59 protein-coding genes and 2 pseudogenes (2 of these 61 only partly in view) are annotated in these 56,953 nt (G+C 40.0%); 27 read left to right on the top strand and 34 right to left on the bottom strand.

Going from position 1 to position 56,953, the window contains the following annotated elements; all coding sequences use genetic code 11:
* The 3 genes from I7H67_RS09630 to I7H67_RS09620 all read right to left on the bottom strand — a co-directional run.
* Window positions 1-1,176, bottom strand: the 5' portion of a protein-coding gene (locus I7H67_RS09630; protein WP_192833513.1) for an LLM class flavin-dependent oxidoreductase. The gene continues 216 nt to the left of window position 1, outside the view; 1,176 of the gene's 1,392 nt are visible here — the first part of the coding sequence; the start codon lies at window positions 1,174-1,176; the stop codon falls past the left edge of the window.
* A gap of 177 nt (window positions 1,177-1,353) precedes the next feature.
* Entirely contained in the window at window positions 1,354-2,649 is a 1,296-nt protein-coding gene (locus I7H67_RS09625) for an acyl-CoA dehydrogenase family protein (protein ID WP_198307705.1), read from the bottom strand.
* Window positions 2,650-2,783: 134 nt separating this feature from the next.
* Window positions 2,784-3,602, bottom strand: a complete 819-nt coding sequence (locus I7H67_RS09620; protein ID WP_198307704.1) for a hypothetical protein — start codon at window positions 3,600-3,602, stop codon at window positions 2,784-2,786.
* A gap of 643 nt (window positions 3,603-4,245) precedes the next feature.
* Here I7H67_RS09620 and I7H67_RS09615 point away from each other — a divergent pair.
* The 5 genes from I7H67_RS09615 to I7H67_RS09595 all read left to right on the top strand — a co-directional run bounded on the left by I7H67_RS09615 (window position 4,246) and on the right by I7H67_RS09595 (window position 9,385).
* The gene (locus I7H67_RS09615; RefSeq protein ID WP_013198175.1) at window positions 4,246-5,691 is read left to right on the top strand and encodes a cytochrome ubiquinol oxidase subunit I; all 1,446 of its coding nucleotides are present in this window, start codon (window positions 4,246-4,248) and stop codon (window positions 5,689-5,691) included.
* On the top strand, window positions 5,684-6,691 hold the full coding sequence (gene cydB / locus I7H67_RS09610; RefSeq protein ID WP_198307703.1) for a cytochrome d ubiquinol oxidase subunit II: 1,008 nt from the start codon (window positions 5,684-5,686) through the stop codon (window positions 6,689-6,691). Before I7H67_RS09615 ends, cydB begins: the two co-directional genes overlap by 8 nt.
* Before the next feature lie 14 nt (window positions 6,692-6,705).
* A complete protein-coding gene (locus I7H67_RS09605; protein ID WP_198307702.1) occupies window positions 6,706-6,840 on the top strand; it encodes a DUF2474 domain-containing protein in 135 nt (44 codons plus the stop codon).
* A gap of 93 nt (window positions 6,841-6,933) precedes the next feature.
* Window positions 6,934-8,352 (top strand): PLP-dependent aminotransferase family protein, encoded by a 1,419-nt coding sequence (locus tag I7H67_RS09600; RefSeq protein ID WP_005304388.1) that lies wholly within the window; start codon window positions 6,934-6,936, stop codon window positions 8,350-8,352.
* Between the two features lie 100 nt (window positions 8,353-8,452).
* Window positions 8,453-9,385, top strand: a complete 933-nt coding sequence (locus tag I7H67_RS09595) for a LysR family transcriptional regulator (RefSeq protein ID WP_005132240.1) — start codon at window positions 8,453-8,455, stop codon at window positions 9,383-9,385.
* A 36-nt stretch (window positions 9,386-9,421) separates the two neighbouring features.
* Here I7H67_RS09595 and madM read toward each other — a convergent pair whose 3' ends face one another.
* From madM to mdcA, 9 genes are read right to left on the bottom strand one after another with little or no spacing between them, the layout of a single operon-like run.
* Window positions 9,422-10,186, bottom strand: coding sequence for a malonate transporter subunit MadM (gene madM, locus I7H67_RS09590; RefSeq protein WP_005132241.1), 765 nt, complete (start codon window positions 10,184-10,186; stop codon window positions 9,422-9,424).
* On the bottom strand, window positions 10,179-10,595 hold the full coding sequence (gene madL, locus I7H67_RS09585; protein ID WP_151821774.1) for a malonate transporter subunit MadL: 417 nt from the start codon (window positions 10,593-10,595) through the stop codon (window positions 10,179-10,181). Before madL ends, madM begins: the two co-directional genes overlap by 8 nt.
* Before the next feature lie 48 nt (window positions 10,596-10,643).
* On the bottom strand, window positions 10,644-11,582 hold the full coding sequence (gene mdcH, locus I7H67_RS09580) for a malonate decarboxylase subunit epsilon (RefSeq protein WP_198307701.1): 939 nt from the start codon (window positions 11,580-11,582) through the stop codon (window positions 10,644-10,646).
* A gap of 12 nt (window positions 11,583-11,594) precedes the next feature.
* Window positions 11,595-12,203, bottom strand: a complete 609-nt coding sequence (locus I7H67_RS09575) for a malonate decarboxylase holo-ACP synthase (RefSeq protein ID WP_198307700.1) — start codon at window positions 12,201-12,203, stop codon at window positions 11,595-11,597.
* On the bottom strand, window positions 12,194-13,021 hold the full coding sequence (gene mdcE, locus I7H67_RS09570; RefSeq protein WP_198307699.1) for a biotin-independent malonate decarboxylase subunit gamma: 828 nt from the start codon (window positions 13,019-13,021) through the stop codon (window positions 12,194-12,196). Before mdcE ends, I7H67_RS09575 begins: the two co-directional genes overlap by 10 nt.
* Complete coding sequence (locus tag I7H67_RS09565) at window positions 13,018-13,869, bottom strand: biotin-independent malonate decarboxylase subunit beta (protein WP_198307698.1); 852 nt, start codon at window positions 13,867-13,869, stop codon at window positions 13,018-13,020. Before I7H67_RS09565 ends, mdcE begins: the two co-directional genes overlap by 4 nt.
* Entirely contained in the window at window positions 13,862-14,161 is a 300-nt protein-coding gene (locus I7H67_RS09560) for a malonate decarboxylase subunit delta (protein ID WP_198307697.1), read from the bottom strand. Before I7H67_RS09560 ends, I7H67_RS09565 begins: the two co-directional genes overlap by 8 nt.
* A gap of 2 nt (window positions 14,162-14,163) precedes the next feature.
* Window positions 14,164-15,048 carry a triphosphoribosyl-dephospho-CoA synthase gene (locus I7H67_RS09555; RefSeq protein WP_198307696.1) on the bottom strand — a complete coding sequence of 295 codons (885 nt, stop codon included), beginning with the start codon at window positions 15,046-15,048 and terminating at the stop codon, window positions 14,164-14,166.
* Complete coding sequence (gene mdcA / locus I7H67_RS09550; RefSeq protein ID WP_198307695.1) at window positions 15,048-16,727, bottom strand: malonate decarboxylase subunit alpha; 1,680 nt, start codon at window positions 16,725-16,727, stop codon at window positions 15,048-15,050. Before mdcA ends, I7H67_RS09555 begins: the two co-directional genes overlap by 1 nt.
* 408 nt (window positions 16,728-17,135) lie before the next feature.
* Here mdcA and I7H67_RS09545 point away from each other — a divergent pair, with 408 nt between their 5' ends.
* Window positions 17,136-18,323, top strand: a complete 1,188-nt coding sequence (locus I7H67_RS09545; protein ID WP_151987843.1) for an MFS transporter — start codon at window positions 17,136-17,138, stop codon at window positions 18,321-18,323.
* A 7-nt stretch (window positions 18,324-18,330) separates the two neighbouring features.
* Here the strand turns inward: I7H67_RS09545 and I7H67_RS09540 are convergent, their stop codons facing one another.
* Window positions 18,331-18,924, bottom strand: coding sequence for a GNAT family N-acetyltransferase (locus I7H67_RS09540; RefSeq protein WP_005304360.1), 594 nt, complete (start codon window positions 18,922-18,924; stop codon window positions 18,331-18,333).
* A 42-nt stretch (window positions 18,925-18,966) separates the two neighbouring features.
* On the bottom strand, window positions 18,967-19,602 hold the full coding sequence (locus I7H67_RS09535) for an FMN-binding negative transcriptional regulator (RefSeq protein WP_198307694.1): 636 nt from the start codon (window positions 19,600-19,602) through the stop codon (window positions 18,967-18,969).
* Window positions 19,603-19,716: 114 nt separating this feature from the next.
* Here I7H67_RS09535 and I7H67_RS09530 point away from each other — a divergent pair, with 114 nt between their 5' ends.
* Entirely contained in the window at window positions 19,717-21,207 is a 1,491-nt protein-coding gene (locus I7H67_RS09530; protein WP_198307693.1) for a PLP-dependent aminotransferase family protein, read from the top strand.
* Between the two features lie 7 nt (window positions 21,208-21,214).
* Here I7H67_RS09530 and I7H67_RS09525 read toward each other — a convergent pair whose 3' ends face one another.
* Window positions 21,215-21,904, bottom strand: a complete 690-nt coding sequence (locus I7H67_RS09525) for an LrgB family protein (protein WP_198307692.1) — start codon at window positions 21,902-21,904, stop codon at window positions 21,215-21,217.
* Window positions 21,905-21,916: 12 nt separating this feature from the next.
* Window positions 21,917-22,348, bottom strand: coding sequence for a CidA/LrgA family protein (locus tag I7H67_RS09520; RefSeq protein ID WP_062849780.1), 432 nt, complete (start codon window positions 22,346-22,348; stop codon window positions 21,917-21,919).
* Window positions 22,349-22,458: 110 nt separating this feature from the next.
* Between I7H67_RS09520 and I7H67_RS09515 the strand changes: the two genes are divergently transcribed.
* The 3 genes from I7H67_RS09515 to yghU all read left to right on the top strand — a co-directional run bounded on the left by I7H67_RS09515 (window position 22,459) and on the right by yghU (window position 24,986).
* Complete coding sequence (locus I7H67_RS09515; protein WP_086266158.1) at window positions 22,459-23,364, top strand: LysR family transcriptional regulator; 906 nt, start codon at window positions 22,459-22,461, stop codon at window positions 23,362-23,364.
* A gap of 113 nt (window positions 23,365-23,477) precedes the next feature.
* Window positions 23,478-24,104, top strand: a complete 627-nt coding sequence (gene yfcF / locus I7H67_RS09510; protein WP_198307691.1) for a glutathione transferase — start codon at window positions 23,478-23,480, stop codon at window positions 24,102-24,104.
* Between the two features lie 33 nt (window positions 24,105-24,137).
* Entirely contained in the window at window positions 24,138-24,986 is an 849-nt protein-coding gene (yghU, locus tag I7H67_RS09505) for a glutathione-dependent disulfide-bond oxidoreductase (RefSeq protein WP_198307690.1), read from the top strand.
* Window positions 24,987-25,052: 66 nt separating this feature from the next.
* On the opposite strand, the gene I7H67_RS09500 is transcribed toward yghU, so the two are convergent.
* Window positions 25,053-25,460 carry a DUF2000 domain-containing protein gene (locus tag I7H67_RS09500; RefSeq protein ID WP_198307689.1) on the bottom strand — a complete coding sequence of 136 codons (408 nt, stop codon included), beginning with the start codon at window positions 25,458-25,460 and terminating at the stop codon, window positions 25,053-25,055.
* A gap of 154 nt (window positions 25,461-25,614) precedes the next feature.
* Between I7H67_RS09500 and I7H67_RS09495 the strand changes: the two genes are divergently transcribed.
* Entirely contained in the window at window positions 25,615-26,217 is a 603-nt protein-coding gene (locus I7H67_RS09495) for a LysE family translocator (RefSeq protein ID WP_198307688.1), read from the top strand.
* Window positions 26,218-26,264: 47 nt separating this feature from the next.
* On the opposite strand, the gene I7H67_RS09490 is transcribed toward I7H67_RS09495, so the two are convergent.
* Together I7H67_RS09490 and I7H67_RS09485 are read right to left on the bottom strand one after the other, a co-directional pair.
* Complete coding sequence (locus tag I7H67_RS09490) at window positions 26,265-27,083, bottom strand: AraC family transcriptional regulator (protein WP_198307687.1); 819 nt, start codon at window positions 27,081-27,083, stop codon at window positions 26,265-26,267.
* A 60-nt stretch (window positions 27,084-27,143) separates the two neighbouring features.
* On the bottom strand, window positions 27,144-28,046 hold the full coding sequence (locus I7H67_RS09485; RefSeq protein WP_111853683.1) for a LysR family transcriptional regulator: 903 nt from the start codon (window positions 28,044-28,046) through the stop codon (window positions 27,144-27,146).
* Between the two features lie 125 nt (window positions 28,047-28,171).
* On the opposite strand from I7H67_RS09485, the gene I7H67_RS09480 reads away from it, so the two are divergent.
* The 5 genes from I7H67_RS09480 (at window position 28,172) to I7H67_RS09460 (ending at window position 33,741) form a co-directional block, all read left to right on the top strand.
* Window positions 28,172-28,909, top strand: coding sequence for an SDR family oxidoreductase (locus I7H67_RS09480; RefSeq protein WP_005304329.1), 738 nt, complete (start codon window positions 28,172-28,174; stop codon window positions 28,907-28,909).
* A gap of 236 nt (window positions 28,910-29,145) precedes the next feature.
* A complete protein-coding gene (locus tag I7H67_RS09475) occupies window positions 29,146-29,655 on the top strand; it encodes a rhodanese-like domain-containing protein (protein ID WP_005304325.1) in 510 nt (169 codons plus the stop codon).
* A gap of 18 nt (window positions 29,656-29,673) precedes the next feature.
* Entirely contained in the window at window positions 29,674-30,615 is a 942-nt protein-coding gene (gene epsC, locus I7H67_RS09470; protein WP_075382795.1) for a serine O-acetyltransferase EpsC, read from the top strand.
* Between the two features lie 257 nt (window positions 30,616-30,872).
* Entirely contained in the window at window positions 30,873-31,805 is a 933-nt protein-coding gene (locus tag I7H67_RS09465) for a family 2A encapsulin nanocompartment shell protein (protein WP_001107602.1), read from the top strand.
* The gene (locus I7H67_RS09460; RefSeq protein WP_198307686.1) at window positions 31,780-33,741 is read left to right on the top strand and encodes a family 2A encapsulin nanocompartment cargo protein cysteine desulfurase; all 1,962 of its coding nucleotides are present in this window, start codon (window positions 31,780-31,782) and stop codon (window positions 33,739-33,741) included. Before I7H67_RS09465 ends, I7H67_RS09460 begins: the two co-directional genes overlap by 26 nt.
* A gap of 444 nt (window positions 33,742-34,185) precedes the next feature.
* On the opposite strand, the gene I7H67_RS09455 is transcribed toward I7H67_RS09460, so the two are convergent.
* Entirely contained in the window at window positions 34,186-34,824 is a 639-nt protein-coding gene (locus I7H67_RS09455; protein ID WP_198307685.1) for a LysE family translocator, read from the bottom strand.
* Complete coding sequence (locus I7H67_RS09450; protein WP_198307684.1) at window positions 34,825-35,466, bottom strand: alanyl-tRNA editing protein; 642 nt, start codon at window positions 35,464-35,466, stop codon at window positions 34,825-34,827.
* A 90-nt stretch (window positions 35,467-35,556) separates the two neighbouring features.
* On the opposite strand from I7H67_RS09450, the gene I7H67_RS09445 reads away from it, so the two are divergent.
* Both I7H67_RS09445 and I7H67_RS19675 read left to right on the top strand, forming a co-directional pair.
* Window positions 35,557-36,492 carry a LysR family transcriptional regulator gene (locus tag I7H67_RS09445; RefSeq protein WP_198307683.1) on the top strand — a complete coding sequence of 312 codons (936 nt, stop codon included), beginning with the start codon at window positions 35,557-35,559 and terminating at the stop codon, window positions 36,490-36,492.
* A gap of 76 nt (window positions 36,493-36,568) precedes the next feature.
* Window positions 36,569-36,689: pseudogene (locus I7H67_RS19675) on the top strand (hypothetical protein).
* Window positions 36,690-36,739: 50 nt separating this feature from the next.
* Here I7H67_RS19675 and I7H67_RS09440 read toward each other — a convergent pair.
* The 5 genes from I7H67_RS09440 to I7H67_RS09420 all read right to left on the bottom strand — a co-directional run bounded on the left by I7H67_RS09440 (window position 36,740) and on the right by I7H67_RS09420 (window position 40,628).
* Complete coding sequence (locus tag I7H67_RS09440) at window positions 36,740-37,606, bottom strand: cysteine ABC transporter substrate-binding protein (protein ID WP_000209985.1); 867 nt, start codon at window positions 37,604-37,606, stop codon at window positions 36,740-36,742.
* Window positions 37,607-37,688: 82 nt separating this feature from the next.
* Entirely contained in the window at window positions 37,689-38,549 is an 861-nt protein-coding gene (locus I7H67_RS09435) for a transporter substrate-binding domain-containing protein (protein WP_005304306.1), read from the bottom strand.
* Window positions 38,550-38,579: 30 nt separating this feature from the next.
* The gene (locus I7H67_RS09430; protein ID WP_001130360.1) at window positions 38,580-39,311 is read right to left on the bottom strand and encodes an amino acid ABC transporter ATP-binding protein; all 732 of its coding nucleotides are present in this window, start codon (window positions 39,309-39,311) and stop codon (window positions 38,580-38,582) included.
* Window positions 39,312-39,313: 2 nt separating this feature from the next.
* Window positions 39,314-39,979, bottom strand: a complete 666-nt coding sequence (locus I7H67_RS09425; protein WP_000418066.1) for an amino acid ABC transporter permease — start codon at window positions 39,977-39,979, stop codon at window positions 39,314-39,316.
* Entirely contained in the window at window positions 39,969-40,628 is a 660-nt protein-coding gene (locus tag I7H67_RS09420) for an amino acid ABC transporter permease (RefSeq protein ID WP_002114214.1), read from the bottom strand. Before I7H67_RS09420 ends, I7H67_RS09425 begins: the two co-directional genes overlap by 11 nt.
* A 63-nt stretch (window positions 40,629-40,691) precedes the next feature.
* Between I7H67_RS09420 and I7H67_RS09415 the strand changes: the two genes are divergently transcribed.
* Window positions 40,692-40,805 carry a hypothetical protein gene (locus I7H67_RS09415; RefSeq protein WP_078220651.1) on the top strand — a complete coding sequence of 38 codons (114 nt, stop codon included), beginning with the start codon at window positions 40,692-40,694 and terminating at the stop codon, window positions 40,803-40,805.
* Between the two features lie 109 nt (window positions 40,806-40,914).
* Here I7H67_RS09415 and I7H67_RS09410 read toward each other — a convergent pair whose 3' ends face one another.
* Complete coding sequence (locus I7H67_RS09410) at window positions 40,915-41,199, bottom strand: GNAT family N-acetyltransferase (RefSeq protein WP_198307682.1); 285 nt, start codon at window positions 41,197-41,199, stop codon at window positions 40,915-40,917.
* Window positions 41,200-41,462: 263 nt separating this feature from the next.
* Between I7H67_RS09410 and I7H67_RS09405 the strand changes: the two genes are divergently transcribed.
* Complete coding sequence (locus I7H67_RS09405; protein WP_198307681.1) at window positions 41,463-42,668, top strand: MFS transporter; 1,206 nt, start codon at window positions 41,463-41,465, stop codon at window positions 42,666-42,668.
* On the opposite strand, the gene I7H67_RS09400 is transcribed toward I7H67_RS09405, so the two are convergent.
* Window positions 42,646-43,536, bottom strand: a complete 891-nt coding sequence (locus I7H67_RS09400) for a LysR family transcriptional regulator (protein ID WP_005304296.1) — start codon at window positions 43,534-43,536, stop codon at window positions 42,646-42,648. The genes I7H67_RS09405 and I7H67_RS09400 overlap by 23 nt on opposite strands.
* Window positions 43,537-43,821: 285 nt before the next feature.
* Here I7H67_RS09400 and I7H67_RS09395 point away from each other — a divergent pair, with 285 nt between their 5' ends.
* Window positions 43,822-44,298, top strand: coding sequence for a cyclophilin-like fold protein (locus tag I7H67_RS09395; protein ID WP_005304294.1), 477 nt, complete (start codon window positions 43,822-43,824; stop codon window positions 44,296-44,298).
* A 45-nt stretch (window positions 44,299-44,343) separates the two neighbouring features.
* Window positions 44,344-45,414, top strand: a complete 1,071-nt coding sequence (locus tag I7H67_RS09390) for an alpha/beta hydrolase (RefSeq protein ID WP_198307680.1) — start codon at window positions 44,344-44,346, stop codon at window positions 45,412-45,414.
* Window positions 45,415-45,461: 47 nt separating this feature from the next.
* On the opposite strand, the gene I7H67_RS09385 is transcribed toward I7H67_RS09390, so the two are convergent.
* Complete coding sequence (locus I7H67_RS09385; protein ID WP_191106555.1) at window positions 45,462-46,421, bottom strand: response regulator transcription factor; 960 nt, start codon at window positions 46,419-46,421, stop codon at window positions 45,462-45,464.
* Entirely contained in the window at window positions 46,418-49,882 is a 3,465-nt protein-coding gene (locus tag I7H67_RS09380) for an ATP-binding protein (protein WP_198307679.1), read from the bottom strand. The genes I7H67_RS09385 and I7H67_RS09380 overlap by 4 nt, the downstream gene beginning before the upstream one ends.
* A 195-nt stretch (window positions 49,883-50,077) precedes the next feature.
* Here I7H67_RS09380 and I7H67_RS09375 point away from each other — a divergent pair, with 195 nt between their 5' ends.
* Window positions 50,078-51,694 carry a purine-cytosine permease family protein gene (locus I7H67_RS09375; protein ID WP_013198207.1) on the top strand — a complete coding sequence of 539 codons (1,617 nt, stop codon included), beginning with the start codon at window positions 50,078-50,080 and terminating at the stop codon, window positions 51,692-51,694.
* 58 nt (window positions 51,695-51,752) lie between these two features.
* Here I7H67_RS09375 and I7H67_RS09370 read toward each other — a convergent pair whose 3' ends face one another.
* Entirely contained in the window at window positions 51,753-52,208 is a 456-nt protein-coding gene (locus I7H67_RS09370; RefSeq protein ID WP_000376211.1) for an Lrp/AsnC family transcriptional regulator, read from the bottom strand.
* A gap of 156 nt (window positions 52,209-52,364) precedes the next feature.
* Here I7H67_RS09370 and I7H67_RS09365 point away from each other — a divergent pair, with 156 nt between their 5' ends.
* Window positions 52,365-52,976: a LysE family translocator gene (locus I7H67_RS09365; protein ID WP_198307678.1), complete on the top strand. Its 612-nt coding sequence runs from the start codon at window positions 52,365-52,367 to the stop codon at window positions 52,974-52,976.
* 70 nt (window positions 52,977-53,046) lie between these two features.
* Here I7H67_RS09365 and I7H67_RS09360 read toward each other — a convergent pair whose 3' ends face one another.
* Window positions 53,047-53,658, bottom strand: coding sequence for a LexA family protein (locus I7H67_RS09360; RefSeq protein WP_198307677.1), 612 nt, complete (start codon window positions 53,656-53,658; stop codon window positions 53,047-53,049).
* Between the two features lie 288 nt (window positions 53,659-53,946).
* On the opposite strand from I7H67_RS09360, the gene I7H67_RS09355 reads away from it, so the two are divergent.
* Window positions 53,947-54,180 carry a hypothetical protein gene (locus tag I7H67_RS09355; RefSeq protein WP_004793031.1) on the top strand — a complete coding sequence of 78 codons (234 nt, stop codon included), beginning with the start codon at window positions 53,947-53,949 and terminating at the stop codon, window positions 54,178-54,180.
* Window positions 54,181-54,263: 83 nt separating this feature from the next.
* Here the strand turns inward: I7H67_RS09355 and I7H67_RS09350 are convergent.
* Window positions 54,264-54,917 (bottom strand): annotated as a pseudogene (locus I7H67_RS09350) (KGG domain-containing protein); the annotation flags it as partial.
* A gap of 474 nt (window positions 54,918-55,391) precedes the next feature.
* Here I7H67_RS09350 and I7H67_RS09345 point away from each other — a divergent pair.
* A complete protein-coding gene (locus I7H67_RS09345; protein ID WP_198307675.1) occupies window positions 55,392-55,793 on the top strand; it encodes a DUF6367 family protein in 402 nt (133 codons plus the stop codon).
* Window positions 55,794-55,932: 139 nt separating this feature from the next.
* Complete coding sequence (locus tag I7H67_RS09340) at window positions 55,933-56,811, top strand: SDR family oxidoreductase (RefSeq protein ID WP_198307674.1); 879 nt, start codon at window positions 55,933-55,935, stop codon at window positions 56,809-56,811.
* 55 nt (window positions 56,812-56,866) lie between these two features.
* Here I7H67_RS09340 and katE read toward each other — a convergent pair whose 3' ends face one another.
* On the bottom strand, window positions 56,867-56,953 hold the final stretch of the coding sequence (gene katE, locus I7H67_RS09335) for a catalase HPII (RefSeq protein WP_198307673.1). The gene runs 2,058 nt beyond the window's last position; the window shows 87 of its 2,145 coding nt (coding positions 2,059-2,145); the start codon falls outside the window, past its right edge; it ends in the stop codon at window positions 56,867-56,869.

Genomic DNA, 56,953 nt, shown 5'->3' with positions numbered 1-56,953 from the left:
ATCGACATCGGTATCTTCAACCCATTGCTGTAGAGCATCTGAAACTGTTTCTGCCGAACCCACTAACACAGGTCCATTACCGCCTAAGCTATTCCAGTTTGCAATTTCTTCAATGGTCCAAACACGTTCTGGGTCTGCATTTACATAAGAATCTAATAAAGATTGAATCGCGTTGGTTTGAATATATTCAACTTTGTCAGTTGGTTGATATTGTGAAAAATCGACACCAGACCAGCCAGACAGTAATGTTAACGCCCCATCGTAGCTTCCATAGCTTTGATATTCTTTAAACTTAGCTTGTGCTTTTGCATCGGTTTCATCAGTGACAATCGACAAAAGTGCATAAATTTTGACAGAGTACGGGTCGCGACCTTCTTGAGCCAATTTTTGACGAATGCCCTGCACCACTTTTTTAGTGGCAATTTTAGACGGCGCTGCTATGAATACGCACTCGGCATTTTGACTTGCAAACTTCTGCCCGCGTGAAGATGCACCTGCTTGGTAAAGTACTGGTGTTCGCTGTGGTGATGGTTCACAAATATGGATGCCCGGTACAGTAAAGTATTTACCCTCGTGCTGAATTGGATGCACTTTTTTATGGTCAGCAAAGATACCGCTTTCACGATCACGAAGTACTGAACCTTCTTCCCAAGAACCTTCCCAAAGTTTGTAAAGGACCTCTAAGTACTCATCAGCAATATCATAACGATTGTCATGATTAACCTGAGTTTTTAGACCTAAGTTTTTAGAACCACTTTCCAAATAAGACGTCACGATATTCCAACCAACTCGACCTTTGGTTAAATGATCTAGCGTGCTAATACGTCTAGCAAAAGGATAAGGATGTTCAAAGGAAATAGAAGTCGTGACACCAAAGCCCAAGTGCTTTGTGACTGCTGCCATCGCTGGCACAATCTGTAGTGGATCATTGACAGGGACTTGTACCGCACCTGTTAAGGCATGTTCAGCACTTTGATGATAAACGTCATAAATACCAAGCACATCTGCAATAAAAATACCGTCAAAAAAACCACGCTCAAGAATTTGTGCTAAATCTGTCCAATATTCTAAATCTTTATATTCAACAGATCGATCTTGAGGATGTCGCCATAATCCAGGAGATTGGTGGGCAATACAATTCATTTCAAAAGCATTAAAACTAATTTTCTTAGTCATAAAATATTCGCCAGCATTTTATTTATTTTTATACTAAAGCAATTTTTAGGTTTTCTTTATAATATAAACCCCAAACAAAATATGATTTTATTCTAATAGGTTTATATAATTTATTTCTAAAAAACATAAATAATACTAAGCCGCTAAAAATAGCAGCTTAATATCTAAAACTATAATTTATTGTTTATCAACATTCCCTATTCGCCATTGATACGGTGGTAATGTGCCGTTTACACTAAAATCACCGATAATTCGATTTTTAAATACTCTCGGATTATGTGAAGATAAAGTTCGTACATTACGCCAGTATCGATCTAGGCCTAAATCTTTGTCTGTTGCAGAAGCACCTAAAGCATCAAATAAAATCGTAGAAGCATTTAAAATTAGATCGGTAATGACCGTTTGAGACTGCGCACTTTCAAGTTCGGCAAGCGCATTTTGCTCCTCTTCAAGTTGCTCATTATTTTGAAATGCAGCCAAGTAAGCACGTTGTAAGCTTTGTGCAACTTTTTCAACAATCGCTCCTGCACTGTAAGCTGCACCACGAATTTGTCCCACGACTTGTAAAATTTGCGGATCCTGTTTTACAAATTGGGCATTCGCATGCGTGTAGTTTCGGGTACGTTTAGCAACAGCTTGAGAAACATCATAGGTTGCAGCACGTCCTAGACCTGTAATGATTGCCAGTTGAACCAGTTGATAGTAAGCCGCTGAATATTTAAAACGGTCATCATCAGGTAAAATTTCAGTTTCATCGACCAATACATCATGGAAATATGCTGTACCGCTTGCGGTGAGTTGCTGACCAAAGCCATTCCAGTCATCAACAATTTCGACGCCTTCATCTTCACGGCGAACAACGACCGAGCCAGATTCACCCTTTAAATCTGTTACCCCAACATCCACCCAGTCTGCATACAGACTGCCTGTTGTGTAATATTTTTTACCTTTAACGCGAATTTTTCCTTCACTGTCTCGATACAAATGTGTTTCGAACTGATCAATTGACTCTTTCCCGCCTTCAGACCAGGCACTGCCTACTGTTTCCCCATTTGCAATTCGGCTAAGCCAACGCTGTTGAAACGCTTTGTCTTTACTTACCAACACATCTTCAGTGAAACCAAAGTGCACACGCAAAGCTTGCGGTAAGTTTGAGTCCGCTTCTGCAAGTTCAATGAGCAATGCAAATAATTCAGGAATGGTTGCATCAAAGCCACCATGAGCTTTGGGAAGTCTTAAGCGCGTAAAACCAACATCTTTGAGCCACTGAAGTTGTTCATAGGGCAAAATATGCTGCTGCTCACGGATTAAAGCCCCTTCTTTAATACGGGCAAAAGTTGGTCTGAAATTTTTTGCCAATTCATCATAACGTTCTGAAGGCCCTTCACCCCACACGCGAGAAATGATTGAAGCCTGACTGAGTGCTGCATGCGTTAGTGAACCGAGATGATGCTCAAAATTTAAATTTGTCATGTAAGTAAAACCAATATTGCTTTGCTTTTACCATAAAATATTTATTTCACATGAAAACGATTATTTTTTTATAACTGTATTCATTCTTTATATAAGAACCCAAACACAAACATAAAAAGCTCATCTCCCAAGCCCTAAGATAGTTCTTTTTGTCTAATGCTCTGCTGGCTTTGTAGAAGTGTTTGTATATATTCTGAATAGACAGATAACTTTTCAAAAATATGTTCTGAATAAAACATATCATCAATTAAATGTGTCATTTGCCCAGCAGTAAAGGTGTCGCATAAACCCACCAGCGCTGCGTTCATTTGAGCAAACTTTGCGCATAATTTGACGTAAGTTTCATCTTTATTTTTGAATAATAATTTCCGCATTTCTAAGCCATTGAGGTTTTTTAAGTCAGCATCTTTTGTGGTTTTAATCCAATAAATTTTGACCTTTAAAAATTGCTCCAGTGCCTTTAAATGCTCGACATCTACGTCTAAACTCGTAATTAAAAAAACTGTAGAGATATCACTTCGGCACAGTGCTTTGATTAAGCTTAGATAAATAAATTCGACTTCATTAAGCTCTGCAAGTTCCAAATCTATATAAATTTTTAGACTTTCTAAAACATCATCTACTTTGAATAAGGCTTTTTTTTCAGCTTGGTAATATTTATTAAGAATTGAAAGCACAGGTACAGTTGCAGGCGTTGTATAAATAGCGGCCTTATTTAAGTTAGCAAAAATAAATGGTGAAAATAGATAAGCCACACTACTTTGATGTGCCTCAATATGAGATTGAATTAAATATACTGTTTCAGATTTAGAAAAGTCTCTGAGTACTTTCGCTCTTAATAAAGTAGCTTCAAAATTAACGTAGGTTTGCTCTAATTGAGCCAATATAGATACAGGAATAGGCTGATTTTTAATAATTTTATGCAGGACATTGAGTTGAGAAGTAATAAACATTTTTTAACATCCAAGCTATTTTAGAAGAGCTACACTTAAATCAGGTCTTTAATAACCTACGTAACAACCAGACCTCACGCAAAACAACAAAGGAATAAAAGAGAAGAAACTATTCTGCGCTTATTACCCAAAGTCACATTTACTCTGTTTTGGAAAGTGATTTTGGCCATTCGTAAATCTTGTTCATTTATTTTGGACTTTTGAAGAATGGATACATAGCTACAGATATTTGAAAAAAAACTATAGCACACCTCATGAATGCTTCAGACTGTTATAGTTTTATAAAAAATTTCTGTATCTACATATACAAAAATAGTAAGTGCATGATTAAGGAAACTTCTTAAGGTAGGTAGTTTTCATGAGACGATCTATTGCATATCGCCAGATATTTCATCAATGTTTCAATGCAACATGCATTTTTACAAATGCAACATCAAGCATAAACTTTGTTAACAGACTGAGAACAATCAATCAGTCTATTCTCTTGAAATATCAAGCAATTATATTGCTTAACCCTGTTGGCATTTTACTTGCTAAGAACATTTATCACAGAAGCAAGTTTAATCGTCAAAATACTTTGTTGCCTGAAAATAAGTATTTAACTCATTTAACCATCATCAGCTAGTTCACAGGGGGAAAGTTTATGAGCCTCGGTCTAACCGCTCTAGAATTAGCGCGAATACAATTTGCTTTTACAGTATCCTTCCATATTATTTTTCCGGCCACTTCCATCGGTCTTGCCTGCTTTTTAGCAGTGCTAGAGTGGAAATGGTTAAGAACCCAAAACCCGATTTATAAAGATCTATTTAAATACTGGATTAAGATCTTTGCCGTTGCCTTTGGTATGGGTGTGGTCTCGGGCGTGGTCATGAGTTACCAGTTCGGTACTAACTGGAGTGAATTTTCACGCGTCGCCGGAAGTATTACTGGCCCTTTACTTACCTATGAAGTCTTGAGTGCCTTCTTCTTAGAAGCAGGTTTCTTAGGCATTATGTTATTTGGTTGGGGACGTGTTGGTCCTCGAGCCCATTTCTTCGCAACTCTTATGGTTGCCATCGGAACATGTATTTCCATGTTCTGGATTTTATCTTCTAATAGCTGGATGCAGACCCCTCAAGGCTTTGCCATCGAAAATGGCATTATTGTGCCAAAAGACTGGTTTGCAATTGTCTTTAACCCATCCTTCCCTTACCGCTTTGCCCACATGGGTGCTGCCGCCTTCTTAGTTTCATCATTATTGGTCGTCGGAACGTCTGCATGGCATTTAGTAAAAGGCCGTCGTGATGAATTGGTGAAAAAATCGTTCTCGATGGGTCTTTGGATGGTGCTTGTGACTTCATGTTTACAAGTAGTCATTGGTGATAACCATGGTTTAAACACCCGTGAACATCAACCAGCCAAACTTGCCGCAATGGAAGGTCACTGGGAAACCAATCACAATGAGCCGATGCCATTACTGCTATTTGCAATTCCAGATATGAAAGAAGAACGTAACCACTTCGAAGTGGGTGTTCCTTATTTGGGTAGCTTAATTTTAACGCATAGCTTAGATGGCCAAGTGACAGGCTTAAAAGATTTCGCACCTGAAGATCGTCCAAATTCAACGATTGTTTTCTGGAGCTTCCGTGTGATGGTAGGCCTTGGTGTACTCATGGTCACTTTGTCACTCATTGCACTTTGGTTACGTAAGCGTGGAAAACTCTATGAAACTTCGTGGTTCCATAAATTTGCATTGGTGATGGGACCATCGGGTTATGTCGCTATGCTTGCAGGCTGGGTAACCACTGAGGTTGGCCGTCAGCCATGGGTGGTGTACGGCATTATGCGAACTAAAGATGGACTTTCACATACGGTTTCCGCAGATCAGGTCGGACTGAGCCTGTTTATTTTTGTGGTGGTCTATACCATCGTTTTTGGTAGCGGTATTTACTACACCTTAAAACTAATTAACAAAGGCCCTTCATTCATTGATTCACCAAATGTTGAAACTGGTGGCGTAGGACACTTTAAAACACCAATGCGTCCACTTAGTGCAGTCGATGAAAATATTGACAGCAAACAAAACTCTGGGGAGAACCGTCATGATTGATCTTTCTTTAATATGGGTCGGTATTATCGGTTTAGGTGTCATGATTTATGTGGTCATGGATGGCTTCGACTTAGGAATCGGAATTATGTTCCCCTTCATTAAGAACAGCCAAGAACGTGACGTGATGATGAATACCGTGGCCCCTGTCTGGGATGGTAATGAAACGTGGATGGTGCTCGGCGGCGCTGGTCTATATGCTGCATTCCCACTGGTCTATTCAACAGTTTTATCAGCACTATATTTACCGATCATTTTCATGGTGATTGCCCTGATTTTCCGTGGCGTGGCGTTTGAATTCCGCTTTAAAGCTCATCGCACCAAACACCTTTGGGACTTGGCTTTTATTTGGGGTTCAGTTTTAACTAGCTTCCTGCAAGGGATTATTTTAGGTGCCTATATCCAAGGGATTAAAACCGAAAATGGTATTTATGCTGGTGGTCCATTTGACTGGTTATCTCCATTTACGATCTTTACAGGTATTGGCGTAGTTGCGATGTATGCAACTTTGGGTTGTGGTTGGCTTATCTTAAAAACTGAAAAAGGCTTACAGCAACGTATGTATGAGCTTATGCCAAAGCTGATTATTGCGTTGCTCATTATTTTTGGTGGTGTGAGTTTATATACGCCTCTGACTCATCCTGAAATTGCAGATCGCTGGTTCTCTTTACCAAACCTGTTCTATTTTAGCCCTGTACCTATTTTGGTCTTGTTATTTGTTGGTCTGATTTTATCAGCGTGTAAAAAGCAAGATCAAGACCTCAAACCATTTGCATATACATTGGCCCTTGTTTTCCTTGCATTTACTGGATTCGTGATTAGTTTATGGCCTTATATTATTCCGCCATCAGTCACAATTTGGCAGGCCGCAGCACCACATTCAAGCCAAATGTTTGCTTTGGTCGGTGCACTTATTTTGATTCCAATCATTATTGCTTACACCATTGTGTCTTACTGGGTATTTAGAGACAAAGTCCGTGTAGGTGATGAAGGCTATCATTAAGTATGGAGGGTTTTATGAAAAAGTTATCAGTTAAACTCAATCAAACCCAATGGTTTATTCTGCTATGGCTCGGTGGTTTCTTTGCCTTAGCTGTGATTGCAGGATTGTTTAAAGTTATCTTGATTTATGCAGCCCCTTACTTAAAGTAATTCCAATTTTCTAAACAAATGCCGTTTGTAGATTCTGCAAACGGCATTTATTATTGATTCAGTGCATCTTTTTTTATTTCGTGCAGCTCATACATGTATAAATCAGAACAACTCGCTCATAGCATTCGCCAACTCATTGAAAGTGGCACTTTAAGTGCGCATGAAAAATTACCGTCATTGAGAGATCAGGTACAACGCTCTGGCTTTAGTTTAATGACCGTAATGAATGCTTATCAGGAGCTTGAATCACAAGGTCTGATCTATTCAAAAGAAAAATCTGGGTACTTTGTTGCCGAGCAAATTGCACTAAAGCCACTTGAGCAATACTCGGTTGTTTCATTAAATTCTAAAATTGAAATTAACTCCTTAGTTTTTAAATATCTTAAATCGATTCAACATGAGTCCGTCGTTCCTTTTGGTTCAGCTTTTCCGGACAGTCAGCTTTTAACAGCACCCAAACTCATTCAAATTATGGGACAGCTTGCGCGGCAAAGACAAAGTTATGACCAGACCACAAGCCTACCGCCAGGTAATTTAGCCTTAAGAAAACTGATTGCTCAGCGCTACTGTATGCAAGGCATACAAACTGACCCAGATGACATTGTCATTACATCGGGAGGTTTAGATGCATTAAACCTTTCGCTGCAAGCTGTTGCTCAACCCGGTGATTATATTTTATTACAGCAAACCGTGTTTTATGGCGCTTGGCAAGCTGCAGAGCGTTTAGGACTTAAAGTGATTACCATTCCTGAACATCCTCAGCATGGTTTTGACCTAGAAGCTTTTGAACAAGTCATTCAAACCTATCCTATCAAGGTGTGTTGGCTCATGCTGAATGCCCATAACCCGATTGGTTTTACCGTCAGTGATGACATTAAATATAAAATTGCCAAGTTGCTTCACGAACACCAAATTTATTTGATCGAAGATGATGTCTATGAAGAGCTTTTTTATGGCGGCCAAAAACCACTTTCAATGAAGTATTTTGACCAACAAAATCTGGTGCTTCACTGCTCGTCTTTTTCTAAAACATTAGGTGCTGGTTTTCGGGTCGGTTGGGTTTATGCGGGTAAATTTTCAGATCATATTCAACACTTGCAACTCATGAGTACCATTTCAGTGAATGCACTCATTCAAAATGCATTGGTTGAGTTTTTATCTCATCATCATTATGAAAAGCACTTGCGTACACTTAGACTTTCACTTGAGCGTTATAAAAAGCAGTTTTATCACTATTTAAAGCAGCATTTACCGAGCTCTTGCGAAGTGTATTACTACCCAAGTGGCTATTTTCTATGGGTCAAACTTCCTAGTACGCTAGATAGTATGCAAGTTTATGAAGAGTTGATTCAGCAAGATATTGGCGTTGCACCAAGCCCTCTGTTTAGTGTTTTACCCGCACAGCAACATTATTTGAGAATTAACTGTTCTTTTGAATGGAACACTAAAATTCAAAGCGCATTAGATCAAGTCATCAAAACCATTCAACAAAGAGTTGAAGCAAGTCTCTAAAGAAATGCTTCGACCTAAGCACAATTTTATAGACTTTATTTTGTGGTAACTTTATAGCTCAAATCTATTGGTTTTAGGGAAGCAGGTTCAAAGGATTAATATGGAAATTGATGAAGAACTCACCCTTAAAAAAATACAGATTTTTTTGGCTTTCATGCGCTGCGGAAATTTGTCTAAAACAGCCACAGAAATGCAGTTGAGCAATGTCAGTGTTCATAAAGCCTTACACTCTTTAGAAAGCGCTTTACGTTGCCCTCTTTTTAAAAATGAAGGCCGTAACCTCATTCCTTTAAAAAGTGCTTATGTCTTTGAAGAACGGGCACAGAAAATCGTACAAGACATTTTTATCACCGTAAATAAAACCAGAGAAGCAGCAGGTTTTGCAGCCAAGGTTTTACATTTAGGGTCTCTTTATTCTTTGACGGTAAATACGATTCCAAATGTGATTAGCGGTCTTAAACTCAGACGTAGTGAGCTTGATATTCAACTGTTGCTGAGTTCAAATCAGGATTTGGTGAAAAAGCTGAAAGCAACTGAGCTTGATGCCATTATCGTGGCTTTAAATGAAACCACTCAAGATGATGACTTTGAAATTTTGCCGATGTTTTCAGATGACATTTTTTTGGCCGTCAATAAAGATTCAAAATATGCCGATTTTAAAGATATTGATTTAAGTCTTTTAAAAGAAGAAACTTTTTTAACTTTAACTAAGGGTTTTGCAACTCATAACGACAGCGACATCATTTTTAAAAAAGCAGGTTTTTCACCTAAAGTTGCTTTACAGGTCAATGATATTTTTACCTTAATTAGTATGGTCAGCTCAGGTGTCGGTTTCGCACTATTACCCGGCCGTATTTCTGCAGTTTATGAAAGTTCAGTAAAACTTATTCCACTAAAACAGCAATATCACATGCAACAAGAAATCGGTCTCGTCTTTTTAAAAAGTAAAGAACGCGACCCTAACTTACTTGCCCTGATTGCTGAATGTCGAATGTTTGCTTCTAATTTCAAAAATAAAAAAGACCGTTGTTAATATCAACGGTCTTTTTGACTGAGTATTAAATACTGATTAACCGACTAAAGCTTTAACTGCAAAGAACAAAACAGTCGGCCCCATTAAGCAGCCAAGCCCTGTATGGAACGTTGCTGTAAGTGCACCGTAAGGCACTAAACGACGGTCTGTAGCTGCTAAACCAGCTGATACACCGCTTACAGTTCCGGCTAAGCCACCAAAAATCATGGCAGAACGTGGATTGTCTAATCCCATAAATTTTGCGGTAAGCGGTGTTGAAACCATTACACAAATTGCTTTCACCAGCCCCGTTGCAATTGAAAGCGCCATGACCTCAGAACTTGCTCCAATAGCAGCACCCGTCACTGGCCCCACAATGTAGGTCACTGCACCTGCGCCAATTGTGGTAATACTTACCGCATCGCGATAGCCAAAAATCCACGCAAACATACAACCGACAATAAATGGCAAAATGGTTCCGAGAAATAAAGAAAAGGCACCAATAAATCCGGCTTTTTTCGCTTCAGTCGCTTGTACCTCAAATGCAGTTGCAACAATGGTAAAGTCACGAAGCATTGCACCGCCCATGAGTCCGACACCGGTAAAAAGTGCAAGATCGGTAATACCTTTTTCACCGCCTGTCATTTTTCCGCCAAACCATGCCAAGATTAAACCAATTACAATCGCAATTGCTGAAGCATGCACTCGTCCCTTGGTTAAATATTTAGATAGCTTAGTCGACAACCACATAATTAAAGCAATTAAGGCAAAAGCTGTAATTAAACCTAAATGGGTTAAGTCCTTTAATAATAATTCAACCATGAACTTTGCCTCCAATGCGGTTTAATGTAATGTCTTCTTCCTTCGGTAAAGGGCTTGCCTTGTTATAGCGGCTTAAGCCCGCAATGGTGAGTGTGCAAACAATAACTGAAACTACCGCCGCAAACAGTGCCATATGTCCACTAGATAATGCTGTAACCACATTTTGTTGTGCTGCCATGGCAACAACAACAGGAATATACATAGTGCCCCAGAATGAAACGCCTTTTTCGGTTTCAACTGTCATAACACCACGTTTTTCCATCCATAACCGTATGCAAATGAGTAAAATCATGGCGATACCCACACCACCAACATTGGACTTTACACCCAATAAAACGCCCAACAAATCGCCAACAATAACACCCACTAAGGTGCAAAGTGCGAGTAAACCAACTCCATATATAATCATGACAATCCCTCATATCCTTGGATCATTTATGCTTTTGTAAAATCTGACTCAAAAAGAAAAACTATTTGCCTGTTCTTTTTGCATTGCCATCTGAATAGTGTCTATGCGTGTCCCTTGAAATGACAACACGGTTCCTTCTTTAAATGTTCGGCGTGCAAGTGTAGTAAGCACCGTTCCCGGCAAAGCTTCGATCTGTAACCTCACACCTCGCTCCCATGCAGCTTGGATGGTACTTTCCCAATCTACAGTTCGACTCATATTAAAAGCCAAGTCATCACCAATCTGTTCTGGCCTGCTAAGCGTACGAGCCGTTGTACCACTTAAATAACGTATTTTAGGCTGCTTTAAAGTCACTCCCTCCATAGACGCTGCAAGTTGCTTTGCTTGCTGACTTAATAACTCACAGTGCGATGGCACCGATACATCTAATTTTTTTGTCACCACGCCTTGTTGCTTTGCCAAAACAGCAACTTGGTTCATGGCTTCAAAACTTCCTGAAATAACGATCTGGTTATGTGCATTAATATTTGCGACAAACACCTCTGGCGTTATTTCATAAATCTGTTTGACCCATGTTTCAACAGCTGCACGGTCTGTACCAATCAGGGCAGTCATACCATAGCCTGTTGGATAGGCGTTTTGCATGAGTTCCCCTCGATAGGCAACTAAGCGAATAGCATCTTCATAGGCTAAAACCCCTGCGACAACTGCTGCCGACCATGCACCAATCGATAGACCCGCTACATAATCAGGTTTTAAGTTTTCGGCAGCTAATAAAGCTGAACTCACCACGCCTGAAATGAGCAAACAAAGTTGTACGGCTCGCGTCGATTGCAATGCAGCCGAACTGTCTAGCATCAAAACATCTTCCTTGAGTGCATCCGATGCACGCTCAAGGTATTCTTTAACCAGAGCGGTTTGAGGTAAGGTGTGCAACATATTGCTTCGTTGCACACCTTGTCCCGGATATACCCAAATTGAAGCCATGATATCTATTCCCTAATTCCATGGGTTTTCTACTAAAACAGCACCATCTTCACGTTTTAATAGAACTTTTCCGCTATTTCTAGCCCATTCTTTTAAAGCCAAACCACCTTGTGGTAGTTGTAGCTGTATATCCACATTCAGCCCCGCTTGCTGAAAATTTTCGAGTAGCTCGACTGCTTGCTTTTTGGCAAAAGGCTGTTCAGCTCGAATCAACAAATCTATGTCACTTTGTTGGGTGACTGTTTCAATACCAGTTGCCAGTTCAAACCCGAAACTTCCTGTATAGCCCCAACATCCTGAAAAACTTTTCATGATGTTAGAAATGCTCTGCAAACGTTCTGCCAAATGCTCAAACTGCTGTGTATTAACGTGAGTCAGTGCTTCTGGCTTAAGTTGTTTGGTAATAGCAAATCGTGGCATTTGAGCTGCATATCGTTGATAACGAAATTGTCCTCTTACTCCCACAGCCACCTGATTTACAGGACTGATTGCACGCCGAACCACAACAGGATCACCTCGTTGCAATATTTCTTTCACCCAAATCGGAGCATCATCAGCCAAGCAATCGACCGTCATACCCCACAATAAATCATGGGCTTCGAGCTTAAGTTTCATGACCATTGCTCGCGCAATAATTCACGGACCTTTTTAGACATTTGACGGTTTTTGCCGTGAAGCCTTTGTTCCAATCCTCTCGATTGATCAGCATTAATTTCTTTAAATGCTTGAGCGATCACCTGTTTCGCTAACAAAAGATCATCGGTTGTCGGTTGTTCAGGGTTTTCAACAGATAACAGTTCAGATAACAAACCTAGAGTTGCATAACTTTCAATGTCATAAGCCATTGGAGGAATGCTTGATGCCAATTGCTCTAACTCATCAACCGATCGCAAGGTAACGCGTGCAGCAGATTCCTTACCCATCGCATGCACCATAACACCTGAATCTTTTAAGGCAATAATACGATTGGCTTGGTATCCATGCGCCAAGAAAGCTCCCGACATCGACTTACCTACCAATAAACTCACAATAGGATGGCCTGCCAATCTGGCTCTAGCATAGCTATCTACTGCACCTGCTAAAGCTTGATGAATACCTAATAATTCTTCACGGCGCCCATAGGCCTGACTCGGGACATCAACCAAACATAAAATGCCGCGTTTATTTTCAGTCTGAGCATCGGCTTGAATCACGTCATCAACTGCTTTTGCTAAATTCCAGCCTTCCAGCAGTCCAACTTCACCTTGTCTCGCGCGTGGGAACAGATTATTGCTGTCTTGGACAACTGTAATCACACGTACTGCTTGCTGATCGATCAGACCATCAGCCACCCAAACAGAAGCTGGAAAACCTTCAACTGTCTTAAAGTCCTGTGTAAATGCTTTAAACCAATGTGCACCACGTGTAGATGCTTTTAATGTATCAACGGCGATATTCATGCTTGCTCTCCTTGATACAAAGCTTGAACCTGTGCTGGGGTAATCTGCTCAGTAGTATCGACTTGTTGTAACTTCGCTAAATAGAATGAGTAGTTTGAACTACGATGCTGCTGAGGCACACCTTGAGTTAAATAATCGATGACTTGCTCACGAATTTTCTGGCGATCATCGTCAACATAAGCATCTGCCAAACCACTAGCGAAACGATGATTACCACCCGTAATACTCCATATAAATGGACGATCTTTGGCGTTGTATTCTTGTACCCCAGCTTCCTGTTCAATTACTTGCGGGCCATTTAAGCCTAAACGTCCTTCTTGTGTCATTACAATATAGCTACATAGACCAGCCGCAATTGACATACCACCGAAGCACCCTACACTGCCTGCAACTACAGCAATGACGGGTTGATACTGACGTAAGTTAACAATTGCAGCCTGAATCTCAGCAATTGCAGCCAAACCCAGATTTGCTTCTTGTAAGCGAACGCCGCCCGTCTCTAATAGTAAAATTGCCGCTGTTGGAATACCTTTTAGATTATCTTCAACTGCAAGTTCTAAGGCACCCGCAATTTTAGCTCCGCCCACCTCGCCTAAACTTCCGCCTTGAAATAAGCCTTCAATAGAAATTAGAACCACTGGGCGTTCTTGAATAGATCCTTTTGCAACCACTACACCATCATCGGCTTGCGGCACAATATTTTGCTTAACGAGCCAAGGCGACATAACACGTGCAAATGGGTCGAGTAGCTCTCGAAAAGTCCCTTTATCTAATAGCGCTTTGGCACGCTCTCTTGCGCTGAGTTCAATAAAATCTTGTTTATTTAACAAACTCTGAATATCAGTCATAAGAAATCTCCTCTAATGCTTGTTCCAGACGTAAGCGAACGACACCGGGAGTTGCACCAAAGTCATGAATATCAATATTGACGGCTGGCGGTATTTGCGCAGTAAAAATCCGTTCAAAAAGATTGTGCCAACGTGCTGCACTTCCATCTACCGAAGTCACTACCTGAATAGAGGTTTTTCCTTTTTCACCGGGTTCCATCAAAATTTCTAAATCGCCAGAGCCGACACATCCTACTAGTGTTTTTTTTACAGGTGGCTCTGTAGCCACAAATTCAAAATGAAGTGTTTCCATAATCAAAATCCCTTTTTATTTTTTCCAGATGACTGCTCAGCACGATCTATAAACAAGGTTGTTGCCAACAAATCTGCGGCGCCACCTGCAGAAGCTTTCATCCGAAGCAGGTCAATCTCTAAAAGATGCAAAGCACGTCGACCTTCCAAGCTTGAGCTGCCGCCCAAATCCAGTACTTGTTGAGCACCTTGTTGCATACGCTTTAAGCCATTTGTTCCAGATCGATAAAGCACACAGGTATCGGTTAGATCAGTCATCATGGCAAGTAAAGCATCTAAACGAGCGAACTCTTCTTTCATTGGTTTACTACGACTTTGGTAAAGCTGCTTTAAACCAAAATTCACAATAGTTGGAAAACCTTGTTGAGCCTGTTCTTTGGCACCTAAGATGCCTAATTTCTTTTGTACTTGCTGACCATGACTCAAGGCCTGCTTTGGAATAAAACGATCTTCAAGCTGAGCAATCTGGCCTGCTAAATGGCATAGCTCAACAGCCGATAAGTACTGTTGATTACTGCGCGCTAATGCTGCTGCCGTAACCATTAAACCCAAGGCCCAAATTGCACCGCGGTGTGTGTTAACACCATCTGTTGCCAACATCATAGTCTTTTCACCTTGGCGGCCAATTTCACCAATGTCTTCACGCAAGGCTAAACAGACTTTTCCATGATGCTTTGCAGCTTGTGCCATTGCCTCAAACATGGGTCCTAAACATTTCGCAGAGCGCTCCATTAACTCAAAAGTCAGGTCATCATGTGCACCACTGCCACGGCGATCGACCAATGCTGGTTTAGGTGTTAGATTAACTTCATCAATTAAAGCCTCGACCGCCATATCTGCTAAAAGCTGACTATCGCTAAGTGTTTGATATTGAACTTGTGTCATCATTACCAACTCCTGAATTTTGCAGGTGGTTGATATAAACCATCAGACCATGTCACCAAGTCAGCAATATTTTTTGCAGCTAAAAGCTCACGTGTTGCATCGGTGCGGCGAATACCTAAATCTTCAGGGAATACCACCAAGCCTTCGCTTCTTAAACGTGCTGTTGTTTTAGGGTCCTGAGTTAAACCAATACTGGTCACGCCTGCCACCGCAGCGATCATGGCTTGGCGCTCTTCTTGGCTGCTTGCTTTATATAGATAAGCAATGCCTTCTTCAGTCAGTAGATGGGTGACATCATCACCATAAATCATGATTGGTGCTAAAGGTAGGCCTGCTGTTTTAGCAACATCAATGGCATCGAGACGATCCACAAAAGTTGGCTTGCCACCCTCTTGGAAGGTTTCCACCATTTGTACAACGAGTTTTTTACCACGTGCCAAATAGGTTTCAGTTTCATTGGCACCTTGCAAACGCATATCTAACCATGCTGGCGTATCGTGACGACGGCCACGCGGATCATGCCCCATGTTTGGTGCACCACCGAAACCAGCTAAACGACCTTTGGTAACAGTCGAAGAATGGCCCATGCCATCAACTTGCAAAGTTGCACCGATAAATAGGTCAACGGCGTATTGACCTGCAAGCTGACACATCATACGGTTAGAACGTAAAGCACCATCACGACCTGTAAAGAACACATCAGGACGAGCTGCAACATATTTTTCCATACCGAGTTCGGTACCAAAACAATGCACGCTTTCAACCCAACCTGTTTCAATCGCTGGAATTAAGGTTGGATGCGGATTCAGTGTCCAGTTTCGGCAAATTTTTCCTTTTAAACCTAAAGATTCACCATAGGTCGGTAAAATCAGTTCAATTGCCGCAGTGTTAAAACCAATGCCATGGTTTAACGATTGCACATTATGCTTCTCATAAATTCCGCGAATTGCCATCATTGCCATGAGTACATGCACAGGCTTGATATGTTTCGGGTCACGGGTAAACAAGGGTTCGATATAAAATGGCTGGTCTGCAACCACTACATAATCCACCCAAGAGGCAGGAATATCGACACGTGGTAACTCTGAGACGTCATCGACCAGTTCATTCACCTGAACAATCACAATACCGTCACTAAAAGCCGCAGGTTCAATAAGTGCTGGAGAATCTTCGGTACTTGGACCTGTATAGATATTGCCTTGACGGTCTGCCATAAAGCCCGCCGAGAGCACCACATTTGGAATAAGGTCAACCACCAAACGTGAATACAATTCGATATAAGTGTGTATGGCACCAATCTCTAGCAGTCCATCTTCAATTAACTGGCTAATGCGTAAACTTTGTGGGCCAGCAAAAGAAAAATCGAGCTTACGCGCAATGCCTTTTTCAAACAGATCAAGATGTTCCGAACGCCCAACACTTGGCATGATCATATGTAAATCATGCAAAACATCTGGATTGGTTTGTGCTAAAGAACGCGAAAGGAAATCTGCCTGCTTTTGGTTATTCCCTTCGAGTACAACTCTGTCACCCGGTGTAATTAAGGTTTCTAAAACTTTAATAATGTCTTGAGTTGGAATCACCACACCGTCGGTATATTGGTTTGCCATCTCTAGTTTTAATTGTTTGGCATGACGCCGCTTTGTCCATAACCGTTCTTTATTCTGAACTGATCCTTCCATGTGCTTACCTATATAGATCGCAGTTTTGTTCTGTATCTATAAAAACGCTTTATGGAGTTTCGATCAATCAACCTACATGAGCAGTTATTAACTTCAGGTTAATGATTTATTTTAAGGTGGCTGAAAAAGAATTTGAGAGAATAGACATATTAAATGTCTTAAATAAATAGACTTATTTAGAAAAATTGGGGCTTCAATTGTTTTGTATCAAACTATCAGATGATAGAATATTAAGTCTGATTATTCAGCTGCAATTACTTGATAAAAAATAGTTTATGCCAAAGAAATATTGTTATAACTACCACCAAGAACACCTCAACATTTTCAAGCTGAGCTGTTGATACTTTCTTCTTATATAAAAACTCAGCACCCAAACTCATCGATTAACACATATAATTAAAGGCTCTCATGCTTCAAAATACGATGCATCGCCAAGTTCTTATTTTGGCGAGTTCTCAGTCACTTTACCAAACCGTATCGATCATGGTCATGACGATTGGTGGTTTGGCTGGGGCAAATATTTCTAATACACCGATACTTGCAACTTTACCCATCGCATCTATGTTTTTGGGTACAGCCTTAATGATGTTCCCTGCATCAATGTTGATGGCACATGTGGGACGGCGTAAGGGTTTTCTTTTCGGCGCTTTTTTAGGTGTAATTGGCGGTATTATTGCCGCCATTGGTATCTTTTATAGTTCACTTATTCTCTTAGCCTTAGGCACGTTATGTATTGGCGCATATCAATCCTTTGCCCAGTTTTATCGTTTTGCTGCCAGTGAAGTAGCAGATGATGCATTCCGTTCACGTGCTATCTCTTGGGTTATGGCAGGTGGAATTGTTGCCGCACTGATTGGTCCGACTTTGGCGCGCTTTGGTGGCCCATTATTTCAACATTTAGAATATATCGGTTCATTTTTAATTATTAGTATCATTTCACTTGTGGCAATGGGCATTTTATCTAGCCTACATATTGCCAATACAGTTGAGCAAAAATCTGATTTTACTGCTGGTCGCCCATGGCAAAAGATTGTTTTTCAGCCTACCTATTTAGTTGCTTTGTTTGGTGCCGTAACAGGCTACGGCATCATGATTTTAGGTATGACCGCAACACCCATAGCCATGCGACATTCACATCATGAACTAGGCACGATTACAACCGTCATTCAGCTTCATGTGCTTGGTATGTTCCTACCTTCATTCTTTACTGGACATTTAATCGCCCGATTTGGTGTGCTTAAAATCATGTTTGCCGGTCTTATATTATTTGCTTGCTATATTGGTTTTTCCCTCTCGGGTATTCAGTTCGCATCTTTTGCAATCTCACTCATTTTATTAGGTGTGGGTTGGAACTTTTTATTTATTGGTAGCACGTCTTTGCTTACCGGAACGTATACAGCGGCTGAAAAAGCCAAGGCTCAAGCCATTAACGACATGACTGTTTTTGTTGTCGGTTTAATTTGTTCTTTTAGCGCAGGTGCTTTACTCGATTTATTTGGCTGGGAAGCAATGAATATTGCTTTAGTACCGTGGTTGGTTATTGCAGGGGTTTCTCTTTTTTGGTTAAGCCAAAAAAGAGAAAAGCAGCTTATTTAAATCATTCCTAACGCGGTTTATTCAACATCCATTCCAGATTTTGGTGAACCGCAGGCCATTCATGTTTTAAAATGCTATAAACATGGGTGTCTCGCAAAATATCATCTTTCACAATTTGATGGCTTCTCAGCACACCATCAAGCTTTGCTCCCAAACGCAGAATTGCAGTTTGACTTTGAACATTTAAAGAAGATGTGCGTAACTCAACCGCAATACAGTTTAAAGTCTCAAATGCATGAGCCAACAATAGCTTTTTACACTCGGTATTTACAGGCGAACGCTGTGCAGACTTACGGTACCACGTCGACCCAATTTCTACACGGCGATGGGCTTCTTCAATATGCATTAAAGTTGTCATACCTAACGCCCGACCTGTTTTTCGGTCTTCAATATAAAAAGGCAACATAGAACCAGAATTTTGCAAACCGAGACGTCTTTCAATTTCAGCAGTCATATGTTCAGGTCTTGGCACACGGGTATACCAAAGATTATAGAGTTCCCCATCACAAACAGCCTCCGCCAGTAATTCAGCTTGAGTTAAGTCTAAGGGCTTTAAAATAACGTGCTCACCTACCAACTCAACAGGTGTAGTAAAAGACATCTTTGTCTCCTCAATTGATATTAAAGTTTTATATTTTCAAAATTATTTATTTAACTCAGCCACACTATACATAGCGTCTGCTATGGTTTGATGACCAGATTTCGATAGGCCATCTGCCGCGCCCAAAATGTCTCGACGTTCTTTGTTTTGCCCAAGTTTTGATTTGCCTTGCAGCCTGGTAATTTCAATCTCAATACCTACAATGGCTTTTAACATCGGTTCAAGATAGTCCTTTGGTGCATCGGACATTTTCCATGGTTCAGGTTGAGATGTTTCATGGGTACGAGTTAAACGAGCCACAACACCACGGACGTAACGTTCATCATCTCGAATGGTTACTTTGCCATAAGCATGCACAACCCTATAGTTCCATGTCGGTACTTGTCTGTGCTGTTCATGTTTGGATGGGTACCAGTTTGGTGAAATATAAGCATCGCCTGCTTGAAACACGACCAACACCTCATCTCCATTTTTAATGTCCTGCCAGACAGGATTAACTCTAGACACATGCGCACGTAGTACACCCAATTCCCCTTCACCTGCCTGTAATTCGAATGGAAGATGATTTGCATCTAAGCCATTACTTCCATGCGTAAAAAGCACACCAAATGGATATTCGGTAATAAGAGAATGCAATACATCCAAACGGTTTTCTGCATAATCATCGGGGATATACATGGCTAAAACCTCACTGTAAATATCAGGGTTATTTATATTTTGTGTTGTAAATTTTCTGGTTTCTGTGGTTTATTAAAAAGAACCACTTTGTATTTTTTTAAGTAGACCAGAATTATGGCAAGAATGGCAAAAGTTGTTGAACTTCCGTCGATTGCAAAGATTAATAAAAGCCAAGGAAAGATAAGTGCTCAACTGACCCAAGCTTTGCGTGAAGCTGTACAAAGTGGTGATTTACAGCCCGGTGATCCGTTGCCTTCTTCACGTGAATTGGCTCTAACACTTGGGGTCGCTCGCGGAACGATTATCGAAGCTTACGATCAGCTTTTAGCCGAAGGTGTGTTTGACTCTCAAGCACGAACGGGTACCTATGTGTCTCATGCTTTAGCTAAAAAAACTACACCGCAACATTCTCAAAAAGAGACCACACCTAACTCAATCCCTTTGACGAAGTCGGCACTCTCCTATGCTCAAGTGCTTAAAGAGTTTAAACCGCTTCCTCATGCCCCTTTTGCAGTGTCTGTTCCGATTGCTCGTACCCAACCAAGTGATATCTGGCGTAAGTTCGGTAATAAATTTAGATCACGAGGTGCAGGTGCTCCTTCGGGTTATGGTGAACCTCAAGGGGTACTATCACTAAGAGTTGCTATAGCCGACTATGTACGTCGATCCCGCTCTGTCCACTGCGAACCTGACCAAATTGTGATTACGCCCGGCATTCAGCAATCACTTTATATTTGCAGCCAGATTTTATTTGAAGCAAAAGATGAAGTTTGGATTGAAGATCCAGCTTATCGGGGTACAACAGCCATTTTTGAACATGCTGTACAAAACATTCGGATGGTGCGTGTTCCTGTCGATGAAGAAGGTATTCAGGTTGAAACCGGAATTAAGCTTTCTAAACATGCACGTGCTGCTTTTGTGACACCGTCTCACCAATATCCACTTGGCATGCCGATGAGTCTAGCAAGACGTACGGCCTTATTAGAGTGGGCAAAACAGCAAAATGCATGGATCATTGAAGATGACTATGACAGTGAACTTCGTTATAACGGTCAGCCCTTTCCATCTTTACAAGGCATGGCACCCGACCAAGTGATTTATCTTGGGACTTTCAGTAAGGTCCTATTTCCCTCTCTTAGACTTGGCTATGCAGTATTGCCTAAAGAATTGGTGGCACCTTTTTGTGGACTCAGAGTATTAATTGATCGACACCCACCTGCTGCCGATCAGCATGTTTTAGCTGCTTTTATTCAAGAAGGCTATTTAGAGCGGCATATTCGACGGACTCGAAATGTCTATGCAGAAGTCCGTGAATTCATTATTGGCTTGATTGAAAAATACATACCTCAAGAACTGGCTTGGTTACAGCCGGGCGATCAAGGCATGCATATGGTGTTATGGCTTGCTCATCATATTAATGACATCGACGTTGCAAGCTCGGCAGTCGAGGCAGGCATTGCGATTAAAGCAATTTCACCGACATTTTCAAAGGAACAACAACGTCCAGGGTTAATTGTTGGCTTAGGCGATTTTGAACCGGAACTGATGAGACAAGCCATCAAAAAACTATCAAAGATTATTCAACAACATGACAAGCCGACTTAGATATAGCCTACAACAGCAACCATAGATGAATGGCAAATGGCCCAATCAATACCATTAAAATACCAGCAATAACCATGGTCAAACTGGCAATTACACCTTCTTCACTATTGCGCTGCTGTGCTCTAACTGTACCAAAACCGTGGGCTGCATTTCCGAAAGCTGCCCCATTTGCTACATTAGAACGGATTTTAGTAATCGCTAAAATTGCATCGCCGCAAATCATACCAACCAAACCAGTAATAACGGTAAATAGTGAAACCAATGCTGCCGAACCGTGAATATCTTCCGCTAAAATCATGGCAAATGGTGTTGAAATAGAACGTGCCATTAAACTGTTGGTCACTTCTGGGCTAAAGTGGAACCACTGTGCCATTTCATAGGCAGACATCACACCTACACTCATCCCCACAATAATCGCAATCGAAAGGACCCCCAGGTTTTTACGAATCGTTTCCCGATAACGATAAATCGGTACAGCGAAAGCAACCGTTGCTGGTCCTAATAAATTAACAATCCACTGCGTATCTTCAGCATAAGTTTGATATGAAATTCCAAAAATCGTCATCAAAATAATGGTGAGTACAGGCACGCTAATCGCAGGCGATAACCAAAGTTTTGGATTTTTCTGATAGATTTTCTTTGCCACGACATAGGCGACCAAAGTCCAGATCAGGCAAAAAATTGACCAAATATTCATGTCATTTGCTCTTTAGATATGCTTATGTTGAAGACGTTTTCGAGCATGCAAATAAGCTTTCAAACGATTGTAATAATGAATCGTCAGACATGTACTGAGCATGACCGAAATGGTCCCAACCGCAATGCTCAAGACAATTTGCCAGCCTTCGGTCATAAATAAAGTTTTATACTGAACTACGGCGACTACAACGGGCACGAAAAATAGTAACAGTTCACCTAAAACAACGGTTGCTCCCATTGCCACCTGATCCATTTTGATAATTTTAAAGAACAGGCATAGAAGCAATAAAAACATACCTAAAATGCCTGCCGATACAGGCACACCGAGTTTTTGATGTAAGAGATATCCGACCCACCAAAAACCAGCCAAAATCAAAATTTGTTTAACTAAAACTAAAAATGAAGGTTGTGTGGGTGTTCCAGAAGCAGATTCAGTACTCATTTTGCGAAATTAAATGGTTAACTACACTATTATGCTATCTTGGTTAAAGCTGCTAAATATGAATTATTCATGTTATTATCATTCCAAAATGGAATAATATATTCTTTATTATGCTTTCACTAAAATCACTACAATGCTTCGTTACATTGGTAAAAACTAAAAGCTTTACACGTACTGCTGAAGAGTTATATCTGACTCAACCGACTATTAGTAAAATATTACAGCAGCTTGAAGAGCAGCTTCAGGTACAGCTGTTGGTTAAACCTGATCATGGCCGTAAAAGACAAATTGAATTAACTGAAATTGGAGAGCGGATTTATCAACATGCGATTGAGCTTCTTCAGGCAGAACAAAACATCTTTCTTGAAATTGAAAACTATCAACAATTAAAAACAGGAACTTTAAAACTCGGCGTTCCTCCTTTGGGTTCGCAGCTCTTAACGACTGCCCTGTTTGATTATCATCAGCAATTGCCAGATATTGAATTAGCTTTTATGGAAGTGGGCTCACGTGGTATTGAGCAAGCTTTGCTTAACAATGAACTAGACGTTGGCGTTTTATTGCAGCCTTTTGATACGCAAATCTTTAATAGCATTGAGCTATGTAACTACCCTTTAATGGTTCTTTTACGTCGTGATGCCACTTGGGCAACCCGTAAAAAAATAAATCTAGAAGAGCTACAACACCAATCATTTTTAATGTTTCCAGAAAATTTCTCTTTAAACAGTATTATTCTCGATGCCTGTAAGCAGCATGGTTTTTACCCAACCATTGCTTGCCGTACCAGCCAATGGCATCTTTTGGCAGACATGGTGCTACAACGTATGGGGATTGCACTTCTCCCGCAGTATTATACCGACATGCTTGACCCTAGTTTATTTGCAGCAGTGCCACTCGAGAAACCAAATATTCAGTGGCACTTAGTCATGGCTTGGAAAAAGAATCTTCCTGTCTCACCAGCGGTACAGGCGTGGCTTAGTATAGTTCGGCAGCATTTTCAGCACATTAAGCCCTAATGTTGAAATGGCTTAATTCAAAAACCGATAAAGCTTTTCCACAAAAAAGCTACCCAATCTTGGATCAGCTCACTTAGACTAGATCCGATTGTTTTATGACATGGACAATAACAATGAATAATGAACATTTTAAGCTGTACACAGATTCACAATTTCTAAGCCCCTACGCGTTTACAGTTTTTGTAGGGCTACATGAAAAACAAATTCCATTTGAAATAGCGACCATTAACTTAGGCCAGCATGGCCAGTTTGAAAAATTTTATGTAGCAAAGTCACTAACTGCCAAAGTGCCTGTACTCGAGCATAACGATTTTGCCTTATCAGAATCTTCTGCCATTTTGGAATATTTAGAAGAGCTTTATCCAAACACATCTATTTATCCAAAAGATATTCAAGCACGCGCAAGAGCAAGACAAATTCAGGCATGGCTCCGATCAGACTTAGTTGCACTAAGAACTGAACGACCAACCGATGTTATTTTTATTCAGCCCAAGTCCACTCCACTTTCAGAAGAAGGCAAAAAAGCTGCGGAGAAACTTTTCTTTGTTGCAGAAAAACTTCTTGCGTCTGATGCCGAATTTCTTTTTGGTTCATGGAGCATTGTGGATGCTGAACTTGCCCTGATGCTGCAACGCCTTATTCAAAATGGTGATGCTGTACCAGAACGTTTAAAAAACTATGCATTACAGCAATGGCAACGTCCGACCGTACAAAAATGGCTTGCCTTGCGACATAAATAAATCCTTATATTTACACCAAACACGAGATAAAAAATGAGTGATTCAAACTATATTCCTCCACAAGTTTGGCAATGGACTGGAGAAAAAACCGATTTAAACCAACCGACTTCAGGTGCGCGTTACGAGCATACACTTCCCGTCGGTAAACATCCGCTCCAGCTCTACTCTTTAGCAACGCCTAATGGCCAAAAAGTCACTATTTTGCTAGAAGAGCTTTTAGCATTGGGTCATCAAGATGCTGAATATGATGCATGGCTGATTAAAATCGGAGAAGGACAGCAATTTGGCAGTGGCTTTGTAGAAGTTAATCCAAACTCTAAAATTCCAGCATTGGTTGACCATAGCCAAAATCCGCCATTAAGAGTGTTTGAATCTGGCTCAATTTTGCTTTACTTGGCTGAAAAATTTAAAGCGTTTATTCCAACTGATATTGCTGCACGTACTGAATGTCTCAATTGGTTATTCTGGCAAATGGGCAGCGCGCCTTACCTAGGTGGCGGTTTTGGACATTTTTATGCTTATGCACCCGTTAAAATTGAATATGCGGTTAACCGCTTCGCCTTGGAAACAAAACGATTGCTTGACGTGTTAGATCAGCATTTAGCAAAGCATGAATATTTAGCAGGTTCTGAATATAGCATCGCTGATATTGCAGCATTCCCTTGGTATGGTGGTCTTGTTAAAAACTGGGTGTATAACGGCGCGGAGTTTTTAGGTGTCGATCAATATAAAAATGTTCAACGTTGGGCAGATGCGATTTTAGCGCGCCCTGCGGTTCAACGCGGGCGTATGGTCAACCGTACTTTTGGTGATTTAGCTACCCAGTTGCATGAACGCCATGATGCGAGTGATTTTGAGACCAAGACTCAAGATAAAGTTTAATCATCATTTTTAAATAAAACCCACTTTTGCTCAAAAAGTGGGTTTTATCATTCTTTCAATAACATTTTATTGATGCAATGAAAATCCTTTAATTGCCTTATCAACGGCCTTTTTAGGCCCTCTTAACGCTAGCCCAACCAAATTTAATTGATTTGCATCATCGGCTAAAAAAACCGCCCGATTATCCTCATCATTTCCTGTAGAAAACATGGCGTGTACATAGGGAATTATCGTTAAATCTTGCTCAATTGCTTTGCGATGCGCTTTTTGCATTCCAGATAAATCCCCTTCAAATACCAACATCGGCTGCCCTAGCATGTTGCCATACTCATAGCCATTCGCATCGATATAAGGTTTCCCCAACATTTCAGGTACAGCAGAGGCAATCCCCGTTGCCAAAAAAGCCACCACATTTAATCTCTGCCACGTCGCAAGATCATTACGGACAATCAGCGCAATTTTTGTATCAAACATAAACCTCTTTCCTGAATCATAACTTTAACTCGCTCATCATGACTCATTCAGATTTTTCTCGTCTTGTACGTTTGTGCAGGAGCCATCACAAACGTACAAGACCATAAATTTGCGAGTCACTATGCTGGGTTGTTTTTGTTTCAGCAGATACGTTATGGAAATCTTTTTTTATACCTTGAGTGTGATGTATAGCCCCGGTCCTGTAAATGTTATGGGACTAAACGCTGGGCTAACCGGACAATTCAAAAGAACAATTTATTTTTTTATAGGTGTCGGTTGTGCAATGCTGATGTTATTCATGATTTTTGGATATATTGGTGCCGCGATCATTCCACAAAATGCCTTGCACTATATTGCTTTGTTTGGCGCGTGTTATACGTTTTACCTTTCATATCAAATGCTAAAGTCAGAGATTGATATTAGTGACGAAGCCACTGAAGTTCAGGCACTTTCATTCTCGAATGGTTTCTGGATACAAGCTTTAAACCCAAAAGGAATTTTAGTGATTCTGCCTGTTACAACCATTATGTACCCGACAGCACATATCATTGGCGTTCAAATCTTCTTGGTATCATTGCTCATTTCACTGGGCGCAGCTGGCGCGCCCTGCCTTTACTCTTGGGCAGGTACAGTGTTAGGTAAAAAAATTAAAAATAGAATCTGGTTTAATCGTATAAACCAAGCCATGGGATTGATGCTAATCGTTTCTGGCATATTTATGCTTTATGATTTTTTGAAAGGCATGAGCCTAATTTAAGATAAAGTCTATGTCAGCCTAAACAGGCTGGCTTTTAAATCTCTTGTTTAAGAAGAGAGCTTATTAATCATCCGCCATCGGGCTGGAGTCAATCCAAATGCTTTTAAAAAATGACGTGTCATATGGCTTTGATCAAAAAATCCTGCAATCAATGAAGCTTGAGTTAAGGACTCTCCATACATCAAACAGGACTTCACAACTTCCAGCCTACGCATAGTCATATATCGATGTGGACTTGTACCAAACAGTAGTCGAAAATCGCGTGAAAGACTCCAGCGGTCTCGTCCCACACTTTTTTCAATATCATCTAAAGAGATATTTTCATATAAAGAAGCATGTATAAATTCTCTAGCGCGCTCCGCTGCGACATAGTCATAAGCATGTGAGGTACGCTGATTATTACCAGAAATTTCGTAAAGTGTGGTTGCCAGATCATATAAAGCATCTTGTTTTTCTAAAGAATCAATATGTTGATCCATCCCCTGTAATAAAACATCCGTTGCCTTAAATAAACGGGGATCCTGACTCAAGCCATTTTCAAAAAATGGTAAAGGTTTCCCCTTCATAATTTCCTGTAGGGTTGCAGGTTCTACGTACACCATCCGATATCTAAAACCATCTCGACTACCTGACTCTCCATCATGTTTTTCATCAGGATGTAAAACCATCGTCATACCCGGCTGGCTATGTTTCATCTCTCCACGATAATGAAAGCTTTGAACACCGGTTAATGTTCGACCAATGGCAAAAGTATCGTGGCGATGCGACTCATAAGCATGATCGGTAAAAAAGGCTTCAATTCGTTCGAGACTATTAGGGTCAGAATTTCTGACGATCCAATCATTTGCATTGGGTAATTCAATCACATATTCACCAAAATTTTATATGTGCTAGAGAGCATTCCACCTATACGTTATACGCTATCATTATTTTGAAAAATAGCCTGTATATAACTCACTCAGCCAAGCGACAAAAACGCGTACGCGTGGCGAGAGCTGCCTGTGCTGCGGATATAAAGCAGAAACTGACATCTTCGGGATTTGCCATTCAGATAAAACCTCAACCAGTTGTCCGTCTTTTAACTCATTCGCTACATGATAACGCGGGACCTGAATTAAACCTGCCCCACGTAAAGCAGATAATACATAGTTTTCAGCATCATTTACCGCGATCCAGCTTTTCAAAAAATAATCTTGTTTCTTGCCATTCACCATTAATTCAAATGGATAATTCCGCCCGCCTGATGTCGAAAAGAAATTAACACAATAATGTGATAACAAATCCTCTGGTTGCTGAGGTGTTCCATGTTTATTTAGATAGTCAGGACTTGCACAAATGACTTGTGGCATATCCACCAAATGTCTAGCAATTAAAGTTGAATCATCCAAACGTCCTGCTCTCACCACACAGTCTATCCCTTCCCTAATCAGATCAACCAAGCGATCACCCGTACTAATTACGAGTTCAATGTCGGGATACAACTCGTGAAATTGGTCGATATTGGGTAAAACAATTTTAGTTGCATGTGCGCCTGATAAATCAACACGTAGTAAACCACGGGGCTGTGCAATTACATTACGTAAGGACGATTCGGCATCATCGAGCTCCGATAATATTTGTGTGCAACGCTCATAAAATGCTTGTCCATCTAGTGATGGTCTTACATGCCGAGTCGTCCGCTCTAGCAAACGACACTGTAAATTATTCTCTAGCTCTTTAATGGCATTACTTGCTGTAGCGCGTGGGATATTTAGCTGATCGGCTGCCTGACTAAAACTACCCAGCTCTACTATGCGGGTAAAAAGTTGCAAGGTATCAAATTTATCCATGGTGCTCGCTTTTAACCCTATCTATTATTAATAAATATGGAATTATCTTATCCAATTATGAAGATTTATCCCATATTTCTATATTATTAAAATAAGCCATACCTACTCAAACAGGCAATCTAAAAATGAATATTTCAAAAAAGACAGCTCTTGTTACTGGTGCATCACGCGGTATTGGTCGTGCTATTGCTGAACGCTTAGCTCAAGATGGTTTTTATGTCATTGTTAACTATGCGGGCAATAAGGTGCATGCCCAAGCAACTGTAGATCATATTATTGAGCAAGGTGGTCAAGCCTCTGCTATTCAAGCAGACGTTGCAAATGAACATGAGGTGAGTCGTTTGTTTCAAGAAGCAAAAGCCATTAACGGTCAATTAGAAGTTGTGGTTCATAGCGCAGGCATTATGCCTATGGCAAAAATTACACCTGAAGGTCTGCCAGACTTCGATAAAGTAATTCATACCAATTTACGTGGCGCGTTTTTAATTTTGGCGCATGCGGCCGAAACAGTTCCAGATGGTGGCCGAATTATTACGCTTTCAACGAGTGTAATTGCCAAATCTTTTCCTTTATATGGTCCCTATATTGCCTCGAAAGCGGGTGTAGAAGGCTTAGTACATGTATTAGCAAATGAGTTACGCGGCCGAAATATTACTGTAAATGCTGTTGCGCCTGGCCCGACAGGAACAGACCTTTTTTATAATGGAAAAAGTGATGAGCAAGTGGCAGCAATTGCAAAACTCGCTCCCTTGGAAAGAATCGGAACACCTGAAGAAATTGCCAGTGTAGTTGCCATGCTAGCTGGCCCAGATGGACGGTGGGTAAATTCACAAGTCATTCGAGTAAATGGTGGATTTGCTTAATGTTTAAAACCATATGGATTATTATAATCCATATGGTTTTTACCAAATGTTAAAATCCATTAAACATATTATTAGAAGAACTTTATAAGATTAATTAATACTGTTTTATATAAAATATTTAGCTTGCTTATTTATTAAAAAAATATATATAAATAGATATTACTTATTTTTGCTTATATTTAAAAACGCGTAAATTGAACAATAACAATCTGAATCGAAGATAAGGAATTATTTAAATGAATGCCAAATTAAATACAGAAAACCCATCTGGTTTTATCTCTTCGAGTTCTAATACATCTTTGTCAAAAGACACTATTCTTAGTAAAGCACAGCAATACGCACAAGACCATGAACTTAATTTTAGTGGCAGTTTATCACCTACTGATGCATGGCAGCTCGTACAGCAAGGCGAAGCTGTTTTAGTTGATGTGCGTACCAATGAAGAACGTAAATTTGTAGGTTATGTTCCTGAAAGTGTTCATGTCGCTTGGGCAACAGGCACATCGTTTAACCGTAATCCACGCTTTTTAAAAGAACTCGAATCAAAAGTTGGCAAAGACAAAACCATTCTTTTGTTATGCCGTAGTGGCAACCGTTCAGCACAAGCTGCCGAGGCCGCATTTAATGCTGGTTTTGAGCATATTTATAACGTTCTTGAAGGCTTCGAAGGCGATCTAAATGATCAGCAACAGCGTAATCAAAAAAATGGCTGGCGCATCCATCAACTTCCTTGGCAACAAGACTAATATTTTAATCAATTTTCAGTGAATCAAGGAAAGCTTGTGACTCAATGGAACATTAATGCTGTTGTACAAGGTTTACAACAAGCAAGGCATGACTGGCGTCAGCAGCAACACAGAACCAAAGAATTTGGGGGCCGTGAACTTCCATCTAAAGAAGCGTTAAAAGCCATTTTAGATGACCTGTGCGGAATTTTATTTCCAATGCGTTTAGGCCCTGCTGACTTACGTCAAGAAACTGAAGATTCTTATATTGCCTATACTTTAAATCGGGTACTCACAGCCTTACATGCTCAAGTACAACTGGCTTTAAACTATGAAGCAAAACGTCATTTGAGTCATTCGAACACAGTCCAACAACCAGACGAACTTGCTCAAAATATTGTGCAGGATTTTGCCAACACCTTGCCCTCTATACGACGTCTTTTAGACGGCGATGTGCGTGCTGCTTATGAAGGCGATCCGGCGGCGCATAGTGTGGATGAGGTATTACTTTGCTATCCGGGCATATTTGCGATTATTCATCATCGAATAGCGCATCAACTGTATGCCCAAGTGCCTTTATTGTCTCGCATTATTTCCGAGTTGGCGCATTCTGCAACTGGTATTGATATTCATCCGGGTGCAAAAATCGGTAAAGGATTCTTCATCGATCATGGTACAGGTGTAGTGATTGGTGAAACTAGCGTTATTGGGGAACGTGTTCGTATTTATCAGGCAGTGACCCTTGGAGCAAAACGATTTGAAACCAATGATGATGGTGGTTTGAAAAAAGACTATACACGCCATCCAATTGTTGAAGACGACGTGGTGATCTATGCAGGTGCCACTATTTTAGGTCGTATTACGATTGGTCGAGGGTCCATTATTGGGGGAAATGTCTGGCTTACACATAGTATTCCTGCAGGAAGCCAGATTTTACAGTCACCACTGGAGGCTTATCAAAAAAATCCAGAATTTAAATAAATCGTATTCACAATTTTATATATAAGAGTTTTAACCAATATATTAAAAATATGAATTTGGTATATATAAATCAGTTTATTACTTATTTATATTAAATTTTCATAAACATATGCTTATTCATAATAAGTGAACTGTGTTCATTTATTTATACCTTATTCATATTTTGAAAATCGAATATTTAATTCTAATCTGTTAACACGATAATTTAAAAATTTAACATTTTATAACCAAGCCACTGTAATAAGGAAAAATGATTCATGGCGAAAAATACTGACAAAGCCCAACTTGCGCTGGGGGACCACGCAGCCCGTCAACTGGCCAATGCAACCAAAACTGCTCCCCAACTTTCTACAATTACTCCCAGATGGCTGACTCACTTACTTCAATGGCTTCCTGTTGAAGCAGGTATCTACCGCTTAAACCGTGTAAATAATACTGATGATATTCAAGTCGCTTGCACACAACGTGATGAAGCAACTTTACCTCAAACTTTTGTTGATTATGACCCAGAGCCACGCGAATACTTTTTAAATGGTGTATCTACTGTTTTAGATGTACATACACGTGTTGCTGACCTTTACAGCAGCCCACACGACCAAATTAAAGAACAGCTTCGTTTAACGATTGAAACCATTAAAGAACGTCAAGAAAGTGAGCTTATCAATAACCCCGAATACGGTTTACTGGCAAGTGTGACAGATGACCAACGTATTTCGACTTTAAATGGCCCACCTACTCCAGATGATCTTGATGATTTGCTACGTAAAGTCTGGAAAGAACCGGGATTTTTCCTAGCGCATCCTGATGCCATTGCAGCATTTGGCCGTGAATGTACACGCCGTGGTGTGCCACCTCCAACGGTTAGCTTATTTGGTTCGCAATTCATTACATGGCGCGGTATTCCACTCATTCCCTCAAATAAAATTCCTGTAGAAGATGGCAAAACTAAAATCTTGCTGCTTCGTGTTGGTGAAAAGCGTCAAGGGATTGTTGGTTTATTCCAACCAGGTCTTGCTGGTGAACAGTCACCAGGGCTTTCAGTACGCTTTATGGGAATCAACCGTAACGCGATTGCGTCGTATCTAATCTCGTTATATTGCTCACTTGCAGTACTCACTGATGATGCATTGGCAGTATTAGATGATGTGGAGGTGGACAAATATCATGACTACCCAGTTAACTACAAGTAATCTGCAAGGTAGTCCAACGGGGCCTGAAGTGACTGGTGTTAACCCACCAGCCAACTTCCCTGATGAGTCCACCATTGCTCGTCTTGCTAATGAGTTTTTTTCAGCATTACCAAGCTCAAGCAGTTCAGCTTCTCCATCGGGCCTTAACTTGGACTTACCTATCGGAGCGCCACCTCACCCACCGCAACCGGGTGAACCATTTTCTGCACTCAGTGGTCGTGCGCCCAATATCGCGTTCCAGAAAAGTCTCAATCCAGAATTTCCTGAGCATATTCCAAATTTGCCAGACTACCCTGAACGTCGAATTATAGCGTCTGCGCCTGTGGTTGGTGGAGCTAATTTACCACGCCCACCATTTGAGCCACATTTACCACAAGCTGCTCATAGTGAACCCAATGTGCCACGCATTGAACCAAACTTACCTACTGGTGCAGGTGAATCACCTTATTATTTTTTAAATGATTTTTCTGCTCCAAATGCAGCAGAGCCATCTGTTAAAGGTGTTGAAGATAATTATTCGGTTGCACAGTCTTTTCAATTGCCACATGGTGACCAGCTGAAATCATTGCTAACTGAAGATCGTTTTGCAACGAACACGCCTCCCCAAAGTTCGGCAAGCTCTGCATTTTATTTTTTAGACTTGCCTCAAAGTGGACAAAGTTATAGTCACTATCAACCATCGCAACCCACTTTTGTAGCAAGTAGTGCTCAACCACTCGATGTGCATGCCATACGTCGCGATTTCCCAATTTTACAGGAACGCGTCAATGGCCGACCTCTGGTCTGGTTGGATAATGCTGCCACTACACAAAAACCGCAGCGCGTGATTGACCGGATTGCTTATTTTTATCAGCATGAAAACTCAAACATTCACCGTGCTGCACATGAGTTAGCGGCTCGTGCAACCGATGCCTATGAACATGCAAGAAATGTAGTTGCCCGATTTATTGGTGCACCCTCTTCTAAAGAAATTATCTTTGTTCGAGGAACAACCGAAGGCATTAACCTGATTGCAAAAACATGGGGTGAGCAAAATATTGGTGAAGGTGATGAAATTATTGTTTCTCACTTAGAACACCATGCCAATATTGTGCCTTGGTATCAACTCACTAAAAAAACTGGAGCAAAATTAAGAGTCATTCCTGTGGATGACACGGGCCAGATTATTTTAGAAGAGTTGCCAAAACTGATTAATGAACGCACTAAACTGCTGTCGATTACTCAAGTTTCGAATGCTTTAGGAACAGTCACACCTGTTGCTGAAGTCATTAAAATTGCCCATGCCAAAGGTGTACGTGTTTTAGTTGACGGTGCACAATCTGTTTCGCACATCCCAACCGATGTACAAGCCCTTGATGCAGACTTTTTTGTGTTTTCTGGACATAAAGTGTTTGGGCCGACGGGCATTGGCGCGGTATATGCAAAACCAGAACTGCTAGAAAGCATGCCTGTTTGGGAAGGCGGCGGTAACATGATTCAGGATGTGACCTTCGAACAAGTAGTTTACCAACCTGCACCAAACAAGTTTGAAGCTGGAACTGGAAACATTGCCGATGCTGTTGGTTTGGGTGCTGCGCTTGAATATGTCGAAAGTCTAGGCATTCATAACATTGCTCGCTATGAACATGATCTGCTCGAATATGGTCAAAATGCACTGAGCAGTGTGCCTGGTTTACGTCTGATCGGAACGGCACATCACAAAGCCAGTGTTATGTCCTTTACCTTACAAGGCTATTCAACTGAACAAGTCGGTAAAGCTTTAAATCAGCATGGTATTGCCGTACGTTCTGGCCATCACTGTGCACAGCCAATTTTACGTCGTTTTGGTGTAGAACAGACGGTGCGTCCGTCTTTGGCTTTTTATAACACAACTGAAGAAATTGATTTATTGGTTTCGGTGTTACATCAACTGACGCGTAATAGGCGCAGCAATTAAATCTATTTCTAGACTAGAAAAGACTGCTTTTGAGCGGTCTTTTTTATGGATTATTTATTGAAGCTACTTTAGCTCAAAAGTTATATATAGAAGTAACAAGTCAAAGCGGTTATCACGGCGGAGTCTTATTATTTTAATTTCGATTCCTAGATTAGCCTTCGGCTCGAGCTAAGAGTTATTAATACTCTAGACAATTTAAAGTAATTATCACGGCGGAGTCTTACCGTTTTGCCTCCAAAGAAAGTAGCTAATTCTGTTACTTTTTTTAAAAGTAACCAAAAACTTTCTCATCCAAAGAACCTGTTCTCTGCTTTCATTTTTCAAAAAATAATGCAAATACATTATCTTTATAAATTATGGGCAGGCTGTGGATGAAATTTAGCACGAGCGAATACAGGTATGAACTCCGCCGTGCTATCCCATCCACTTATAAATAAAAGCAACTTAAACAAACAATCCCCAAATCAATCTCAATGCAATCCCAATTAATAAAACTCCCATCACCCGCTCAAAATAAACCCCGAACTCCAAAAACCTTTTACGTACAATAGGCTGAGCAAACAGCACACTCACTACCATAAACCAGATGGCATTGACCATACACATCCATACCCCATAAAAAACCTGAACTTTCATCGGTGTGGCCGTACTTACAATCGTCGTAAAAATTGCCAGAAAAAAGATAGTGGCTTTTGGGTTTAACGCATTGGTAAGAAAACCCATGGTAAACGCTTTAAATAAACTCGGCGTGTCACTGTCTGCTTGGCCATTAATCTCAATATTGGTATTCGGCTGGCTACGTAAACACTGCCATCCAAAATACACTAAGTAAGCTGCCCCTGCTGTTCTGATAAGTGACATCAGCCATTCACTTTGTTGAATCAAAAAGCCAATACCAACCAGTGTATAAAACACATGCACTGAAATCCCGACTCCAATACCAATTGCGGTTAGACATCCAATTAAGTAGCCATAACGTACACTTTGTCTTACCGTAATCACAAAATCTGGTCCCGGTAAAATCACCGCCATAAAGTGAATAAGAGCTAGCGTTAAAAACTCATGTCCATACAACTGCCACATTTATGCAACCTCCTCGGCAACGTTATAGTTAATACTGAGCTTTCCCTTCTTAAACTGATAAGACTGAATTTCTATAGAACCAATATCTCCTAATGCCGTGACATGCGTTCCGCCACAAGGAAATGCAGGAAACTCACCAAAACTAATTTCACGAAAGCCATCAGCATGTTGATGAAGATGGGTTGGTAAATTAGCTTGAATATAGTGAGAACATTGCTGCTGAAGAGTTTCACCATCTAACTGTTGGGCTGTATCTAAAGGAATAAACTGAACACGAGCATCGCTAGGCCAGTGCTGAGCTTTTATAGCTTGCCAGCCAAATAGATGCATTACATTTGCAATGAGATGTCCAGCCGAATGTAATCGGCTATGATAATTGCGCGTATTTAAATCCACCTTTGCTAATGCCGCTCCCAACACAACAGGTTGAGAGCTGTAATGAATAATTTCCCCTTGTTCAATTGCCACATGCACTACTTCAACTTCTGCAATTTTTCCCTTATCGCTAGGTTGACCACCACCTTGAGGGTGAAATGGTGTTGCCGATAAACGTATGGTAAAACGCCCATCTTCACATGAGGTACATTCTAAAACTTCAACTTCAGCGGCAAGAACACCTGTTAAATACAATGCTTGCGTCATACTTTTCTACACATACCTTGAGATGAAAAAGATTGTATTGCGATTTTTTAGACGCGATAATCCAATCAAAATCCAAATAACTTTTGCCTCATGAGCACAAATCAAAGTCTGGTTCTATTAAATGAAATGGCGACTTTCGTTAAGGTTGTCGAGTCGGAAAGCTTTTCTGAAACTGCACGCCAGCTTGGTACAACACCTTCTGCTGTGAGCCGCGCAATTGCCCGTTTAGAACGTGCTTTAGGTACCCGCTTACTCTATCGGACTACACGGAAACTTCGTTTAAGTGAAAGTGGACAACAGGTCTATCAACGTTGTTTAGATATGGTGAATGCTGCGCAAGCGGTCATGGAAAGTTCGGGCCAATTTCATGTCGAGCCAGAAGGTATTATTCGTATGAGTGTTCCGAAAGCTGTGGGACATTTTATGATCCATCCACATTTACCCGAATTTTTAGAACGCTACCCGAAAATTGATATTCAAATGCTTTTAGAAGATCGTTATGTCGACCTGATTGATGATGGAGTCGATTTAGCACTTCGAATTACAGAGCAACCACCGGGTGGCCTTATGGGTCGAAAGCTGATTGATATTGATCACTTGGTTTGTGCTACACCTGAATATTTGGCAAAGTATGATACTCCGAACCACCCTCATGATTTAAAGCAGCATGAATGTATTTACTTGGGCGAACAAGCCAGTGACTCAAAATGGAAATTTCAACAAGGAAATAAATCGATAAGTGTTGCTGTGCGTGGGCGTTATGCTGCAAACCATACAGGTGTGCGTTTGAGTGCCGCATTACAGCATTTTGGTATTGCGAGCTTGCCATACTTTGTTGCACGCCATGCGCTACAACAAGGTACCTTAGTTCAGGTTTTACCAGATTGGTATTTTAAAACCTATTACAGTGGTGGGCTGTGGTTACTTTATCCACCGACAAGGCATGTCCCGCCTAAATTAAGTGTATTGATTCAATATTTGGCAGATAAATTAGCAGCAGAGCCGACTTTATTTAAGTTAAAGTAATATAGAATCAAGGAATTAGCACGAAGGAATCCTACCTTTAAATCTCTAAAGTAAGCAGTTAATTCTGTTACTTTTTTTGAACAAAGTAACCAAAAAACTTTCTCATCTACAGAACCTGACCACTGTTTACATCTATAAAAAAATATTGCAAAAACATTATCTTTATAAATTATGGGCAGGCTGTAGATGAATCGTAACTCAAGCAAATACTATCTAGAATCCTAGTCATTAAGGGCTATGAGTAAAACTACTCAACCAATAAATCTTTTGGATTAATCGTATCGCCATAGACTGGTTTTAAAGTTTTTTCATAAGCCTGATGAATCACGCCTTCTTTAGCCAGTTTCTCTAAATCTTGGTTCAACCAGTCCAATAACTCTTTATCGCCTTTTTTCACTGCTGGTGCAATTAAGTCCTGCTCACCTAAATTGGTAATGCCAACAGTGTAATTTGGATTTTCTTTAGCCCAAGCTAAAACCAGCAAGTTATCATGTGCCAAAGCAGCACCACGACCATCTTTTAAAGCATCGAAAGTTTCTGTGTTTTGCTCATACTTTTGTAACTTAATTTCAGGGTGAGTCTTGGTGAAGAATGAATCAGCTGTTGTACCTTTGTTTACCAATAAAGTTTTATCTTTCAGTTGAGCCACATCGGTAATCGGATGACTTTTAGGAGAAACCACCCCTAACGCAACTTTTAAATAAGGTTTAGCAAAATCGACCACTTCTTTACGCTCTGGCGTAACGGTAAAGTTGGCAAAAATAATATCCACTTTATTGGCTTTTAAGTATTCGACACGGTTAGCCGCTTCAGTTAAAACAAACTCAACTTTGTTTTCATCACCCAGCAGATCTTTCGCGACATGCTTAGCAATCTCTACATCAAAGCCCTGATTTTTACCTTGAGCATCTAAATATCCAAACGGCGGTTTATCACTAAATACGCCAATTCGTACCACGCCATTCTTTTTGATCTGTTCAATACTCGACACAGTTTGTGTCGTATCTGCCGTTTTTTCAGTAGACTGAGTTCCTTTGTCACATGCAACTAAACCTAAACTCAGTAAAGACGCAGCTAAAATATGCTTCACGTTTTGAAATGTTAATGTTGTCATTATTTCACCCTATCGTTCTTGTAAAAGTCTTATTTAAAATCGCAGCGCCTACTTTTAGGCACTGCTCTAGCGATATTGAAAATTATTGGCCTACATCTAAAAACACATTCGGATTGACCGAGTCACCGTAAATTGGTTTCAAGGTTTCATCATAAATTTTATTAATTTCACCACTTGTTCTGAGTTGCTTAATTTCAGTATTGAGCCAATTCAATAGTTGGGTATTGCCCTTTTTAACTGCTGGTGCAATAAACTCTTGATCCCCAATAGACTGAATACCGGCCACATAACTCGGGTTCTTCGCTGCCCACGCTAAAGCATAAGTACTATCTTGTGAAATCGCGTCACCACGACCGTCGGTTAAAGCTTTGAAGGCATCCGAATTTCTTTCAAACTTAAGTAAATTTACTTTTGGATAATGCTTGGTAAAGTAGGTATCTGAACTTGTGCCTTTATTTACAATTAAGGTCTTACCTTCTAATTGGGCAATGTCAGTAATCGGCTTGGCTTTAGGCGAGACAATACCAAAAGCACCTTTTAAATAAGGCTCGGCAAAATCGACAACCTCTTTACGTTCTGGCGTTACTGTAAACGTCGCAAATACAACATCAGCGCGATTCGATTTTAAAAACTCCACCCGATTTGAAGCTTCAGTCACAATAAACTCAACTTTCTTTTCATCGCCAAGCAAGTCTTTGGTCACTCGTTTTGCTAAAGCCACATCAAAGCCCTGATTATTACCTGCACTATCTACATAACCAAATGGCGGATCATCGGCAAAAACCGCAACGCGTAGAACCCCATTTTTTTTGACTTGTTCTAAAGAGTGGTCTTCTTGAGCATTACTTGCCTGTTCAGTTGATGGCGTTTTACTACATGCAGTTAACAACACCCCAGCAACGGCAAGACTGCTTAATATTTTTATTGAATTACGTTTAAACATTCACTTCCTCATGATTCAAATAATAAAAATTTAGTACGACAAAATATTTAAGAAGGCTTTCGCTCGTTCTGTTTTTGGCTGTTCAAAAAATTCTTCTGGTGAAGCCTGTTCAATAATCTTGCCCTTATCCATAAAAATAATGCGGTCGGCAACCTTGCGTGCAAAGGACATCTCATGTGTCACAATCAGCATGGTCATTCCTTCATTCGCCAACTTGAGTACCACATCAAGCACTTCTCTGACCATTTCCGGATCAAGCGCAGCAGTAATTTCATCAAGTAAAATGACTTTAGGTTGCATGACCAATGAACGCACAATAGCGATACGTTGTTTTTGTCCGCCTGAAAGCTGTCGTGGATAATCAAGTTTTCGCTCAAATAGTCCGACGCGCTTTAACAACTCATCCGCTACTTGTTCTGCTTCATCACGATGGCGTTTTTGTACTTTAAGTGGCCCGAGCAAAATGTTGTCAATAACGTTCATATGCCCAAATAGCTCATAGTTCTGAAAAACCATGCCAATTTTTTGACGAGCATTAGTCCAGTCCACATCTTTACCAAGCACACCTGAACCAGTTAAACGGATTTCACCGCCCTGAATCGGTTCTAAGCCGTTAATACAACGCAATAAGGTACTTTTACCGCAGCCCGATGGGCCTAAAATAACAACCACCTCTCCTTGTTCTACATCTAGATCAATGCCCTGTAAAATATGACTTTGTGCAAATGATTTCTGTAATTGTTGTATCGATAACAAAGGCATAATTACTCCCAGACCTTTTCTAAATGTGCCGCCAAACGAGATAAGGGATAGCAAATCAGAAAATACAAAATAAAAATAAAACCATAAATCCAAAGAGAAGCGCTCGGCACGGTCAACAGCGAATTTTCAATAATTTGCTGGCCAACTTTAATGACCTCAACCACACCAATCAGGACTGCCAAAGAGCTGGTTTTCACCATTCGGGTAAATAAGTTAATCGCGCCTGGTGTTACTCGTTTTAGACTTTGCGGAAAAATGACGTAGATCAAAGCTTGAACATGAGTTAGTCCGAGGGCATAGGCCGAATCGCGTTGATGCTGATCAATTGAGGTAATGGCTGCACGAACCAAATCGCCCATTTCTGCCGTACCCCATAAAACAAATACAACAACGCAGACCCACATTGCTGAAAACTGCCAGTTAAACCATGTCGCAAAGCCGAAATAAAACACAAACAGCAAAACTAAAATTGGAATGATTCGAATGGCTTCTAAGTACAGGCGGCACAGTGCTTTAACGACTATATTTTTAGAGGTCATAATGACGCCGAAAACTGTGCCGAAAATTGCAGAGAAAAACACTGAAATAAATGCAATTTTTGCAGTTGCCCAAAGTCCCCACATTAAACGTTCGAGGTGACTCGCTTGAAATAGATAATCAAGTTCCATGGCTCACCTTCCGACTTCTGTGCTCCAGATAGCTGGTTAAAATAGACACGGGCAATAAAATAATCAGATAAGCCATGATGAGTAAGAACAAAGCTTCGGTGGTTTTATAGTCCATGCCAATTAAGTCTTTGGTGACAAAAAGCAGTTCAACAACAGCAATTGCACTGACCACAGAACTTTCTTTAATTAGAAATAGACAATTTGCCCCTATTGCCGGAATTGAAATAGCCAGTGCTTGAGGAAAAATGACATATCTAAAAATTTGAATTGGTTGTAGACCAATACTTTTTGCAGAGTCAATCTGCCCTTTTGCAACAGACTGCAAACCCGCTCGGAAAGCTTCAGCCATATAGCTTCCGCCTAAAAAGGTCAGTCCGATCACACCACAGGCAAAACCATCGATTTTGATACCGAGTTTTGGCAAACCGTAATACAAAAAGAACAGTTGAATTAATAAAGGGGTATTTCGAGATAACTCAATATAGAACTGGGCAATTCTATTTAGCACCCGCACGCGATATGTGATTAAAATGCTGCAAATTAGCCCCACAATAATTGCCAAAATAATGCTGATAATTGAAATTTTCAGCGTGGTCAAAGTTGCAGAGAAAAATTGCGGCAACACACTATGGATATACTGCCAGTTCAAGGAAAATTCCAAAAATAATATTAAAACGTTATAAATATTTAGCTTTCGTCAGCTATTAAATATTTGTGCAACGAGTTTATTTTTTTCCCAATTGGTCTAAAACTATTTTTATTAGATAAGCTTTTCTATAAGTTTGATAAATTCGATCTGGCAATTGAAAACCTTCAAATCAGATGAATACAACCGCTCAAAACATATTCACTAAAATAAAGATGAATAATAAAACCAATAAAAAAAATCGGACACCAAGACCCGATTTTTTATTAAATGATTTTTAATCTATTGCTTACTTTCTAAGTACATCGCCAATGCTTGGGTCTTTATCAAAAACCGATTTAGCATATGGGCAAAGCGGAATTACTTTTACATCTTTTTCACGAACAAAAGCCACCAAGGCATCAAGTAATTGGCGACCTACACCTTGTCCACGATAATTTTCATTCACATCTGTAGCATCAATAATTAGCATGCTCTCGCCTGCCCATGTATAAGTCATTTCACCTGCAACGATTTCACCATCAAGTAAGCTAAAGCTGCCGTGTTTTGTATCATCTTTTTGTTGAATATTCACAATGAATTCCTCGTATTACGACTCATATCTATTTAGAAATGACTTTGTATAATCTTTATCTATAAGAACAAATCTAAGTGTAAAAAAATAGCCTGTTTTTAGCAGCGAGTCTGTATGCTTTTTAAATACAATTCATGCATAAAATTCATAATTCTATTCGTAATTCAGCGTCTAATCCTCTCAAATCATTGTTGTTAAGCTCTGCGACCAGATTTTATTCATTTCATTTATGAAAATTCAATGGTTTTGAGATTGGAACTTTTATGTCTTCTTTTCATCAAATTGAGCAAAGCACCTATGAACATTCAATACCTGCCTGGGGTGCCGTCTTTGTAATGTCGCTCTGCTGCGCAGTATTAATTGCATCTGAGTTCATGCCCGTAAGTTTACTTACCCCCATCTCTTTAGATTTAAATATGAGTGAAGGCCAAGTGGGTCAAGCAATCGCAATTTCTGGTATTTTTGCTGTGATGACCAGCCTGTCTATTAGTCGTGTATTTAAGGCATGGGATCGACGTCATATCATTTTATTACTCACCCTACTGATGATTGTCTCTGGCATAGTCATTACATCTGCCTATTCTGCGGCTTTGTTTATGTTGGGTCGTGCAATCTTAGGCGTAGTTATTGGTGGTTTTTGGGCAATGTCGACATCAATTGTCATGCGACTCGTTCCTCCGCTTTCAGTACCTAAAGCACTCGGTTTATTAAATGGCGGAAATGCTCTAGCCACCACAATTGCAGCACCATTAGGAAGTTTTTTGGGTTCAATTATTGGCTGGCGTGGTGCTTTTTTCTGTATTGTTCCTATCGCGATTGTTGCACTTATTTGGCAATTTAAAAGTATGCCCTCTCTTCCAGCAATATTGTCAGTTGAGAAATCTAAAAATCCATTTGGTTTACTAAAACGCCCAATTGTACTTTATGGGATGACCGGAATTTTATTACTCTTTATGGGCCAATTTGCGCTATTTACCTATCTACGCCCATTTCTAGAAACCGTTACTCATGTCGATGCGACAATGCTATCCATTTTATTATTAATATTGGGTTTAGCAGGTTTAGTGGGTACATTTGTAATTAGTTTAATCCTGCACCAACATGTTTATCGTTATCTGATTCTTATTCCATTCATCATGGCATTGATTGCTGGAGCTTTTGTGCTAGGTGGTGAGCATTTATGGTTTGTTGCCATATTTATGGGTTTATGGGGCTTTATTGGAACGTCGGCACCTGTTGTATGGAATACATGGCTTGCCCAAACACTACATCAAGATGCCGAAATTGGTGGTGGTTTGATGGTTGCGATTATTCAATTTGCAATTACTCTAGGTGCAACTATAGGTGGATTATTATATGACTCACATGGCTATAGTGCCACGTTCTATATAAGCGCAACTATTTTGCTATTAGGCGCGATTACTGCTTTTCTCACATGGCGAAATGCTATTCACGTAGCACATCAATAACCAACCGTAACGCAGGTGAAAGTTGTCTTCGATGTGGATAGTACAAATGGTATCCAGGAAACTGGATACTGTACTCTTCCAAAACTTGAATCAGCTTCCCCTCTTTTAAATCTTCTCGAATCAAATCTTCGGGAATATAAGCAAGTCCAAATCCAGCTCTAACCGCCTCGACGATATCGTAGCTTTCATTAAATATCCATTGCCCCTGAATTTTGATTTTTGTCTCTTGACCATCTTTCACAAATTCCCACGCATACACGCTGCCTTGGGTGGTTAAACGATAGCCAATACATTGATAATTTACCAAATCTTTAGGAGTATTAGGAATTCCATATTGTTCAAAATATGCTGGTGTTGCTATTACCGCCATTTTGACATCTGGACTAATACGTACTGCAATCATGCCATCAGCTACGCGACTTCCGAAACGAACGCCTGCATCAAAGCGCTCTGCCACAATATCGACCATCCCACTATTGGCAGTTAGTTCAACTTGCACATCTGGGTAATCACCCGCAATCTTTTTAAGTTTTGGAATCAGCACTTCCCGTATCGCATGGCTACTAGCATTAATCCGAACCGTACCAGCGGGTTGGTCTCGAAATGAAGTTAAAAGGGATAATTCATTATCGATTTGGTCAAAACTAGCACTAATCGTTTGTTTCAACCTTTCGCCTGCTGCTGTAGGTGAAACACTACGAGTGGTTCTGGTCAGGAGCAACATTCCCAAACGTTCTTCTAAACCCCGAATCGTATGGCTTAGCGCAGATTGTGAAATTCCCATTTTCCCTGCGGCTTTAGTAAAACTACCCTCTCTTGCCACCATTAAAAAAGCATAAAGATCATTATAGTTTTCTTTATTTATCATCTGCTTTATCTCTTATTGGGGAGTCAACCTCATTATAAAGGATAAAACTATTCATGAATATTACTCATAAGTCCATGTTTGTTTTTTAGACTAATTATTAAAAAGAAGATTCGTTAAAATCCCTATCAAGCAGTAAATATGAAGATTTAATTAAACTGAGGCGATTATTATGAGTCATTTTATTATTGTAAAAAATTAATAAATTCCACTCATATCTTTACGTTAAAGAATAAATAGCTTCATTGCTTTTATGTGCTTTTTCTTAAAGAAGCGAGGTGAATTGATATGGCTAGTTATAAGTTTTTTAAAGGCTTAGTCAGCCTATGTGTTTTGTTCTCAGTGACTTCCGCTTCTTATGCAATAAAGCCTCAAGGTAAAAATCAACAAAGGGGATCAATGATGAAAATCCGTATTGATATTGATGGAACACAGCAACCGCTATTTGCCACATTAGCCATGTCACCTACTGTTGAAGATTTTGCCAAGCAGCTTCCTTTGACATTAATACTTAAAGATTATGACTCCACTGAAAAAATAGCTGATCTACCCACCAAGCTAACTACACAAAACGCGCCTCATGGATATGCCGGAAAAGCAGGTGATCTTACCTATTATGCTCCTTGGGGTAATCTAGCTTTTTTCTATAAAGATTCTCATGTTGGTTATGCCAATGGCCTCATTTTTCTTGGAAAACTAGATGCTATTCCCCAAGCATTCAAGCAAAAACAACCCATCAAAATTTCAATTTCACAAATCAAATAAGCATGCACCTACTCAACCATTCACATTGTTTAAATTGAGGTATTTATGAGTACATCTCCCTTATTTAAAAAGCTTAAAACCCATACGGCGGCTGCAATTTGTGCAGCAACTATTGGTCTATTTTCTTCAACTTCAGCTATGGCGGCCGATATGTCTAATGGTGCGAATAACTTTTATCAAAGTCAGCAAGTGACTATTCAAAAAGTGACTTTTAAAAATCAATACAACATGGATATTGTCGGCAATCTGGTTATTCCCAAAAATTTGAATAAAAAGACTAAAGCCTCTGCAATTGTAATTGGTCACCCTATGGGGGCTGTAAAAGAGCAAAGCTCTATGCTTTATGCACAAAAACTGGCTGAACAAGGTTTTGTGACCTTAGCAATTGATCAATCATTTTGGGGCGAAAGCGCGGGCCAACCAAGAAATGTGGTTGCACCAGACATTTATGCAGAAGCGTTTAGTGCCGCTGTAGATTATTTGGGAACACAATCTTTCATTGACCCTAATAATATTGGTGTACTGGGTATTTGTGGAAGCGGGAGCTTTGTCATTAGTGCAGCAAAAATTGATCCGCGTTTAAAAGCTATTGCCACTGTAAGTATGTACGACATGGGTGCAGCAAACCGCAATGGCTTACGTCACTCACAAACCCTAGAACAAAGAAAACAAATTATTGCAGAAGCCGCTGCACAGCGTTATGTTGAGTTTAAAGGTGGTGAAACCAAATATACCAGCGGAACTACGCATGAGCTAACAGCAGATACACACCCTATTCAACGTGAATTTTACGACTTTTATCGTACTCCACGCGGAGAATATACGCCTAAAGGTTCATCACAAGACCTTACAACGCATCCAACACTAACAAGTAATGTCAAATTTTTAAACTTCTATCCATTTAACGATATTGAAACCATCTCACCACGCCCAATGCTGTTTATTACAGGTGATCAAGCTCATTCAAAAGAGTTTAGTGAAGAAGCTTATAAACTCGCAGGCCAACCTAAAGAACTTTACTATGTTAAAGGTGCGGGACATGTTGATTTATACGATCGGGTCGATCTCATTCCATTTAATAAATTAACCAGTTTCTTTAAACAAAACTTGAAGTAATACAGATGATAGAGGCTCAATACGGGCCTCTAGCTTTTTAATTAACTTTAATGAAACTCTTGTACCAGACTATTAATGTGAGCCACAGCAGCAGTTCGGTTTTCAACGCAAAGTTTTTCAAAAACATGCTCTAAATGCTTGTTCACCGTCCGTGGGCTCAGCTCCAAAATTTCTGCAATATCTTTATTGGTTTTGCCTAACAACAACCAGTGCATGACTTCAGCCTCACGTTGAGTCAACTGTGGGCAATATTTCAAAATATCAGCCATTTCCAAAGCCGGCGTAGAAGTCTTAATCTGTATCAGATAATTTTTTGCCACGCTTGGTTCAGTTTCCCACGGTGTAAGCAATAAAAGCTGTAATTGCTGGGATGGCGTTGAATAAGAACAGCTGGTTAATTTTTTAGGGTCTTTTTCATTTTCTAAGTCTGAAAACCAAGCTTTTAAACCTGCTTCAAAACCCTCTAATTCAGGTAAATATTGATTCAGTAAATCACTGGCTTTTTGGGTTTTCCAAACAATTTTACCGTGAACATCTAGCGCAAGAATGGCTGTTTCCGTTGCATCAATCACCTGTTTTTGTTGCTGCAATAGTTTGGCATGTGCCAAATGTGTTTTTACCCTTGCCAGTACTTCTTCAATATTCAGAGGTTTGGTTACATAGTCTACCCCACCGACCTGAAAACCACGCACAATATGTTCTGTCTCAGACAAACCTGTCATAAAAATGACGGGAATAAACTGCGTAATTGGACTCGCTTTAAGCTGTATACAACTTTCAAAACCGTCCATATGTGGCATATTGCCATCGAGCAAAATCATATCTGGTAAGCATCGATGAGCTATTTCAATAGCACTTAATCCATCGGTTGTGACAAGTACGCGATAACCGGCCTGATCCAGACTTTCATGTAGCAAGCCCAGATTTTCCGGCACATCATCCACAATCAGAATAACAGCCTGCTCATTTGGCGAAGCTTGCTGAAAAGAAACATGTTGCGTACTCATTGCTTATCCTGAATTAATCGTTGCGCGTGTTTTAAATCAAACTTTTGAATAGCCTGTTCAAGCTGTTCCCATAACTCGTTATGCTCCGGAAAATTTTGACGACATTGCGTTAAAGTCTGTTGAATTCCTCGAATGTAACCCTGCCCAATCAAATCATTTAATTGTTGCAAGCTTTGCGGCAAATCGAGCAGATCATTATTTTCAGGTTGTGTAATTGATGTATGAACAGTGGTTTGCTCCTGCTTAAATACCTTTACATCCAGTGCTTGAACCTCATTATTTTCAAGTAGTGCATCTGATTTGGAATCAATCCATATCAAACCTAACTTGTCTCCAATTTTACTAAGCAACAAATTGAGGTCGATTGGTTTTAGCATAAAGTCTTCACTTAACACCGCATCTTGTGGATTGACCTCACGTTCACCTGCATTGGCGGAAATAATTAAGATCGGCACATTGGTAATATTATTTTGACGTAATAACCGCGCAGTTTCCCACCCGCCCATCAAGGGCATATTTAAATCCATCAAAATCAGATTAGGTTGAAAAATAGGTACACGTCTTAAACAATCAATGCCCGACTCGGCTTCTTCAATAATGAAACCCAAAGGTTTTAGAAAATTGGCGACTAAACCTCGATCTACTGCTTCATTATCGACAACCAAAATTCGTTTTCGTTCGCCTTGATAACCAGTAATCTGGTTGGAGTAAACATTAGAAATTGGATGAACCACTTCTTTTGAAGGTAAATAAAACTTAATCTTAAACTGTGAGCCCTGATTAAGCTGGCTAGTCACAGATAGCTGGCCACCAAGTAAATCGACCAACAATTTTACAATGGGTAGGCCAAGCCCTGTTCCGGTAAATCCGCCTTGAACCACATTGCTACCTCGTTCAAACGGGTTAAAGATTCGCTCTAAATCTGCCTCGGCAATACCACAACCCGTATCTCTAATTTCAAAATAAGCCGTTTGAAAACGATACTCAACTTTCAAAGTAATTGTGCCGCTCGTGGTAAATTTTAAAGCATTGCCCAATAAATTGATGAGCACTTGCTCTAAGCGTTTTTTGTCGGTACGAACATAGTGCGGTAGGTTCTCTCCAATTTCATAAATAAACTGTAAATTCTTCTGTTCAAACTGTGGCTGAAACATTTGAATAATCTGTTCTATAAAATTGGGGAAATGAACATCCACCACATTTAAAGAAATTTTACCTGTTTCAATTCGTGCTAAATCTAGTAAACCGTCAATCAGTGAAGTCAAATGTTGCCCACTACGGCTAATCACCCCGAGCGCCATTTTGCCTTGTTCTGAAAGCTGCTCTTGTTTTTGAAGTAATTGGCTATAGCCCAAAATACTATTTAGGGGTGTGCGTAGTTCGTGGCTAATTCCAATGACATAACGACTTTTTGCATCATTTGCTCGCTCTGCTGAAATTCTGGCATCTTGCAGGTCTTTTGAAGTGACTTCATGGGCAGCAATTTCATCAATCAATAATGCTGTTTGTTGGTGTGTCTCAATTTCAGCATTACGACGGCTTTCATCGTTTAGTACTAACCACCATGCAGCAACACTCATCAATAGAAATAAAATGGTGTAAATTTTCACAAACAGTGTAAATAGTTGAGGAACGGCTGCCGCATTAATGGTTTCTAAGTAGGTTTTTTCTTGGATATAAACCAGGCTTAAACTCACTGCCAAAACAATAGAAAGACCTAAAGTCAGCAATAGATACAAACTGACTCGACTATTTAAACGGCTGGCCCAACGTTCTGGTAAATAGTGCCAGATGGCTTTTTTGAGTTGAACTGACCAACGTGCATCGGGTTTACATAAATCGTGGCAGCGCGCTTCAAGTGAACAGCATAGAGAGCAAATCGTACCGTTATAGGCTGGACAGCCCGCCATATCAGCAAGTTCATAGTCCCTTTCACATACCACACAGTTAGCAACCGAAGTCGCCTGAATTTTTTCAGGCTGGCGTGCGATGTAATATTTTCCTTTGGTTAAGTAAGCAATAATAGGAACACATAACACCGCACTTCCTAGAGCAATGAAACTCGCCAATCCTTTTGCCATGAGTCCCAAAAAGCCCAAATAGCTAAGCATCGATAACACTGAAGCAATCAGTAAGGCGCCCACACCTACGGGGTTAATGTCATATAAGTAAGCACGACGAAATTCAATTCCCTTTGGGCTTAAACCTAAAGGTTTACAGATAATTAAATCGGCAACAACCGCGCCAATCCATGCCAAAGCGATATTGCTATATAGCCCCAAAATACGTTCAACCGCATGGCTAATACCCATTTCCATCAAAACAATGGCAATAAAAACGTTAAAAAGAAGCCAGACAATTCGCCCCGGATGGCTATGAGTTAAGCGGGCAAAAAAATTGGACCATGCCAATGAACCAGCGTAGGCATTGGTCATATTAATTTTAATTTGCGCCAAGCAAACCAGTGCTAGAGTCAATATTAACGCTAGCTGAGGATTGGGAATAAACTGTTGATAGGCAAACCAATATAAATAAGTCGGATTGTCTAGTTCAGAGACAGGAATAAACAGCTGAAAAGCCAACACCATCAGCAGCATGCCCATCAAAACTTTTAGAAATCCAAAAATAATCCAAGATGGCCCCCCTAAAAAAACAGCAAAACGCCATGCAGTTCTGTTTTTTTCTTGTTGGGGTAAAAAACGTAAATAGTCGGCTTGCTCACCAATTTGGATCACAAATGAAAAAATAAGAGTGCACGCCGCACCAAAGTAATACAGATTGAAATCGGTCGAGTTTGAAACCGCACCAACAAAATGCAGGCTACTACTTAAAATTTGTGGTTGTTTCCAAAGTACAAAAAACCACGGTAATAACAGCAATAAGAGCCAGATTGGCTGAGTGATCGCCTGAACTTTATTAATAAAACCAATGCCTTTGACCACTAAAGGCAAAATTACTAAGGCAGAAATTAAGTACCCGATAACTTGCGGAATGCCTAAAGCCAGCTCAAGTGCCATCGCCATAATTGCGGCTTCAAACGCAAGCAAAATAAAGGTAAAGCTGGCATAAATTAGAGAAGTAATGGTCGAGCCAATGTAGCCAAAACTTGCACCACGAGTAAGCAAATCGACGTCTACATTATATTTAGCAGCGTAGTAACTAATCGGCCAACTGGTTAAAAATATGATGGTACATACGACAATTGCTGCCCATACTGCATTGCTAAAGCCATACTGCCAAAGCATGGTCGCCCCAATGGCTTCCATCGCCAGAAAACTAACAGTCGAAATTGCGGTATTGGTAACGGTCCAAGGTGACCATTTTCTTACTGAGGTCGGCGCATAGCGGAGCGCATAATCTTCGATACTTTCATCTGCCACCCAAATATTATATTCACGGCGTGTTTTGATCACACGTTGTGGCGCTTGTTGGGGGCGTGAAGAATCTGGCATAACACTCATGTTTTGGATAGGGCTGTATTAAACCCAGCAATCCTTATGCCAAAAGTCATTTATCATGGCGATTTTCTCTAATACGCACATATACGCAAAATAACGTATTTTCAATTTTTCCCAAAAATCACACACTCAAATCCATCAAAAAACAATGATCAATATTTGTGTTGATTGACCGAAAATGATTGGGAGGTTGATGTTATGAGTGTATCTGAACATCCAAATCTGGACACTGTGCAAGGTACAGATTCACAAAAAGCAGTGAATGAAACCTTAGAAGATTATACTTTACGTTATGCTCCACACAGCTTTCGGCGCTGGAGTCCCAAAGTTGTCGCTATTACTGCACTTGGTGGTATTGCCTATCTTGCTGACTTTTCTATTGGTGCCAGTATTGGTATGTCTTACGGAACAACCAATGCTGTTTTCTCCATTTTATTTGCAGCGATTATTATCTTCTTAACTGGCATTCCTTTAGCCTACTACGCAGCGCGCTATAACATCGACCTTGACTTGATTACCCGCGGCGCAGGCTTCGGTTACATCGGTTCGGTTCTTACTAGTATCATTTTCGCCAGTTTCACATTTATTTTCTTTGCCCTTGAAGGTTCAATCATGGCGCAAGGGTTATTGCTTGGTTTAGGCATTCCGCTTTGGGCTGGTTACCTCATCTCAACCGTTATGGTCATTCCATTGGTGATTTACGGCATGAAAGCCTTGAGTAAATTACAAGTTTGGACCACTCCACTTTGGTTAATTCTGATGATTGGTCCTGTAGCCTACCTGATTTACCAAGAACCTACTTTAGTTAGCCAATTTGCTACTTTTACAGGTAAAGAAGGTTTTGCAACCGTAGACATGGCTGCAATCATGCTGGGTGCTGGTATATGTTTATCGCTCATCATGCAAATTGGTGAGCAAATTGATTACTTACGTTTCATGCCTGCTAAAACAAAAGAAAATAGCAAAGCATGGTGGGCTGCGGTTATTTCAGCGGGTCCGGGTTGGGTGATTTTAGGGGCGATTAAACAAATTATCGGGGCATTTTTAGGTTTCTATTTACTTACTAAAATACCGGGCGTAAACAGTACTGAACCTGTTCAACAGTTTAATGCGGCGTTTCATGACATGCTTCCGGGTTGGGCTGCTTTAACACTTGCAGTGATTTTGGTAGTTATTTCTCAAATTAAAATTAATGTGACCAATGCTTACTCTGGTTCCCTTGCATGGACAAGTGCCTACACTCGTATTAGCAAACATTATCCGGGTCGTATTGTCTTTGTGATGGTGAACTTGGCAATTGCGCTTGCTTTAATGGAAGGCAACATGTTTGCGGTATTGGGTAAAATCTTAGGGTTCTATTCAAACTTTGCGATTGCATGGGTTGTGGTTGTAGCAACAGACATTTCAATCAACAAATATGTTTTAAAACTTTCACCAAAAGAACCGGAATATCGCCGTGACATGCTATACAACGTAAACCCTGTCGGTATGGTTGCGTTCCTTGTATCAGCAGGCTTATCAATTGCAGCATTCTTCGGTTTACTTGGTAGCTTCTTGGCGCCTTACTCACCGCTTATCGCACTTGTGCTTGCCTTTGTATTAACACCAATCATGGGCTTATTAACCAAAGGAAAATACTACATCAAGTCACACGATGATGGCATTAAAGAACCACGTTACGATGCTGAAGGTACACCAGTTGCAACGGTTTACCACTGCCGCGTATGTGAACAAGGTTACGAACGCCCAGATATTATGTTCTCTCATAAACATAACGGTACGATCTGCTCTTTGTGTAAAACTCTTGATGCTTAAAATTCTATACCAACTAAAAAAGAAGCTTTAAAGCTTCTTTTTTTATATCTGATGATCCTTAGCCAATCGGAAATAAACGTTCAGGGACTACATCTTTCATCACAATGGTTGAGATGAGTCGTTGCACACTTGGAATAGCAGATAATTTTTCGTCATACAAACGCTGAAAAGCCGGTAAATCTTTAGCGACCACATGCAACAAATAATCTGGTTCACCAAATAAGCGCTGCGCCTGAATAATTTGTGGGATATCAATTACGGCATTTTCAAACTTCTCGACTGCCTGTTTATCACCTTCTTTAAGCGTAATAAAAACAATCGCTGAAAATTCAAAACCGACTAAATTCGGGTCGAGTTCTGCCCGATATCCTTTGATAGCTCCAGACTCTTCTAAAGCCTTCACTCGTCTGTGACAAGGTGAAATGCTCAAACCTACTTTTTCTGCCAACTCGGTGATAGATAATCGGCCATTTAATTGCAATTCAGCAAGAATCTTTTTATCTGTGCGATCCATTTAGAAAATTTTACCCCAAATGAGTATGATATGAGCAAACATTTAAAAGCACATTCTAAATACATGAGCATATTATTTTCAACAAGCTCGAATAAATAGGGATTTTTTCTAAACCACGAGCGAAACCTTTGGAAAATAGTTTGCCGAGATAAGCATATGGCTTTTAACATTTTTATTGCATTTTGGAGTGTCTCCATTCTTTTTATTATTACTCCAGGGGCAGACTGGGCCTATGCCATTTCGGCAGGGATTAAAGGCAAAGTCGTCGTACCGGCTGTCGCAGGTATGCTATTTGGGCACTTTATTACGATTTTATTGGTAGCAGCTGGCGTTGGCTTACTTGTAGCAAATAATCCAACTGCACTCATGATCCTAACCATTGCAGGTTCTGCTTATTTGTTATGGATGGGAATAAACTTATTACTTACCCCTCCTACTCCGAACAAATCTGGTTCTGAAAAAGCTCAGTCATGGTTGAGCTGGGCAACCAAAGGCGTTTACGTGAGTGGGTTAAACCCGAAAGTTTTTTTGCTCTTTTTAGCGCTGCTTCCTCAATTTATTGACACTACTGCTTCATGGTCAGTGACAACACAAATTCTTACCTTTGGTGTTGTCCACATGATTAGCTGCGCGATTATTTACTTAATGGTGGGTTATGGTTCAGAGGCTATTTTGAAAACCAGACCACAAGCAGCTCAATTAGTCGGTCGTTTTTCAGGTGGTTTAATGGTCGTTATTGCAACGTGCTTATTGATTGGACAAATTTAAAAATCATTCAACAAAAAGTTACTGGCCATCATTTCGGGTCAGTAACTTGAATAGTAAAATATAAGAAAATTTATCTCATTCGTTTGAGGTTATAAGTCACCACTCCCCAAATAACCAGTTCTTGTCCTTCTTCAATGTAAATATTTTGATAATCAGGGTTTTCAGCTTTTAGCCAAACTTTAGGTGGCTGAAATTGACTATCAATCATTAAGCGCTTAACAGTGAAATCATTGTCGATGAGTGCAATCACAATATCACCCGATTTAGCGGGAATACTACGGTCCACAATAAGCGGATCATTAATATCAATTCCAGCGTCTAGCATGGATAAAGAATTGGCTTTGACAATAAACGTGGCATTTTCATTTCTAATTAAATATTCATTTAAATCGAGTGCTTGCTCAATATCATCTTGTGCAGGTGAAGGAAAACCTGCAGCAACACGTTCTGTTGCTAAAGGAATGTGGTAAATTTTATCGTTATTCGGGTGAACCTGTTGAACATTAAGTTTTGATTTAAAGTCGGTTAAATTATTGGTTTTGACATTATTCAGTAACCAATTTTTGATAAAGTTAACTTGAGACTCGGGAACACGAATGACTTTGGTGGGTTCATTGAACTGTGCTTTACGTCCGGCATTTTCTCGTACACCGCCATGCTCGAACTCTTTCTTCTTTGGCATATTGCCTCCCTTTTCACTGTTCAAATCCTACACAAACAATGTAACTTGAAAAAGTTACATTTTCAAGTTGACGAAATATTTTTTTTGCATAACAATAAATCTCATGATCAGATTTTAATCCATTTTGCTTTTAACAGGGATGTTTTAATCAAAATGGCAATTTGAAGAAAATCAAAACCTATTTCGAGATAGTCGTTATTGCTGACTGTTTTTTGATTTTTATCAAATGAGATTCTGAACACTTAACATTCTGGTTAAATTCAGTTTTTTGGTATGGAGACATGCGAAATGAAAAATCAACGTGATGCGGTTTTAGGTTATGCAAATGAGCAACATGCTTACTATATCCGCCTGATTGAAAATGATGCGGTTTTAGGTGAAAGCTACGGGTTATTCTGTGAAAATCCGGATAGCGAAGCAGCCGAAAGTATTATGACGACACTATTTTTAAAAAAATCTTTTTGGTTAAACGGTTCTGAATACATTGATATTGTAAAAGGACTACAACTGCTCCCACAGTAAAGTAAATAAATTAAAAAACGAAGGAGGCAAAAGCCTCCTTCGTTTTTAAAACATTATGCTTAAGACGTAAAACGTCCAGAGGCATCACGTTTTTGATTACGAGAGTTTTGTCCACGACCGTCATAATCGTCGTCGTCACGACTGCGGCCACGTCCTCGGCCACCTGAGCGGCTACCGCGATCGTCATCATCATCGTCGTCATCACGACTGCGACCTCGGCCTCGACCACCTGAGCGGCTACCGCGATCGTCATCATCGTCGTCATCACGGCTGCGGCCACGTCCTCGGCCGCCTGAACGGCTACCGCGATCGTCATCATCGTCGTCGTCATCACGACTGCGGCCACGGCCTCGACCACCTGAGCGGCTGCCGCGATCGTCATCATCATCGTCATCACGGCTGCGGCCACGGCCTCGGCCACCTGAACGGCTACCGCGATCATCGTCATCGTCGTCATCATCGCGGCTACGACCGCGACCACCATTTTTATGGCTTAAGGCACCCGCTTCACGAGCTTCCTCAGATGTAAATTCATGTGCATTACCGCTTGCATGCGCAGCTCGACCAGCTTCACGAGCTTCTTCAGAGGTAAATTCATGCGCATTACCACTGGCATGGGCTGCTCGCCCACCTTTGCTGGCTATTTCTCTAACTCTTTCAGGATCCATACTTGCAAATCCACGATTTGAAGTACCTGTACTATTGTTATCATCATCTTCATATCTAGTATTAGCCATAGTTATATCTTCCTATATTTAATTATAGTCACTACCGCTTTTGATTAACGGATTTAATAAAGATAGAAGATCTATAATATTTTCCTACCGATGCACTGTATCAATCAATTTAAATGTATATAAAATGAAAGATTAAAAATTCTATAACTTTATTATTTAAATAAAGTTTTATACATTCTAATTTTTCTCACATTTTACTTTTTAAATAATTAGCTCACTTATTATTACTTAACTGCACATTACAATATATTTTTACAAACAGATTTAAAATATCTATACAAACAACAAAACAGCTTAACTATAAACAAAAAGTAAAATAATGAAACATACTTACTTAAACAAACACAGAGTAAAACACTTATTTTCAATAAAAAACAATAATATATATCATTACATTTTCAAAAGAAAATTACTTGAGAGATTAATATGAATATTTAAAACTAGTTTTATTAAGGCAATTTGAGTAGTTTAGCCATGCAATTAAAAGATCAAGAGTCAACACTACAATACATTCATATTTCTATCCCAGAAATTTTACTTGGGCATATTAAGTCTAAGAATTCATGGCAAAATTATGACAAAGAATGGAGCTATAGATTAGATCCTCCGCATGCGAGCCATCCCTTCCAAAGAGATTTACATATTATTAAGTCAAAGAATATAGAGCAAGAAGATATAAAGTTATTGCTTGACAATATCATTATTAAAAATAATAAAGAAACACAAAATATTGAAGGCGCTAAAAAAATTATTAAAGAAATTTTAGACTTATCCAATAATATATCTATTGAAAACTGGTTAGAAGATACTGGAAATAGATCTATTATTGAAAGTATGATTGATAAGAACAAAATCAAATTAATAGATATTATTTAATTTTTAAATATAAAATATTTTTTTACATCCTTATAAATAAAATAACAAAGACAACTTATTAAAAAATTCATTTTACTCATATTTACGTAGTAACAGCGCACTATTGATGAATTAGATATTTAACCGAGGTATTTGAAGTATGGAAAACTCAACAAATCAGTATCCAACATCTGCACCTGCACAAGTTCAATCTCATCAACCAGGCGATCAGGAAAAAATGCATCCTGAACCTGAGATTATAAAAAGCTCTCATAAAGGTAGCGATAAGTTAAAAGGTAAAGTTGCCGTTATTAGTGGTGGCGATAGCGGTATAGGCCGTTCTGTCGCAGTATTGTTTGCCCGTGAAGGTGCGGATATTGCCATCCTTTATCTTGAAGAAGATAAGGATGCCGAAATCACTAAACAACTTGTTGAAAGAGAAGGACAACATTGCCTTTTATTAAAAGGTGATATTTCTGACCCAGATGTTGCAAAACTCGATATTGATAAAGTTCTACAACATTATGGAAAAATTAATATTTTAGTGAATAATGCTGGCGTGCAATATCAACAAAAGGAAATTGAAAGTATTAGTAATGAGCAATTAGAAAAGACATTTAAAACTAATATTTTTCCAATGTTTTATCTTACTAAAGAAGCTATTCCATATATGGAAGAAGGCGACAGTATTATTAATACGACTAGTATTACCAGCTATCAAGGCCATGATGAGCTTATTGATTATGCAAGTACCAAAGGTGCGATTACGACTTTCACACGTAGCTTATCAAACAATTTAATGAAGCAGAAAAAAGGAATTCGGGTGAATGGTGTTGCACCAGGTCCGATCTGGACTCCATTAATCCCAAGCAGTTTCGATGCAGAAACGGTTAAGGAATTTGGTAAAGACACACCAATGGGAAGAATGGGACAACCTAGTGAAGTTGCACCTGCTTATCTTTTCCTTGCCTCAGATGATGCAAGTTATATTACAGGTCAGGTGATTCATGTAAACGGTGGTCAAATCGTAAATGGTTAATCCCTAAGATATAAAAAAGCCCTGAAAGATAAATCTTTCAGGGCTTTTTTGTTTATTAAGCTGGTACCTTAGCGGCTATTTGTTCTCGTGACCAAACACGATGAGCCATAATCAGTTTTTTGAATTTTTCAGCAATAGGCTG

It is taken from the genome of Acinetobacter sp. ACIN00229 (assembly GCF_016106645.1).
Lineage (GTDB): Bacteria > Pseudomonadota > Gammaproteobacteria > Pseudomonadales > Moraxellaceae > Acinetobacter > Acinetobacter oleivorans.
The sequence above is the reverse complement of the archived record's forward strand: the minus strand, read 5'-3'. Positions and strand labels throughout refer to the sequence as shown.

Excerpts from the sequence above, each read along its gene's own strand:
- yghU (WP_198307690.1), top strand. The coding sequence starts at position 24,138 with ATGAGTGATTCAAACTATATTCCTCCACAAGTTTGGCAATGGACTGGA.
- I7H67_RS09515 (WP_086266158.1), top strand. The coding sequence starts at position 22,459 with ATGCTTTCACTAAAATCACTACAATGCTTCGTTACATTGGTAAAAACT.
- I7H67_RS09520 (WP_062849780.1), bottom strand. The coding sequence starts at position 22,348 with ATGAGTACTGAATCTGCTTCTGGAACACCCACACAACCTTCATTTTTA.
- I7H67_RS09395 (WP_005304294.1), top strand. The coding sequence starts at position 43,822 with ATGGCTAGTTATAAGTTTTTTAAAGGCTTAGTCAGCCTATGTGTTTTG.
- I7H67_RS09560 (WP_198307697.1), bottom strand. The coding sequence starts at position 14,161 with ATGGAAACACTTCATTTTGAATTTGTGGCTACAGAGCCACCTGTAAAA.
- madL (WP_151821774.1), bottom strand. The coding sequence starts at position 10,595 with ATGATTATATATGGAGTTGGTTTACTCGCACTTTGCACCTTAGTGGGT.
- I7H67_RS09465 (WP_001107602.1), top strand. The coding sequence starts at position 30,873 with ATGGCGAAAAATACTGACAAAGCCCAACTTGCGCTGGGGGACCACGCA.
- mdcA (WP_198307695.1), bottom strand. The coding sequence starts at position 16,727 with ATGGAAGGATCAGTTCAGAATAAAGAACGGTTATGGACAAAGCGGCGT.
- I7H67_RS09480 (WP_005304329.1), top strand. The coding sequence starts at position 28,172 with ATGAATATTTCAAAAAAGACAGCTCTTGTTACTGGTGCATCACGCGGT.
- I7H67_RS09390 (WP_198307680.1), top strand. The coding sequence starts at position 44,344 with ATGAGTACATCTCCCTTATTTAAAAAGCTTAAAACCCATACGGCGGCT.
- I7H67_RS09500 (WP_198307689.1), bottom strand. The coding sequence starts at position 25,460 with ATGTTTGATACAAAAATTGCGCTGATTGTCCGTAATGATCTTGCGACG.
- I7H67_RS09400 (WP_005304296.1), bottom strand. The coding sequence starts at position 43,536 with ATGATAAATAAAGAAAACTATAATGATCTTTATGCTTTTTTAATGGTG.
- mdcE (WP_198307699.1), bottom strand. The coding sequence starts at position 13,021 with ATGAATATCGCCGTTGATACATTAAAAGCATCTACACGTGGTGCACAT.
- yfcF (WP_198307691.1), top strand. The coding sequence starts at position 23,478 with ATGAATAATGAACATTTTAAGCTGTACACAGATTCACAATTTCTAAGC.
- I7H67_RS09475 (WP_005304325.1), top strand. The coding sequence starts at position 29,146 with ATGAATGCCAAATTAAATACAGAAAACCCATCTGGTTTTATCTCTTCG.
- I7H67_RS09385 (WP_191106555.1), bottom strand. The coding sequence starts at position 46,421 with ATGAGTACGCAACATGTTTCTTTTCAGCAAGCTTCGCCAAATGAGCAG.
- I7H67_RS09555 (WP_198307696.1), bottom strand. The coding sequence starts at position 15,048 with ATGATGACACAAGTTCAATATCAAACACTTAGCGATAGTCAGCTTTTA.
- cydB (WP_198307703.1), top strand. The coding sequence starts at position 5,684 with ATGATTGATCTTTCTTTAATATGGGTCGGTATTATCGGTTTAGGTGTC.
- I7H67_RS09565 (WP_198307698.1), bottom strand. The coding sequence starts at position 13,869 with ATGACTGATATTCAGAGTTTGTTAAATAAACAAGATTTTATTGAACTC.
- I7H67_RS09345 (WP_198307675.1), top strand. The coding sequence starts at position 55,392 with ATGCAATTAAAAGATCAAGAGTCAACACTACAATACATTCATATTTCT.
- I7H67_RS09600 (WP_005304388.1), top strand. The coding sequence starts at position 6,934 with ATGTATAAATCAGAACAACTCGCTCATAGCATTCGCCAACTCATTGAA.
- I7H67_RS09355 (WP_004793031.1), top strand. The coding sequence starts at position 53,947 with ATGAAAAATCAACGTGATGCGGTTTTAGGTTATGCAAATGAGCAACAT.
- I7H67_RS09460 (WP_198307686.1), top strand. The coding sequence starts at position 31,780 with ATGACTACCCAGTTAACTACAAGTAATCTGCAAGGTAGTCCAACGGGG.
- I7H67_RS09595 (WP_005132240.1), top strand. The coding sequence starts at position 8,453 with ATGGAAATTGATGAAGAACTCACCCTTAAAAAAATACAGATTTTTTTG.
- I7H67_RS09375 (WP_013198207.1), top strand. The coding sequence starts at position 50,078 with ATGAGTGTATCTGAACATCCAAATCTGGACACTGTGCAAGGTACAGAT.
- I7H67_RS09450 (WP_198307684.1), bottom strand. The coding sequence starts at position 35,466 with ATGACGCAAGCATTGTATTTAACAGGTGTTCTTGCCGCTGAAGTTGAA.
- I7H67_RS09430 (WP_001130360.1), bottom strand. The coding sequence starts at position 39,311 with ATGCCTTTGTTATCGATACAACAATTACAGAAATCATTTGCACAAAGT.
- I7H67_RS09365 (WP_198307678.1), top strand. The coding sequence starts at position 52,365 with ATGGCTTTTAACATTTTTATTGCATTTTGGAGTGTCTCCATTCTTTTT.
- I7H67_RS09445 (WP_198307683.1), top strand. The coding sequence starts at position 35,557 with ATGAGCACAAATCAAAGTCTGGTTCTATTAAATGAAATGGCGACTTTC.
- I7H67_RS09545 (WP_151987843.1), top strand. The coding sequence starts at position 17,136 with ATGCTTCAAAATACGATGCATCGCCAAGTTCTTATTTTGGCGAGTTCT.
- I7H67_RS09360 (WP_198307677.1), bottom strand. The coding sequence starts at position 53,658 with ATGCCAAAGAAGAAAGAGTTCGAGCATGGCGGTGTACGAGAAAATGCC.
- I7H67_RS09575 (WP_198307700.1), bottom strand. The coding sequence starts at position 12,203 with ATGGTCATGAAACTTAAGCTCGAAGCCCATGATTTATTGTGGGGTATG.
- mdcH (WP_198307701.1), bottom strand. The coding sequence starts at position 11,582 with ATGGCTTCAATTTGGGTATATCCGGGACAAGGTGTGCAACGAAGCAAT.
- I7H67_RS09425 (WP_000418066.1), bottom strand. The coding sequence starts at position 39,979 with ATGGAACTTGATTATCTATTTCAAGCGAGTCACCTCGAACGTTTAATG.
- I7H67_RS09340 (WP_198307674.1), top strand. The coding sequence starts at position 55,933 with ATGGAAAACTCAACAAATCAGTATCCAACATCTGCACCTGCACAAGTT.
- I7H67_RS09540 (WP_005304360.1), bottom strand. The coding sequence starts at position 18,924 with ATGTCTTTTACTACACCTGTTGAGTTGGTAGGTGAGCACGTTATTTTA.
- I7H67_RS09440 (WP_000209985.1), bottom strand. The coding sequence starts at position 37,606 with ATGACAACATTAACATTTCAAAACGTGAAGCATATTTTAGCTGCGTCT.
- I7H67_RS09370 (WP_000376211.1), bottom strand. The coding sequence starts at position 52,208 with ATGGATCGCACAGATAAAAAGATTCTTGCTGAATTGCAATTAAATGGC.
- I7H67_RS09620 (WP_198307704.1), bottom strand. The coding sequence starts at position 3,602 with ATGTTTATTACTTCTCAACTCAATGTCCTGCATAAAATTATTAAAAAT.
- I7H67_RS09485 (WP_111853683.1), bottom strand. The coding sequence starts at position 28,046 with ATGGATAAATTTGATACCTTGCAACTTTTTACCCGCATAGTAGAGCTG.
- I7H67_RS09605 (WP_198307702.1), top strand. The coding sequence starts at position 6,706 with ATGAAAAAGTTATCAGTTAAACTCAATCAAACCCAATGGTTTATTCTG.
- I7H67_RS09625 (WP_198307705.1), bottom strand. The coding sequence starts at position 2,649 with ATGACAAATTTAAATTTTGAGCATCATCTCGGTTCACTAACGCATGCA.
- I7H67_RS09455 (WP_198307685.1), bottom strand. The coding sequence starts at position 34,824 with ATGTGGCAGTTGTATGGACATGAGTTTTTAACGCTAGCTCTTATTCAC.
- I7H67_RS09495 (WP_198307688.1), top strand. The coding sequence starts at position 25,615 with ATGGAAATCTTTTTTTATACCTTGAGTGTGATGTATAGCCCCGGTCCT.
- I7H67_RS09380 (WP_198307679.1), bottom strand. The coding sequence starts at position 49,882 with ATGAGTGTTATGCCAGATTCTTCACGCCCCCAACAAGCGCCACAACGT.
- I7H67_RS09615 (WP_013198175.1), top strand. The coding sequence starts at position 4,246 with ATGAGCCTCGGTCTAACCGCTCTAGAATTAGCGCGAATACAATTTGCT.
- I7H67_RS09525 (WP_198307692.1), bottom strand. The coding sequence starts at position 21,904 with ATGAATATTTGGTCAATTTTTTGCCTGATCTGGACTTTGGTCGCCTAT.
- I7H67_RS09405 (WP_198307681.1), top strand. The coding sequence starts at position 41,463 with ATGTCTTCTTTTCATCAAATTGAGCAAAGCACCTATGAACATTCAATA.
- I7H67_RS09435 (WP_005304306.1), bottom strand. The coding sequence starts at position 38,549 with ATGTTTAAACGTAATTCAATAAAAATATTAAGCAGTCTTGCCGTTGCT.
- I7H67_RS09535 (WP_198307694.1), bottom strand. The coding sequence starts at position 19,602 with ATGTATATCCCCGATGATTATGCAGAAAACCGTTTGGATGTATTGCAT.
- I7H67_RS09530 (WP_198307693.1), top strand. The coding sequence starts at position 19,717 with ATGGCAAGAATGGCAAAAGTTGTTGAACTTCCGTCGATTGCAAAGATT.
- madM (WP_005132241.1), bottom strand. The coding sequence starts at position 10,186 with ATGGTTGAATTATTATTAAAGGACTTAACCCATTTAGGTTTAATTACA.